Annotated in this window: 54 protein-coding genes and 1 tRNA gene (2 of these 55 only partly in view); 33 read left to right on the top strand and 22 right to left on the bottom strand. The window is 58.9% G+C overall.

Features of this window, described 5'->3' with window-relative positions:
• The 8 genes in view from SLH49_RS05605 to SLH49_RS05570 are tightly spaced (at most 22 nt apart) and all read left to right on the top strand, a layout consistent with a single transcriptional unit that may run on beyond the window.
• Positions 1–288, top strand: the final stretch of a protein-coding gene (locus tag SLH49_RS05605) for an acetate kinase (protein WP_320268161.1). Its footprint begins 777 nt before the window's first position; 288 of the gene's 1,065 nt are visible here — the last part of the coding sequence; its start codon lies off the left edge, out of view; the stop codon is at positions 286–288.
• Positions 289–1,053, top strand: a complete 765-nt coding sequence (locus SLH49_RS05600; RefSeq protein WP_320268160.1) for a sulfite exporter TauE/SafE family protein — start codon at positions 289–291, stop codon at positions 1,051–1,053. It abuts the gene before it with no gap.
• The gene (locus SLH49_RS05595) at positions 1,050–2,066 is read left to right on the top strand and encodes a YeiH family protein (protein WP_320268522.1); all 1,017 of its coding nucleotides are present in this window, start codon (positions 1,050–1,052) and stop codon (positions 2,064–2,066) included. The genes SLH49_RS05600 and SLH49_RS05595 overlap by 4 nt, the downstream gene beginning before the upstream one ends.
• 22 nt (positions 2,067–2,088) lie before the next feature.
• A complete protein-coding gene (locus SLH49_RS05590; RefSeq protein ID WP_320268159.1) occupies positions 2,089–4,911 on the top strand; it encodes a molybdopterin oxidoreductase family protein in 2,823 nt (940 codons plus the stop codon).
• Positions 4,908–5,534: a LysE family translocator gene (locus SLH49_RS05585; protein ID WP_320268158.1), complete on the top strand. Its 627-nt coding sequence runs from the start codon at positions 4,908–4,910 to the stop codon at positions 5,532–5,534. The genes SLH49_RS05590 and SLH49_RS05585 overlap by 4 nt, the downstream gene beginning before the upstream one ends.
• Positions 5,531–5,680, top strand: coding sequence for a hypothetical protein (locus SLH49_RS05580; protein WP_320268157.1), 150 nt, complete (start codon positions 5,531–5,533; stop codon positions 5,678–5,680). The genes SLH49_RS05585 and SLH49_RS05580 overlap by 4 nt, the downstream gene beginning before the upstream one ends.
• On the top strand, positions 5,677–6,438 hold the full coding sequence (locus SLH49_RS05575) for a 4Fe-4S dicluster domain-containing protein (protein WP_320268156.1): 762 nt from the start codon (positions 5,677–5,679) through the stop codon (positions 6,436–6,438). Before SLH49_RS05580 ends, SLH49_RS05575 begins: the two co-directional genes overlap by 4 nt.
• A complete protein-coding gene (locus SLH49_RS05570; RefSeq protein WP_320268155.1) occupies positions 6,438–7,310 on the top strand; it encodes a dimethyl sulfoxide reductase anchor subunit family protein in 873 nt (290 codons plus the stop codon). Before SLH49_RS05575 ends, SLH49_RS05570 begins: the two co-directional genes overlap by 1 nt.
• Before the next feature lie 73 nt (positions 7,311–7,383).
• Here the strand turns inward: SLH49_RS05570 and SLH49_RS05565 are convergent, their stop codons facing one another.
• Positions 7,384–8,445: a sn-glycerol-3-phosphate ABC transporter ATP-binding protein UgpC gene (locus SLH49_RS05565; protein ID WP_320268154.1), complete on the bottom strand. Its 1,062-nt coding sequence runs from the start codon at positions 8,443–8,445 to the stop codon at positions 7,384–7,386.
• A gap of 5 nt (positions 8,446–8,450) precedes the next feature.
• The gene (locus SLH49_RS05560) at positions 8,451–9,254 is read right to left on the bottom strand and encodes an IclR family transcriptional regulator (RefSeq protein ID WP_320268153.1); all 804 of its coding nucleotides are present in this window, start codon (positions 9,252–9,254) and stop codon (positions 8,451–8,453) included.
• A gap of 162 nt (positions 9,255–9,416) precedes the next feature.
• Here SLH49_RS05560 and SLH49_RS05555 point away from each other — a divergent pair, with 162 nt between their 5' ends.
• The 10 genes from SLH49_RS05555 (at position 9,417) to SLH49_RS05510 (ending at position 20,808) form a co-directional block, all read left to right on the top strand.
• The gene (locus tag SLH49_RS05555; protein WP_320268152.1) at positions 9,417–10,679 is read left to right on the top strand and encodes an ABC transporter substrate-binding protein; all 1,263 of its coding nucleotides are present in this window, start codon (positions 9,417–9,419) and stop codon (positions 10,677–10,679) included.
• A 133-nt stretch (positions 10,680–10,812) separates the two neighbouring features.
• Entirely contained in the window at positions 10,813–11,760 is a 948-nt protein-coding gene (locus tag SLH49_RS05550; protein ID WP_320268151.1) for a sugar ABC transporter permease, read from the top strand.
• Positions 11,760–12,608 (top strand): carbohydrate ABC transporter permease, encoded by an 849-nt coding sequence (locus tag SLH49_RS05545; RefSeq protein ID WP_320240721.1) that lies wholly within the window; start codon positions 11,760–11,762, stop codon positions 12,606–12,608. Before SLH49_RS05550 ends, SLH49_RS05545 begins: the two co-directional genes overlap by 1 nt.
• A 114-nt stretch (positions 12,609–12,722) precedes the next feature.
• Positions 12,723–14,807, top strand: coding sequence for an alpha-galactosidase (locus SLH49_RS05540; protein ID WP_320268521.1), 2,085 nt, complete (start codon positions 12,723–12,725; stop codon positions 14,805–14,807).
• Entirely contained in the window at positions 14,804–15,562 is a 759-nt protein-coding gene (locus SLH49_RS05535) for an SDR family oxidoreductase (protein ID WP_320268150.1), read from the top strand. The genes SLH49_RS05540 and SLH49_RS05535 overlap by 4 nt, the downstream gene beginning before the upstream one ends.
• Positions 15,559–16,458 (top strand): 2-dehydro-3-deoxygalactonokinase, encoded by a 900-nt coding sequence (locus SLH49_RS05530; RefSeq protein ID WP_320268149.1) that lies wholly within the window; start codon positions 15,559–15,561, stop codon positions 16,456–16,458. Before SLH49_RS05535 ends, SLH49_RS05530 begins: the two co-directional genes overlap by 4 nt.
• 3 nt (positions 16,459–16,461) lie before the next feature.
• Positions 16,462–17,067, top strand: coding sequence for a 2-dehydro-3-deoxy-6-phosphogalactonate aldolase (locus SLH49_RS05525; RefSeq protein ID WP_320268148.1), 606 nt, complete (start codon positions 16,462–16,464; stop codon positions 17,065–17,067).
• Positions 17,064–17,885 (top strand): SMP-30/gluconolactonase/LRE family protein, encoded by an 822-nt coding sequence (locus tag SLH49_RS05520; RefSeq protein ID WP_320268147.1) that lies wholly within the window; start codon positions 17,064–17,066, stop codon positions 17,883–17,885. The genes SLH49_RS05525 and SLH49_RS05520 overlap by 4 nt, the downstream gene beginning before the upstream one ends.
• A 47-nt stretch (positions 17,886–17,932) precedes the next feature.
• Positions 17,933–19,837 carry a beta-galactosidase gene (locus SLH49_RS05515; protein ID WP_320268146.1) on the top strand — a complete coding sequence of 635 codons (1,905 nt, stop codon included), beginning with the start codon at positions 17,933–17,935 and terminating at the stop codon, positions 19,835–19,837.
• Positions 19,834–20,808, top strand: a complete 975-nt coding sequence (locus SLH49_RS05510; RefSeq protein ID WP_320268145.1) for an aldose epimerase family protein — start codon at positions 19,834–19,836, stop codon at positions 20,806–20,808. Before SLH49_RS05515 ends, SLH49_RS05510 begins: the two co-directional genes overlap by 4 nt.
• A 71-nt stretch (positions 20,809–20,879) precedes the next feature.
• Here SLH49_RS05510 and SLH49_RS05505 read toward each other — a convergent pair whose 3' ends face one another.
• The 3 genes from SLH49_RS05505 to SLH49_RS05495 form a co-directional block, all read right to left on the bottom strand.
• Positions 20,880–21,413 (bottom strand): exopolysaccharide biosynthesis protein, encoded by a 534-nt coding sequence (locus SLH49_RS05505; protein WP_320268144.1) that lies wholly within the window; start codon positions 21,411–21,413, stop codon positions 20,880–20,882.
• A 128-nt stretch (positions 21,414–21,541) separates the two neighbouring features.
• Complete coding sequence (uraH, locus tag SLH49_RS05500; RefSeq protein ID WP_320268143.1) at positions 21,542–21,889, bottom strand: hydroxyisourate hydrolase; 348 nt, start codon at positions 21,887–21,889, stop codon at positions 21,542–21,544.
• 51 nt (positions 21,890–21,940) lie between these two features.
• A complete protein-coding gene (locus tag SLH49_RS05495) occupies positions 21,941–22,885 on the bottom strand; it encodes a thermonuclease family protein (RefSeq protein WP_320268142.1) in 945 nt (314 codons plus the stop codon).
• 153 nt (positions 22,886–23,038) lie between these two features.
• On the opposite strand from SLH49_RS05495, the gene SLH49_RS05490 reads away from it, so the two are divergent.
• The 5 genes from SLH49_RS05490 to SLH49_RS05470 all read left to right on the top strand — a co-directional run bounded on the left by SLH49_RS05490 (position 23,039) and on the right by SLH49_RS05470 (position 28,321).
• Positions 23,039–24,427 (top strand): cytochrome ubiquinol oxidase subunit I, encoded by a 1,389-nt coding sequence (locus SLH49_RS05490; RefSeq protein ID WP_320268141.1) that lies wholly within the window; start codon positions 23,039–23,041, stop codon positions 24,425–24,427.
• A gap of 5 nt (positions 24,428–24,432) precedes the next feature.
• Positions 24,433–25,443: a cytochrome d ubiquinol oxidase subunit II gene (locus tag SLH49_RS05485; protein WP_320268140.1), complete on the top strand. Its 1,011-nt coding sequence runs from the start codon at positions 24,433–24,435 to the stop codon at positions 25,441–25,443.
• Positions 25,444–25,566: 123 nt separating this feature from the next.
• Positions 25,567–25,643, top strand: a tRNA-Met gene (locus SLH49_RS05480).
• A 237-nt stretch (positions 25,644–25,880) separates the two neighbouring features.
• The gene (locus SLH49_RS05475) at positions 25,881–26,804 is read left to right on the top strand and encodes a hypothetical protein (RefSeq protein WP_320268139.1); all 924 of its coding nucleotides are present in this window, start codon (positions 25,881–25,883) and stop codon (positions 26,802–26,804) included.
• A gap of 104 nt (positions 26,805–26,908) precedes the next feature.
• Positions 26,909–28,321: an FAD-binding oxidoreductase gene (locus SLH49_RS05470; protein ID WP_320268138.1), complete on the top strand. Its 1,413-nt coding sequence runs from the start codon at positions 26,909–26,911 to the stop codon at positions 28,319–28,321.
• Between the two features lie 5 nt (positions 28,322–28,326).
• On the opposite strand, the gene hemC is transcribed toward SLH49_RS05470, so the two are convergent.
• Entirely contained in the window at positions 28,327–29,274 is a 948-nt protein-coding gene (hemC, locus tag SLH49_RS05465; protein WP_320268137.1) for a hydroxymethylbilane synthase, read from the bottom strand.
• A 94-nt stretch (positions 29,275–29,368) separates the two neighbouring features.
• Between hemC and hemE the strand changes: the two genes are divergently transcribed.
• Positions 29,369–30,403, top strand: a complete 1,035-nt coding sequence (gene hemE, locus SLH49_RS05460; protein ID WP_320268136.1) for a uroporphyrinogen decarboxylase — start codon at positions 29,369–29,371, stop codon at positions 30,401–30,403.
• Between the two features lie 49 nt (positions 30,404–30,452).
• Positions 30,453–30,830 carry a hypothetical protein gene (locus tag SLH49_RS05455; RefSeq protein ID WP_320268135.1) on the top strand — a complete coding sequence of 126 codons (378 nt, stop codon included), beginning with the start codon at positions 30,453–30,455 and terminating at the stop codon, positions 30,828–30,830.
• Here SLH49_RS05455 and hemF read toward each other — a convergent pair.
• Positions 30,827–31,705 (bottom strand): oxygen-dependent coproporphyrinogen oxidase, encoded by an 879-nt coding sequence (hemF, locus tag SLH49_RS05450; protein ID WP_320268134.1) that lies wholly within the window; start codon positions 31,703–31,705, stop codon positions 30,827–30,829. The genes SLH49_RS05455 and hemF overlap by 4 nt on opposite strands.
• Positions 31,706–31,805: 100 nt before the next feature.
• Between hemF and SLH49_RS05445 the strand changes: the two genes are divergently transcribed.
• On the top strand, positions 31,806–32,192 hold the full coding sequence (locus tag SLH49_RS05445; protein WP_320268133.1) for a hypothetical protein: 387 nt from the start codon (positions 31,806–31,808) through the stop codon (positions 32,190–32,192).
• 5 nt (positions 32,193–32,197) lie between these two features.
• Here SLH49_RS05445 and SLH49_RS05440 read toward each other — a convergent pair whose 3' ends face one another.
• The 3 genes from SLH49_RS05440 to clpS are packed head-to-tail and all read right to left on the bottom strand — an operon-like array spanning position 32,198 to position 34,361.
• Complete coding sequence (locus SLH49_RS05440; RefSeq protein WP_320268132.1) at positions 32,198–33,004, bottom strand: SDR family oxidoreductase; 807 nt, start codon at positions 33,002–33,004, stop codon at positions 32,198–32,200.
• 21 nt (positions 33,005–33,025) lie between these two features.
• Positions 33,026–33,997, bottom strand: a complete 972-nt coding sequence (locus SLH49_RS05435) for a class I SAM-dependent methyltransferase (RefSeq protein WP_320268131.1) — start codon at positions 33,995–33,997, stop codon at positions 33,026–33,028.
• A 22-nt stretch (positions 33,998–34,019) separates the two neighbouring features.
• Positions 34,020–34,361 (bottom strand): ATP-dependent Clp protease adapter ClpS, encoded by a 342-nt coding sequence (gene clpS, locus SLH49_RS05430; protein WP_320240756.1) that lies wholly within the window; start codon positions 34,359–34,361, stop codon positions 34,020–34,022.
• A gap of 339 nt (positions 34,362–34,700) precedes the next feature.
• Between clpS and SLH49_RS05425 the strand changes: the two genes are divergently transcribed.
• On the top strand, positions 34,701–36,116 hold the full coding sequence (locus SLH49_RS05425) for a D-alanyl-D-alanine carboxypeptidase family protein (protein ID WP_320268130.1): 1,416 nt from the start codon (positions 34,701–34,703) through the stop codon (positions 36,114–36,116).
• A gap of 10 nt (positions 36,117–36,126) precedes the next feature.
• On the opposite strand, the gene SLH49_RS05420 is transcribed toward SLH49_RS05425, so the two are convergent.
• From SLH49_RS05420 to SLH49_RS05390, 6 genes are all read right to left on the bottom strand, one after another.
• Positions 36,127–36,594 carry a hypothetical protein gene (locus SLH49_RS05420; RefSeq protein WP_320268129.1) on the bottom strand — a complete coding sequence of 156 codons (468 nt, stop codon included), beginning with the start codon at positions 36,592–36,594 and terminating at the stop codon, positions 36,127–36,129.
• A gap of 27 nt (positions 36,595–36,621) precedes the next feature.
• Positions 36,622–38,220, bottom strand: a complete 1,599-nt coding sequence (locus SLH49_RS05415) for an ABC transporter ATP-binding protein (RefSeq protein WP_320268128.1) — start codon at positions 38,218–38,220, stop codon at positions 36,622–36,624.
• A complete protein-coding gene (locus SLH49_RS05410; protein WP_320268127.1) occupies positions 38,217–39,413 on the bottom strand; it encodes an ABC transporter permease in 1,197 nt (398 codons plus the stop codon). The genes SLH49_RS05415 and SLH49_RS05410 overlap by 4 nt, the downstream gene beginning before the upstream one ends.
• Positions 39,413–40,069, bottom strand: a complete 657-nt coding sequence (locus tag SLH49_RS05405) for an ABC transporter permease subunit (protein WP_320268520.1) — start codon at positions 40,067–40,069, stop codon at positions 39,413–39,415. Before SLH49_RS05405 ends, SLH49_RS05410 begins: the two co-directional genes overlap by 1 nt.
• An 834-nt stretch (positions 40,070–40,903) precedes the next feature.
• Positions 40,904–42,820 (bottom strand): extracellular solute-binding protein, encoded by a 1,917-nt coding sequence (locus tag SLH49_RS05395; RefSeq protein WP_320268126.1) that lies wholly within the window; start codon positions 42,818–42,820, stop codon positions 40,904–40,906.
• Between the two features lie 165 nt (positions 42,821–42,985).
• Positions 42,986–43,504 carry a c-type cytochrome gene (locus SLH49_RS05390; protein ID WP_320268125.1) on the bottom strand — a complete coding sequence of 173 codons (519 nt, stop codon included), beginning with the start codon at positions 43,502–43,504 and terminating at the stop codon, positions 42,986–42,988.
• A 120-nt stretch (positions 43,505–43,624) separates the two neighbouring features.
• On the opposite strand from SLH49_RS05390, the gene SLH49_RS05385 reads away from it, so the two are divergent.
• Complete coding sequence (locus tag SLH49_RS05385) at positions 43,625–44,473, top strand: prephenate dehydratase (protein ID WP_320268124.1); 849 nt, start codon at positions 43,625–43,627, stop codon at positions 44,471–44,473.
• Here the strand turns inward: SLH49_RS05385 and SLH49_RS05380 are convergent.
• From SLH49_RS05380 to SLH49_RS05365, 4 genes are all read right to left on the bottom strand, one after another.
• Positions 44,470–45,210 (bottom strand): SagB/ThcOx family dehydrogenase, encoded by a 741-nt coding sequence (locus tag SLH49_RS05380; protein ID WP_320268123.1) that lies wholly within the window; start codon positions 45,208–45,210, stop codon positions 44,470–44,472. The genes SLH49_RS05385 and SLH49_RS05380 overlap by 4 nt on opposite strands.
• A gap of 3 nt (positions 45,211–45,213) precedes the next feature.
• Positions 45,214–46,521, bottom strand: coding sequence for a YcaO-like family protein (locus SLH49_RS05375; RefSeq protein WP_320268122.1), 1,308 nt, complete (start codon positions 46,519–46,521; stop codon positions 45,214–45,216).
• Complete coding sequence (locus SLH49_RS05370) at positions 46,518–47,669, bottom strand: TOMM precursor leader peptide-binding protein (protein WP_320268121.1); 1,152 nt, start codon at positions 47,667–47,669, stop codon at positions 46,518–46,520. The genes SLH49_RS05375 and SLH49_RS05370 overlap by 4 nt, the downstream gene beginning before the upstream one ends.
• 81 nt (positions 47,670–47,750) lie before the next feature.
• Positions 47,751–48,368, bottom strand: coding sequence for a TetR/AcrR family transcriptional regulator (locus SLH49_RS05365; RefSeq protein WP_320268120.1), 618 nt, complete (start codon positions 48,366–48,368; stop codon positions 47,751–47,753).
• Positions 48,369–48,462: 94 nt separating this feature from the next.
• Here SLH49_RS05365 and SLH49_RS05360 point away from each other — a divergent pair, with 94 nt between their 5' ends.
• The 5 genes from SLH49_RS05360 (at position 48,463) to SLH49_RS05340 (ending at position 54,612) form a co-directional block, all read left to right on the top strand.
• Positions 48,463–49,590 (top strand): efflux RND transporter periplasmic adaptor subunit, encoded by a 1,128-nt coding sequence (locus SLH49_RS05360; RefSeq protein WP_320268119.1) that lies wholly within the window; start codon positions 48,463–48,465, stop codon positions 49,588–49,590.
• A 5-nt stretch (positions 49,591–49,595) separates the two neighbouring features.
• A complete protein-coding gene (locus tag SLH49_RS05355) occupies positions 49,596–52,727 on the top strand; it encodes an efflux RND transporter permease subunit (RefSeq protein ID WP_320268118.1) in 3,132 nt (1,043 codons plus the stop codon).
• A gap of 486 nt (positions 52,728–53,213) precedes the next feature.
• Positions 53,214–53,648, top strand: a complete 435-nt coding sequence (locus tag SLH49_RS05350) for a hypothetical protein (protein ID WP_320268117.1) — start codon at positions 53,214–53,216, stop codon at positions 53,646–53,648.
• The gene (tnpB, locus tag SLH49_RS05345; protein ID WP_320268116.1) at positions 53,645–53,878 is read left to right on the top strand and encodes an IS66 family insertion sequence element accessory protein TnpB; all 234 of its coding nucleotides are present in this window, start codon (positions 53,645–53,647) and stop codon (positions 53,876–53,878) included. The genes SLH49_RS05350 and tnpB overlap by 4 nt, the downstream gene beginning before the upstream one ends.
• Positions 53,879–54,144: 266 nt before the next feature.
• Entirely contained in the window at positions 54,145–54,612 is a 468-nt protein-coding gene (locus SLH49_RS05340) for a metallophosphoesterase (RefSeq protein WP_320268115.1), read from the top strand.
• A gap of 551 nt (positions 54,613–55,163) precedes the next feature.
• Here SLH49_RS05340 and SLH49_RS05335 read toward each other — a convergent pair.
• Both SLH49_RS05335 and SLH49_RS05330 read right to left on the bottom strand, forming a co-directional pair.
• Positions 55,164–56,936 (bottom strand): CHAT domain-containing protein, encoded by a 1,773-nt coding sequence (locus SLH49_RS05335; protein WP_320268114.1) that lies wholly within the window; start codon positions 56,934–56,936, stop codon positions 55,164–55,166.
• Positions 56,926–56,953, bottom strand: the 3' portion of a protein-coding gene (locus SLH49_RS05330) for a PAS domain-containing protein (RefSeq protein WP_320268113.1). The gene runs 2,774 nt beyond the window's last position; only the last 28 of its 2,802 coding nucleotides appear in the window; its start codon lies beyond the right edge, outside the window; its stop codon occupies positions 56,926–56,928. The genes SLH49_RS05335 and SLH49_RS05330 overlap by 11 nt, the downstream gene beginning before the upstream one ends.

Raw genomic sequence — 56,953 nt, 5'->3', positions numbered from 1 at the left:
GACAACAACATGAAGACCCTGCTGGAACGCGAGGATGACGCGGCGAAGTTCGCGGTCGATCATTTCTGCTATTGGGCGGCACGCCATGCAGGGTCCGCCATTGTGGCGATGGGTGGTGTGGACGCCGTCGCCTTTACCGGCGGGATCGGCGAAAACGCGGCCCCGATCCGCGATCGGATCATGGAGCACCTCGCCTGTTTCGGAGATGTGCCTGTGCATGTCGTCGTCGCTGATGAAGAAAAGCAGATTGCCCGTGACGCGCTCAGCTTGATGGAGGCGGGGCGCTGAATGATGGAGAGCCTGCTGACCCTCACCAATCTCAGCGCACAGGAGTTTCTGATCCTGACGCTGATCGTTTTGGTGGCGGGGATTGTCAGAGGCTTTTCCGGTTTCGCGCTCTCCGCATTGATCATGGCGACAGCGGTCCTGATCCTGCCGCCTGTTGAACTGCTACCGATGCTCTGGTGGCTCGAACTGAGCGCATCGGTACTGATGATCAAGGAAAGCTGGGCCGCAGCAGATCGCGGCACGGCGATTGGCCTTGTCATCGGCTCAACCGCGGGCTGGCCGCTGGGCCTTTGGCTGACCGTGACGCTGCCGGTCGAGACCTCCAAGCTGATCGCACTCAGCATCATCATCGTGTTGGCCATATCGCAACTTGGCAAATTGAAGCTGTCGTTTCTGGCGACCAGACCGGGACTTTATGGCACGGGAATCGTCGCCGGGATTGTCAGCGGTCTTGCCCATGTGGGCGGTATGGTTGTGGCGCTTTATGTACTGGCAAGCGACGCGCCTGCACGCCAGATGCGCGCCTCGCTCGTGCTGTTTCTTTTCCTTGGCTCGCTGACATCAATGATCACACTGTTGATCTTTGGGGTCATGGATTTCTCCGGCGTCACACGTGGGCTCATCTTTGCGGTGCCCACAATGATCGGTGTCTATCTGGGGCAAAAACTGTTCATCCCCACCCTCTCGCAATATTACCGCGCATTTTGTCTGACTTTGCTCTGCTTGCTCGCGGTGGCGAGCCTGATCCGGACACAGGTCACGTGATCGCGTCTCTCAACCCCGCAGCGCTTTCGGCGCGCAGCAAAGTGCTGTTTCCCGGCGTTGTCGTCGCAGGCCTGACCGCCATTGCAGCACAATGGTTGGCCGAGCATTATGCGACACCGGCCATGCTGCTGGCGCTATTGTTGGGGATTGCCCTGTCCTTTCTGGGGGAAGAGGGCAAAACGGTCGAAGGCGTCGGCTTTGCCGCCCGGACCTTACTGCGCCTTGGGATCGCGTTTCTGGGCGCGCGGATCAGCATGGAACTGACGGCGCAATTGGGCCTCCCGCTCGTTCTGCTGATCATCGGAGCTGTTGCCGCAACGATTGCGTTCGGCCTGCTGATCGGGCGGTTCTTTGGGTCGAAATGGCGGTTTTCGTTTCTGACGGCTGGCTCGGTGGCGATTTGCGGCGCGTCCGCCGCTTTGGCCATCGCCGCGATTTTGCCGAAGGACGAGCGATCTGAGCAACGTCTTTTGTTCACAGTGATGGGCGTCACCGTCCTCTCGACCATTGCGATGATCGTCTATCCGATCATCGTGAACCTGTTGAGCCTGAACGATCTGGCCGCCGGTGTTTTCCTTGGCGGTACCATCCATGATGTGGCCCAGGTGGTGGGGGCCGGTTTCTCGGTCTCCGAGAATGTGGGCGACACCGCGACCCTGGTGAAGCTGATCCGGGTGTCGCTGCTGGCCCCCGTCGTGATTATCGCCGCCCTTCTGATCCGCAGCTTTGCCACCCCTGATGAAAGCGGTGAGCGCCCGCCGATCATCCCGGCCTTTGTCGTGGGGTTCCTTCTGCTCGCCACGCTCAATTCACTGGGCTGGATCCCCGGCACAATCGCCGGCCTGTTATCCGAAGCGTCGCGCTGGCTCTTGCTGACGGCGATCGCCGCCGTGGGTATGAAAACCAATCTCAAGAAGGTCTTGGCCGTCGGTGGTTCGGCTATCGCGCTGATCGTCACCCAGACCATTTTCATTGCAAGCATCATCCTATCCGGGGTTTACTTCCTCACCTGATAGCCGCCCGAAAGGTTCGCCCATGTCACTTGATCAGCCACCGCTTGATACCTCGCCCAAGGTCTCGGACGAGGTGCGCAAGACGACCTGTTACATGTGCGCCTGCCGGTGCGGGATCAATGTGCATATGAAGGATGGCAAGGTCGCCTATATCGAGGGCAATCGCGATCATCCGGTGAACAAGGGTGTGCTATGCGCGAAGGGTTCAGCGGGGATCATGCAACACAACGCGCCCTCGCGGCTGCGCGCGCCCTTGCGGCGTGTGGGGCCACGCGGATCGGGCGAGTTTGAAGAGATTTCGTGGGACGAGGCGTTAGGTCAGGCCGTTGATTGGCTAAAGCCAATTCGCGACAAGCACCCGGAGAAGCTGGCCTTCTTCACCGGTCGCGATCAGTCGCAGTCCTTCACGGGCTTCTGGGCGCAGGCCTATGGCACGCCGAATTTCGCGGCTCATGGCGGGTTCTGTTCGGTCAACATGGCGGCGGCTGGCATCTACACGATGGGTGGGGCCTTCTGGGAGTTCGGCCAGCCTGATTGGGAGCGCACGAAGCTCTTCATGCTGTTCGGCGTGGCCGAGGACCATGACAGCAACCCGATCAAGATGGGCATTGGCCGTCTGAAAGCGCGCGGGGCGCGGATGATCGGGGTCAATCCGATCCGCACCGGCTACAACGCGGTTGCCGATGATTGGGTTGGCATCACGCCAGGAACGGACGGGCAGTTCATCCTCGCCCTCATCCATTGCCTCGTAAAGGCGGGCAAGGTCGATCTGGATTATCTTGCGCGATTCACCAATGCGTCGGTGCTGATCGACGAAGATGAGAACTCTCCGCAATACGGCCTCTTCCTGCGCGATGCGGAGGGTCAACCGCAGGTGATTGACCGTCGCACTGGGCAACTGGCACCATGGAATGGTGAGGGGGTCGAGCCGGACCTCGCCGCCACCTATCGCGCCGCCGGTGTGACGCATCGCCCGGTCTTTCACCTGATGGCCGACCGCTATCTGTCGGACGAATATGCCCCCGAGGCTGTTGCCGAAAGCTGCGGCATCCCCGCCCAGCGCATTCGCGCGATTGCGGCTGACCTGGCCCGCGTCGCCTTTGATGAGGCCATTGAAATCGACCAACCCTGGACCGATTTCCGCGGCAAGAAGCACGACAAGATGGTCGGTCGGCCCGTGTCATTCCACGCCATGCGCGGCATCTCGGCCCATTCGAACGGCTTCCAGACCTGCCGCGCGCTGCACACGCTGCAGATCATCCTGGGCTCGGTCGAAGTACCCGGTGGCATGCGGTTCAAACCGCCCTACCCCAAGCCCGCGACAGCCCACCCCAAGCCACATGGCAAAGTGACGCCGGGCGCGCCACTCGACGGCCCGCATCTGGGATATACGCACGGCACCGAAGACCTGCTCTTGGAGGATGACGGCACGCCCAAGCGCATCGACAAGGCCTATAGCTGGGAAAACCCGATGTCGGCCCACGGGCTGATGCATATGGTGATCTCGAACGCCCATGCGGGTGTGCCGTACAAAATCGACACACTCTTCATGTATATGGCCAATATGTCTTGGAACTCGTCGATGAATGTCGGTGGCGTCCATAAGATGCTGACAGACAAGGATGAGAACGGCGATTACGTCATCCCGCATATCATCTATTCCGACGCCTATTCGTCCGAGATGGTGGCCTATGCCGACCTGATCCTGCCTGACACGACATATCTAGAGCGGCACGATTGCATCTCACTCCTCGACCGTCCGATTTGCGAGGGCGATGCGGTCGCAGATGCGATCCGCTGGCCCGTGGTGGAGCCTGACCGGGATGTGCGTGGTTTCCAATCGGTCCTGTGTGATTTGGGCGCGCGTCTGGGCATGCCGGGTTTCGTGAATGACGATGGCTCGGCGAAATACAAGGACTACGCCGAATACATCACCAACCACATCCGCCGCCCCGGCGTTGGACCTCTCGCGGGCTTCCGCGGCAATGGTGACGACCACGGCCGCGGCGAAGTGAACCCCAACCAGATCGACCGCTATATCGAAAACGGCGGCTTCTGGATGGAGCATGTCCCGGATGAGGCTGCCTATTACAAACCCTTCAACGCTGCCTATCAGGATTGGGCGGTCAAGATGGGGTTCTATGATGTTGTGCAGCCCTACATCTTCCAGCTTTATGTGGAACCCTTGCGCAAGTTCCAGGCCGCCGCCGAAGGGGTCGGCGAGCGCCAACCGCCAGAGCATCTGCGCGAGCGTCTGAAGACCACGATGGACCCGCTGCCAATGTGGTATCCACCCTTTGAGGACGGGCATGTCGATCCGGAGGAATACCCGATCCACGCCCTGACGCAGCGCCCCATGGCGATGTATCATTCATGGGGCACCCAGAATGCATGGCTCCGGCAGATCCACGGACATAACCCGCTCTACGTGCCAACAAAGATCTGGGAGGCGAACGGATTCAAAGATGGCGACTGGGCCAAAGTCTCTTCCGCCCATGGCAGCATCGTCGTGCCCGTTGCCCATCAGGCGAGCCTGAATGAAAACACGGTCTGGACATGGAACGCGATCGGCAAACGCAAAGGGGCATGGGCGCTGGATGAGAACGCGCCAGAGGCCACGAAAGGGTTCCTGCTCAACCACCTGATCCACGAACTCCTGCCCGAGAAAGGCGACGGGCTGCGCTGGGCAAATTCCGATCCGGTCACCGGTCAGGCAGCCTGGTTCGACCTGCGAGTGAAGATCGAAAAATCGGCCGTATCGAACGAGGCGCAACCGGCGATGCCAGCCATCAAATCACCTGTTGGCAAGGGCCCCAGCGGCCTGGACTGGAAAGTCGGCACATGAGCTTTGAGACATATCTGATCTATCTTGGCACGGTCCTTTTGTTCTTTGCGCATCCGCCGGGTCCAAGTCAGTTACTGTTCATTGGTGGATCGATGCAGCATGGGCTGAAGAAGGCGCTGCCCATCATGGTGGGCGATCTGAGCGCCAATGCGATCCAGATCATCATCGCTGGTTTTGGTCTGGCCAGCGTCATTGCGCTTTCGGCGGACGCGTTTTCAGTCATCAAGTGGGCCGGGGTCGCCTATCTGATCTGGATGGGCGTTGGCATGATCCGCGACGCATCACGCCCCGCCGGACGACGCCCCACACCAACGGGGCGCGCGCTACTCAGGCGCGGTTTCATGACCTCCGCCGCGAACCCCTATGCCGTTGTTTTCTTTGCCGCGCTATTCCCGCAATTCATCGACACATCGATGCCTGTCGCCGGGCAGGTCTTTGTGCTTGGCCTGACTTACCTTGTCATTGACGGCCTCATCCTGCTGGCCATGGGGGCGAGCGCGGCGCGTTTGGTGGCGGCACTGGGATCGACCTTCCAAAAATGGCTCAGCATCATCTCAGGCATAGGCCTGATCGCTGCCGCGACGGCCATTGCCCTGCGTGGCGATGGAGAGCCGGCAAAATGACCAATCGCCAGGTCCTCCTGATCATCGCAGCCTTCGTCACCCTGACGCTTGGCAGTTTCATCTGGTTCGCCGCGACCTGGGACGCTGAAAACAGACAACCGATTGGCCAGCACGCGCCAGCTCAAATCGAAAGGGCCACGTCATGACCCAACTCCCGCCGCCATCAGAAAAGAAGCTTGGGCTTGTCATTGATCTTGATACATGTGTCGGCTGCCATGCCTGTGTGGTGTCCTGCAAAGGGTGGAACACCGAAAACTACGGCGCACCGCTTTCGGACCAAGAACCCTACGGCGCGAACCCGTCGGGTACTTTCCTCAACCGTGTGCATTCCTACGAAGTGCAGCCTGAGAATGGCGCGGCCCAACTGATCCACTTCCCGAAGTCATGCCTGCACTGCGAAGATGCCCCATGCGTGACCGTCTGCCCCACTGGAGCCAGCTACAAGCGCTCCGAGGATGGCATCGTTCTGGTCAACGAAACCGACTGCATCGGCTGCGGCCTCTGCGCCTGGGCCTGTCCTTATGGTGCACGTGAGTTGGATGCCAAGGAAGGCGTGATGAAGAAATGCACGCTTTGCGTAGACCGTATCTATAACGAAAACCTGCCCGAGGAGGACCGGCAGCCCGCCTGCGTGCGCACCTGCCCCGCCGGAGCACGACATTTCGGAGATCTCGGAGATGCGGAGAGTGACGTCTCCAAACTCGTTGCTGAGCGTAGCGGCTTTGATCTGATGCCAGAGCAAGGCACTAAGCCCGTCAACAAATACCTGCCGCCACGGCCCAAAGACGAAATGCCGGAATTTGACGTGCTGGCCCCTTATCTTGAGCCGGTCGCCCAAGACGGCGCGGGTTTCGCCCATTGGCTGGACAAGGCCCTTTCGGCCCTTCCCGGAGGTGCCAAGTAATGCATCCCGCCCCAAGCGTTATCATTTTCACGACGTTTTCAGGCCTTGGATTTGGCCTTTTGTTCTGGCTTGGCATCGGTCTTAGCGCACCAACGGGCTTTGCCGCCTTCATCTGGTTCGCCCTCGCATATGTCTTTGCCGTTGGCGGACTTCTTGCGTCAACGTTTCACCTGGGCCACCCGGAACGGGCGATCAAGGCATTCAGTCAATGGCAAACGAGCTGGCTCAGCCGCGAAGCTATTTGCGCCGTTGTCGCCCTTGTTCTGATGGGCATCTACGGGCTGGGGCTTGTGTTTTTCGGTGCGCGCTGGCACCTCTTTGGCGTAATCGGCGCGATCTTTGCGCTGCTGACGGTCTTCACGACATCCATGATCTACGCGCAACTGAAAACCGTGCCCCGGTGGCGCCACTGGACGACGCCAGCGCTTTTTCTGGTTTTGGCGCTTGGCGGTGGGGCGCTGTTGCGCGGGCAGATCACAACGGCTGGCATGCTCTTGTTGATCGGTGCAGGTCTGCAGTTCTTTGCTTGGTATTCGGGTGACACAAGGTTCGCTGAAGCGGGCACCGATATGTCAACGGCAACGGGGCTCGGTAAGATCGGGAAAGTCCGCGCGTTTGAGCCGCCGCATACCGGCACCAACTACCTGATGCGTGAATTCATCCATGAGGTGGGCCGCAAACACGCGCAGCAATTGCGCGTGCTGTCGTTGATCCTGGGATTTGGCGTACCGGTGATCGTCCTGCTCATCACATCCGGCCATCTGGGTGCCGCTCTTGCAGTGCTCAGCCATATCCTCGGTGTACTCGCGCTACGCTGGCTCTTTTTTGCAGAAGCCGAACATGTTGTTGGCCTCTACTACGGAAAACGATAGAGCCGCCGTCAAAAAAAGCGCGACGCCAAAAATCTTCAAAGACTTTTGCCAAGAGTCTCTAAAAACTCTTGGGCTACGATCTGATCCGTTGCTCGGTCTCTGCATCGAAAAGGTAAATGCGGTTGGCGTCGATTTTGACGCCAACCTGCGCCCCTTCGACGGACCGCTCATCGCCGCGTTCCTCGACCACGATGCGTTCACCCGTCGGGCTGGTCAGATAGGCAAAGGACACACCGCCCAGGCTTTCGGTCAGTTCGACCTTATGCGTGTCCCCCGCCGGGTCGATGCTCAGATGTTCTGGCCGCGCGCCAACGCTCAGCGCCTTTCCTTCATAGGCCGTGCTCACAAGCCCGTCGAATTGTGCGCCTAGTCCAGGCGCGTCCACGCGGCCATCCTTCACGGCACCGCTGACAAAGTTCATCGCCGGTGATCCGATGAAGCCTGCCACAAACTTGTTGTCCGGATCACGGTAGAGATCCATTGGCGCGCCCACCTGTTCGATGTTGCCTGCCCGCAGCACCACGATCTTGTCAGCGAGCGTCATCGCCTCGACCTGATCGTGGGTGACGTAGATCATCGTGGCACCAATCTCCTTGTGCAGGCGCGCGATTTCCACCCGCATTTCGACCCGAAGCTCGGCATCAAGGTTCGACAGCGGTTCGTCGAACAAGAAGACCTCCGGCCCGCGCACGATGGCACGCCCAATCGACACACGCTGGCGCTGCCCGCCTGATAGGGCGGATGGTTTGCGGTCCAGATATTGTTCCAGCTTCAGGATACGCGTCGCCTCGGCCACTTTGGTGTCGATCTCGGACTTGGGGTGGCCGTTCATCTTCAGCCCGAACCCCATATTGTCGCGAACGGTCATGTGGGGATAAAGCGCGTAGGTTTGAAACACCATCGCCACGCCACGCTCGGCCGGGTCCATGCGCGTGACATCCCGTGTGCCGATATGCATCTGGCCTTCGGTGGTCTCCTCCAGCCCCGCCACCATCCGCAGCAGTGTGGATTTGCCGCAACCCGATGGTCCGACAAAGACGCAGAATTCGCCATCCTGAATATCCAGGTCAATCCCGTGGATGACCTGCACATCGCCGTAGCGTTTGATCACTTTGTTCAGCGTAACACCCGTCATGGCAATCAAGTCCTTGTTGTTTCTTTCGTGTCGTAATCGGGAAAGCTCCAGTTCCGGGCGTCCCGTGCGATTTTTTCGGCGGTGTCCTGCAGGATCGGTACGTAGCCTTCCAGACCGGCAAGGTTTGTGCGGCTTGTGGTGCTCGTCACCGAAAGCGCGCCTAGCACACGTCCGCTTTCGGTCAGGATCGGCACTGCCACGCAGATGATCCCCGGCTCATGCTCTTCGCGATCAAAGCCGTATCCATTGGCTTTGATCTTTTGCAATTCGTCGCGCAGCGCATCCGGTGTGGACAAGGTGTGTGGCGTGAAAACGTGAAAGGATTGCTGTTCGATAATCGTGTCGACAAGCGACGCATCTGAAAAGGCCAGCATGACCTTGCCAACGCCCGTACAATAGGCTGGCCCGACCTTGCCGGCCTGACTGTACATCTGCACCGGATTTCCGGCATTGCGCTTGTCGATATAAAGAACCTGTGCGTGATCCAGCTGCGCCAGATGCACGGTTTCGCCCACCGCCCTGCTCAGCGCATCAATATGCGGGCGTGCCAATGGCGCGAGCGTCGATTGCTCCCACGCCGCATGGGCCAGCCGCACAAGCCGCACACCGGGCGCATATGTCTGCCGTTCAGGATCGTAGGATAGCATCTGCTGATTGGTGAGCGTCTGCACAAACCGGTAGAGTGTGGGTTTGGGAAAGGCAGACCCCGCCAGAAGCTCGCTGAATTTCACAGGTCGGCCAAAAGCGGCCACCTGATCCAGGACTTCAAGCGCCTTGCCGACCGTGCCGTCACCGGTCACACGTCCCATATTTCCTCCCACATGCCGGTTGGATTCAGGCGCGAGCCTCCTTACCCACGCTGCCCTCGGCTGTTGACAAGGCTAGCCGAGTCGCTGTTTAGTATCAACATCCAAAACTGAGTTTCAAATAATGGAACCAGTAACGATACGGAAGCATACTGGGAGGACACCATGCATTCCACTTTGAAAACGTCGCTTGCGGCGTTTGTTGCGGCTGGCATCGCTTCGTCTGCAGCAATGGCTGACGGGCACAGCCTGTCCGGCGAACTGAACATCATCTCTGACATGTCGAACCCCGCGCCGCGAGCCGTGATGGAAGGTCTGGCGTCGGATTTTGACGCATTGCACCCCAATCTTGAGGTCAACTTGACCATCGTTGACCGCGAAGCGTGGAAGACACAGATCCGCAACGCGCTTGGCGCCAACCCACCAGATGTGGTGAACTGGTATGCCGCCAACCGGATGCGTCCCTACGTGGATGCTGGCCTTTTTGCCGATGTCTCTGACCTCTGGGAAGAACCCGCTTTCGAAGCACTTGCCTCGACCAAAGGCGCAATGACGCTTGACGGCGCGCAGTGGGGTGTCCCCTATACCTACTACCAGTGGGGCGTTTACTACCGCAAAGACATCTTTGAGCAATTCGGTCTGGAAGAACCTTCCACATGGGAAGAGGAAAAGGCTAATTGTCAGACGCTGCTCGATAACGGCATCAAGTGCTACACGATCGGCACCAAGTTCCTTTGGACCGCTGGTGGCTGGTTTGACTACATCAACAGCCGCACCAACGGCTATGATTTCCACATCGCACTGGCCCGCGGTGAAATCGCGTGGACCGATGACCGTGTCCGCCAGACCTTCGCCAATTGGCGCGAGCTGATCGATATGGGTGCCTTCATCGACGATCACCAGACCTATAGCTGGCAGGAGGCCCTGCCCTTTATGGTCAATGGTGAAGCGGCGGCCTACCTGATGGGCAACTTCTCGGTCGCGGCATTCCGTGACGGTGGCCTGACCGACGATCAACTGGACTTCTACCAGTTCCCCGTCATCAACCCTGACGTGGACTATGCCGAAGATGCGCCAACCGACACATTCCACATCGCATCCGGTGCACAGAACATGGATGCCGCAAAGGAATTCCTGCGGTATGTGACCTCTGCCGAAGTGCAGACAGCGATCAATGGCGGTGACGCGCTTGGTCAGTTGCCCGTGAACGCCAACGCCTCCATCGATGATGACAAATTCCTGGCCGAAGGCTTTGAGATGCTCTCGACGAATGCGGGCGGCGGCATCATGCAGTTCTTCGACCGCGACTTCTCGGCCGAGATGGCATCGGTTGGCATGGAAGGTCTGCAGGAATTCATGGTGTTCCCGGACAACTTGGATGACATTCTGGCCCGTCTCGAAGAGACACGTCAGCGCATCTATCAATAATTGCAGGAAGGGTGAGTTCACCCATCCCGCCGCACCCACCCTGACGTAGGGTGGGTGCAACCCACCACCCCCAACACATCCGCAAGGCCCATCGGCTTTTCGCATGTGTTGACCCCGTCAGAGAGGCAGGACCATGACAAGTACGGCCGTCCCCGACACTGAGCTTGCACCTTCGCGCAGTTGGTACAAACGCAATGAGATTGCGGTCACGCCGTGGCTGTTCCTGCTGCCTGCGATGCTGTTCTTTGCGGTTTACGTCATCATTCCGATTGGCCAGTCTTTCTGGATTTCATTCCATCAATGGGACGGCCTGGGCGAGAAGACATGGGTTGGTACCGCGAACTATGAACGGCTTCTGGGCTGGGGCGACCAGAACATGGACCGCAAATTCGAAACCTCGTTCTGGAACAACCTGAAATGGCTGGTGCTCTACCTTCTGGCGATCCCGGCGGGCCTTTTCATCGCGCTCTTTCTCAATCAGACGGTCCGCGGGATCAGGGTCTATAAGTCGCTTTTCTTCTTTCCCTTTGTGATCAGCCAGGTTGTCGTCGGCCTTGTTTTCAGCTGGTTCTACCTGCCGCGCGAGGGGCTTCTGAACGCGATTCTCGGAATCTTCGGTGCGGGTCCGATCAACATTCTTGGCGATCCGACACTGGCCACTTACGGGATCATCGCGGCAGGTCTCTGGCCGCAGACGGCCTATTGCATGATCCTCTACCTCACAGGCCTCAACGCCGTGGACCCCGAACAGGTCGAAGCTGCGCGTCTTGATGGCGCAAAGGGCTGGAAAATGCTGTGGTACGTAATCCTGCCGCAACTCAAACCCGCCACGTTCATCGCCTTTGTCGTCACGATCATCGGCGCCCTGCGCTCATTCGATCTGATCAGCGTGATGACCAATGGCGGCCCCTTCGGTTCAACCCGGGTGCTGTCATTCTACATGTTCGAGGAATCGCTCTCCGAGTTCGGCTTCCGCATGGGATACGGGGCGGCCATTGCCGTGGTCCTCTTCTTTATCATGCTAGGCTTTATCGCCTATTTCCTCTGGTCGATGTACCAGGATGAGAAGGGGGCACGCTGATGTTTCCGACACCCATCGAAAAACGGCCCCGGTCCGCACAGATCACCTATCAGGCGTTTCTTCCACTGGCCTTGATCATCTGGCTGTTACCTCTAATTGCGGTCGCGAATTTCTCAATCAAGCCGGAGGCCGATTTCGTCAACGGCAATTACTGGGGCATCCCCAGCAGCTTCGAGGCGCTGAACAACTACGGCAAGGTGTTCTTTGAATCGAACATGCCGCGCTACTTGTGGAACTCCCTGCTGATCACAGTGCCGACGGTGATTGGCGCGGTGGCCTTGTCCTGCATGGCGGGGTTCGCGTTGGGGGTTTATAAGTTCAAGGGCAACCTTCTGATCTTTTTCATCTTCATCGCCGGTAACTTCGTGCCTTTCCAGATCCTAATGGTGCCAGTCCGTGACCTGACGGTGAACCTGAACCTTTACGACACCAAGCTGGGGCTGGTCCTGTTTCACATCGCATTCCAGACCGGGTTCTGCACGCTTTTCATGCGCAACTTCATCCGGGCATTGCCGTTCCCCCTGATCGAGGCGGCGCGGGTCGAGGGCGTGGCCGAATGGCGCATCTTCCTCTATGTCGTCTTGCCGCTGATGAAACCGGCGCTGGCCGCATTGGCCGTGCTCATCTTCACCTTCATCTGGAACGACTATTTCTGGGCCGTTGTGCTCACGCAAGGGCCAGATGCGCAGCCCGTCACAGCGGGCATCACCGAGTTCAATTCCCAGTTCCGGGCGGCCTATCATCTGATGAGTGCGGGCTCAATCGTGGCTGCCCTGCCGCCAGTGCTCATGTTCTTTTTGATGCAGAAACACTTCATCGCCGGTCTGACACTCGGCGCGGTCAAGTAACTCACTTTTCGGAGCGTTACCGAAATGACAACGGATATTGTCGCGCGCAGCGGTGCCGGGGCCGATCCCGTTTCCTCTGATCTGCCCGTGGCGGCAAAGGGCGCAAAGGCGCACATGGCGCAAAATGTCTGGCGGGTCGATGACGGGCGCCAGACGCTAGTGCTGACATCCACCAATGACCGCTTGCCGCAGGTCGTCTATTGGGGCGCCCGCCTGCCGGAAGAGGAAGACCTTGAGACACTGCACGCCGCGGCAATCATCGATGTGACCGGCGGCATGCTGGACGAAAATCCTGACCTATCATTGTGCCCCGAAGCGACGCGCAGTTTTCCGGGCCAGCCCGGCCTGATCGTGCGCGATACTGATGGCACGCCGCTTCTGCCAAAATTCTGTTTTGAGACGGTCCAGCAGAACGGCACCCTGGAACTGACCTATGCCGACAGCGTCAATGGTTTGACGCTTGTCTTCCACTTTGCCTCTGACCCGCAGACCCATGTCATCACCTGCCACACCACGCTGCGCGCCACACGGCCCGTGCATCTGCACTGGCTCGCCGCCCCGGTTTTGCCCGGCCCGCAGCAATCGGATGAGATGATCGATGTGTCGGGCCGCTGGTGTGGTGAGTTTCAACTCTCGCGCACCGCCTGGGCGCCCGGCATGCGGTATCGCGAAAACCGGACGGGGCGCACTGGGCATGAGCATTTCCCCGGCCTGATCGTGCCGTGTCGCGGGGCGACGAATACCGAAGGCGAGGCCTATGCCTTTCACTATGGCTGGTCCGGCGGGCACAAGATGATCGCCGAAGAGCTGCAGGATGGCCGTCGCCAGATCCAATGGGGCCATGCCGCGCGGATGGAGACGGAAGCCGCGACAGAGTTCAAGACCGCACCGCTTTACATCACCTATTCCGACACGGGCCTGAATGGCTGCGCCGTTGCCTTCCAGCGGCATCTGCGTGATCGAGTCGTGACTTGGCCAAAACCTGATGCCCCACGTCCGGTCCACTACAATTGCTGGGAGGCCGTCTATTTCGACCACAAGCTCCCCGTCCTCACAGACATCGCCAACCGGGCGGCAGCGCTGGGGGCCGAACGTTTCGTGCTGGATGACGGCTGGTTCGGCAACCGGGACGACGATACGCGCAGCCTGTCCGACTGGACGGTCGACGCCCGCAAATACCCCGACGGGCTGCATCCGCTGATCGACCACGTGCATGGGCTGGGCATGACATTCGGGCTCTGGTTCGAGCCTGAGATGATCAACGAAGACAGCGACATTCATCGCGCCCATCCCGATTGGGCGCTGGGGTCCGAAGATCAGACACTGGGCCGCCAGCAAAAAGCGCTCAATATGGCGGTGCCGGCAGTGCGGGACTTTCTCTATGAGCGCATGTCAACGATCCTGCGTGACCACCATATCGACTATATCAAATGGGATCATAACCGCGTGCTGCCGATGCCGGATGCCGCCCAGACACGTGGCTCATATACCCTGATCGACCGGCTGCGCGCCGACTTCCCGCATGTGGAGATTGAAAGCTGCGCCTCTGGCGGCGGACGTATCGACTTTGGGATTCTCGAGCGCACCCAGCGCGTTTGGCTCTCGGACAGCAACGACGCGCTCGAACGGCTGCGCATTCAGCATGATGCCGCTTTGTTCCTGCCCCTATCTGTTACGGGCAGCCATGTCGGCCCGCGTGTCTGCCATACGTCTGGTCGCACGCTCGATATTGCGTTCCGGGCCTGGGTCGCCGCCCAGCGCCATATGGGTTTTGAGATGGACCCGCGTGAGTTGACCGATCATGAGGCGGCCGTGCTCAAAGAGGTGACCAGTTGGTGGAAACATCACCGCCACTGGCTGCAGCGCGCGGATATCCTACGGCTTGACAGCGCTGACCCAGCGGTGATGGCCGAACAGCATCTGGCCTTCGAACAGGACCGATTTGTCGTCTTCGCAGGCAAGGCGGCGACCAGCGCCCAGATCTCGCCCCGCCCCTTGCGCCTGACAGCACTCAGCCCCGATGCGACCTACCTTATCCGCCTCATCAACCGCGACAGCGCCCCGGCCTTGTCGCGCGGCAATCCGATCCTGAAAGAGCGCGCGATTGAGGTCTCGGGCACGTATCTGATGCGCCACGGCGTGACCTTGCCCTGGTCGTTCCCCGAACGGATGTGGGTGATTGAGGGGGAGCGTCTATGACGGCGATCTATCCTGATCTTGACGGTGCCTCAATCTTTCTCACCGGCGGCGGCAGCGGGATTGGTGCGGCACTTCTCGCAGGGTTTCTGGCACAGGGGGCGAAGGTGGCGTTTGTCGATTTCTGTGACGCCAGCGCGCTGGTCGACACACTTGCCGCAACTAGCGCCCATGCCCCGCTCTTTATCAAGTGCGACGTCACCGATACCGAAGCACTTCACGCCGCGATGGAACAGGCGCATGCTACCCACGGTCCGTTCAAGGCGCTGATCAACAATGCAGCCAACGACATGCGCTATGAGGCGGATGCCATCACACCTGACATCTGGGACGCATCGCAGGCGGTAAACCTCAAGGCGCAGTTCTTTGCTTGCCAAAAGGCGGCAGGCCTGATGGCACCCAAAGGCGCGATGATCAACTACGCCTCCATCACCTATATGATGGGCGCGGCAGGCATGGTGCCCTATGTGACCGCAAAAGCCGCAATCGTTGGGATGACCCGCGCACTTGCCCGCGAATGGGGCGCGCACGGTTTGCGTGTGAACGCCATCGCGCCCGGCTGGGTGATGACTGAAAAGCAAGAAACCATGTGGGCGACGCCCGAAGCCAAAGCAGAATTCATCGAGAAACAATGCCTCAAGGAACATATACAACCCGGCCATATGGTCGGCCCCACACTCTTTTTGGCCTCAGACGCCTCGGCCATGATGACCGGCCAGGTCATGGTTGTTGATGCCGGCGTGGTGCATGCGGGATGAGTAACGTGACACCACACTGGATCGCCGTTGACTGGGGTACGTCGAATATGCGGGCCTGGGCCATGTCCGCCTCTGGCACGGTTCTGGCCGAGGCACGGTCGGACAAGGGTATGGGCGCGTTGGCCCGCGATGAATTCGAACCGGAGTTGCTGCGTACAATAGGCGACTGGATCAATGGCCCAACCACAATTGTCGCCTGCGGCATGGTCGGATCGCGTCAGGGCTGGGTGGAGGCGCCTTATGCAAGCGTCCCCTGCCCTGCCTTGCCCGATGGCCTCGTCCGCGCCCCGGTGCAGAACCCCGATCTGCAGGTCCATGTCATCCCGGGGATTAAGCAGACCGACCCGGCCGATGTGATGCGCGGCGAAGAAACGCAGATCGCGGGCTTTCTGGCGCTGAATAAAAATTGGGACGGCGTGATCTGCCTGCCCGGCACCCATACCAAATGGGTGCATGTCAGCGCCGATGAGGTGGTGAGCTTTCAGACCTTCATGACGGGTGAGCTTTTCGCTACGCTCAGCGCTTACACGGTTCTCCGCCACTCATTTGGTGCCGATGGCTGGGACGATGCGGCCTTTCTGACCGGGGTCGAAGACGCGATGTCGCGGCCCGAACGGCTCGCCGCCCGGCTGTTCTCGCTGCGGGCCGAGGAGTTATTGAACGATCTGTCCGGCGCAGCCGCTCGCGCGCGCCTGTCAGGCCTCTTGATCGGCGCCGAACTCGCCGCCGCCAAACCCTATTGGCTGGGCCAGCAGATCGCGGTTGTTGGCGCCAGCAAACTGACCAAGCTCTATGTCGATGCGCTTGCCGCGCAATCCGCCCCTGCCACTCAGGCCAAGGGTGACGCGATCACCATCGCCGGTCTGACCGCCGCCTATCGCCGCCTGAAAGGATAAATCATGTCACGCCCCCTGATCGCCATTCTGCGCGGGATCACACCGGATGAGGCAGCGCCCATGGCCGCCGCCCTAATCGACGCGGGCATCACGAAGATTGAGGTGCCGCTAAACTCGCCCGATCCGTTTGACAGCATCAAGGCGATGGCCGAGGCCCATGGCGACGATGCCCTGATCGGCGCGGGCACGGTGCTGACAACCGACGATGTCGGCCGCGTCGCGCAGATGGGTGGTAAGCTGATCGTGTCGCCCAATTGCGACCAGCGCGTGATTGTCGCCACCAAGACCGCAGGCATGCAAAGCTGGCCGGGTGTTATGACCCCAACCGAGTGTTTTGAGGCGCTCAAATGGGGTGCGGACGGGCTGAAAATCTTCCCCGCCAGCCTGTTGGGGCCAGATGGGATCAAGGCGATCCGCGCGGTGCTGCCGCCCGGCACCCAAGTTTATGCCGTGGGCGGCGCGGGCGCAGATAATTTCGCCCAATGGATGGCGGCGAGCGCGGATGGTTTCGGCATCGGTTCTGCCCTTTACAAACCGGGCCTGTCAGTGGCTGAGGTCACCGCGCGCGCCAAGGACATGGTCGCCGCCTATGACGAGGCCGCCCGATGATCTTTGACGATACCCAATGCAAGCTTGGCGAAGGCCCGCTCTGGCATCCGGAGCGGGAGCAGTTGTTCTGGTTCGATATCCTCGGCAACCGACTGCACACCAAGGGCCAGCACTGGCAATTTGACACCTATATCAGTGCGGCTGGCTGGGTGGACCGCGACACGCTGCTGATTGCCTCGGCCCGGGCGCTGCATCGGTTTGATATCACCACGGGCGAGCATGACGCACTCTGCCCGCTTGAGGCCGACAACAAAGTCACCCGCTCCAATGACGGGCGCGCCGATCCACAGGGTGGTTTTTGGATCGGGACGATGGGGATCAACGCGGAGGATGGTGCGGGGGCGATCTATCGCTACTACAAGGGCGAACTGCGCCAGCTTTTCGCCCCCATCACGATCAGCAACGCGATCTGTTTCGCCCCCGATGGTAAGACTGCCTATTTCACCGACACGCCAACTCATCAGATCATGCGCGTAACACTCGATGCGGACGGCTGGTCCGAGGGCGAGCCCCAATTGCATATCGACCTGACAGGCACAGATTTCCGCCCCGATGGCGCCGTGGTCGATACCGAAGGCAACCTCTGGAGCGCGCAATGGGGCGCTGCACGTGTTGCCGGTTACGCACCCGATGGCAGCTTCATAAAAGCCTTGGACTTTCCTGCGCAGCAAACCTCCTGCCCGGCATTTGGTGGCCCGGATCGGAACATACTCTATTGCACATCCGCCGCCGTCGGGCTTGACGGTCCGGATGAAGGCAAAACCTTCGCCATCACCACAGATATCACTGGACAGAAAGAGCATCGGGTTATCCTCTGACCCTGATTTGCCCTATCATCTCGCCAAAAATACTCAAAAGGACGACCATGAAACGCACGCTCGGCGTCTGTTATTATCCCGAACACTGGCCCGAGGATCAGTGGGCCGAGGATGCAACCCGTATGGTCGCAACGGGCTTGACCTGGGTGCGGATCGGCGAGTTCGGGTGGAGTCGGATGGAGCCGAGCCCAGGTACGTTCACATGGAACTGGCTCGACCGGGCGATTGAGGTTTTGGGCGCCGCTGGGCTGAAGATCATCCTTGGCACACCGACCGCCACACCGCCACGCTGGATGGTGGACAAGTATCCCGACATGCTGGCTGTCGATGCCGAAGGCCGCCCGCGCAAATTCGGATCGCGCCGTCACTATGATTTCAGCCATCTGGGCTATCGCGACGAATGCCGCAGGATCGCGCGGCTGATGGGCGAACGTTATGGGAAGAACCCGCATATCGCCGCTTGGCAGATCGATAACGAATATGATTGCCACGAAACGACGCTCAGTTATTCGGACGCAGCGCGAAAAGGGTTTCAGGACTGGCTGGCGCAGAAATACCAATCGACCGACGCGCTGAACCGCGCCTGGGGCAATGTCTTCTGGTCGATGGAGTATGACAGTTTCGACCAGATCGACCTGCCAAACCTGACGGTCACCGAACCGAACCATCCGCATCAACTGGCCTTCCGGCGCTATAGCTCGGATCAGGTGGTGGCCTTCAACAAGGTGCAGGCCGATGAACTGCGCAAGCACACGCAAGCCCCCTTGATCCACAACTACATGGGTCGGATCACGGCCTTTGATCATTGGAAGGTCGGCGCGGATCTGGATATCGCTTCATGGGATAGTTACCTGATTGGCTTTCTTTCAGATCGGTTGGAGGGAACGCCCGCCGAAAAGAAAGAATTCCTGCGGCAGGGGCATCCCGACATGCAGGCCTTTCACCACGACCTCTATCGGGCTGTGGGCAAGGGACGGCTTTGGGTCATGGAACAGCAGCCCGGCCCGGTGAACTGGGCGCCTTACAATCCCGCCCCCCTGCCCGGCATGGTGCGGCTCTGGGCGTGGGAGGCGTTCGCCCATGGCGCCGAGACGGTCTGCTATTTCCGCTGGCGGCAGGCGCCCTTTGCGCAAGAGCAGATGCATGCGGGGCTCTTGCGCCCTGACAGCACCCCAGCCCCGGCGCTCGAAGAGGCCCGTCAAGTGGCCGATGAGATCGCCGAGCTGCCCGAGGTTAGAACGGTGCAGGCGCAAGCTGCCCTCATCTTCGACTATGAAAGCGCCTGGGCTTGGGACGCGCAGCCGCAAGGTGCGGATTTCGAGATGTTCCGCCTTGCCTTCGCCGCCTATCGCGCGTTGCGGCGAGCGGGGCTCAACATCGATATCCTGCCACCCGATACCGCCGACCTTGCGCCCTACAAACTGGTGCTCGCACCAGGTCTCATGACCCTGACCGATGAATTCCGCAGAGCGCTCAGCACCTTCAAAGGCATCGCGCTGATCGGTCCACGCAGCGATACAAAGACCAACGAACTCGCCGTCAAAGTGCCTCTCGGCCCGGACCTGCCGAACCTTGATATCAGCGTCGCCCTGACGGAGAGCATTCCGCCCGATGACACCATACCGCTGGAGGGTAAGGGACAATTCCTGCATTGGTTCGAGCATCTCGAAGGCGATGCCACGACATATCTGAGTACCGGGACAGGCCAACCAGCGATCATCGGGAATGACAACCTGCGCTATCTGGCCGGATGGCCGGATGATGCAACCTTTGATCGGATTATCCGTGACCTCTGCAAAGCGCTTGCCATCGACACGCATAACCTGCCTGACGGGCTGCGCATCCGCGATACGATGACACATCGCTTCGTCTTTAACTACGCACCAACTGCGCTGAATTGGCGGGGCACGACGATCAAACCGGCCGGCGTCCATTGGGAAGTCTTGGCGTGACGCCATTTGGCACGACCGAGGATGGGAGGGAGGTCCACAAGATCACCCTCACCGCCGGCAATCTGACCGTCAGCCTTCTGACTTACGGTGCGATCCTGCAGGACTTGCGTCTGGACGGCATTGATCACGCGCTGACACTGGGTTCTGACCTTTTGTCCGACTATGAGGGCGCCATGCGCTATCACGGACCCTTGATCGGCCCGGTGGTCAACCGGATCAGCAATGCCCGCGTGCGCATTGACGGGATGGTCTACGAACTGGAACGCAATGAGAAAGGCAGGATTCACCTGCATTCCGGCGTCAAAGCTGCACAGCATCAGGTGTGGAATGTCGAGACCGTCAGCGATGATAGCCTGACTCTGGGTCTGGCCCTGCCGGATGGGATGTGCGGCTTGCCGGGGAACCGCCAGATCACTGTGACATACACACTCACCCGGCCCGCCAGGCTGACCATGCACATCACCGGGACAACAGATGCCCGGACGCTGATGAACTTTGCCAATCACAGCTATTGGAACCTGGACGGCGCCGAGACCTGGGCGAGCCACAGCTTGCGGATCGCTGCTGATCGTTATCTGCCGAGCACGCCCGATGACTACCCAACAGGAGAAATCGCGGGGTTTACAGACACTGCGATGGACTTTCGCGAGGCCCAGTTGATCAACCCCGGCGCGCCAAATCTGGACCACAATTTTTGTCTGTCCGAAACGGATGAAGCGTTGCGCGATGTTCTTTGGTTGCAGGGGCAAAGTGGTGTGAACATGACGGTCGGGACGACCGCCCCGGGTATTCAGATCTATGACGGGCGCGCGGCACAACGTCCTGGGCAGAGCTTCTATGAAGGACTGGCCATCGAAGCGCAGCATTGGCCGGACGCGCCCAACAACCCGCACTTTCCATCCATCCTGCTGGCACCGGGCGAGACTTACCAGCAAACCACGCGTTGGACGTTCTCAGGGTCCGGAGCCTAGCGCTGGTTTTACGACCTTCCCCGCAGGGGAGACGTACGCTCGCTTAAGTCTTTGCTAATTCATGCACTTGTTCAGAGCAGCCAAGCCACACCCAAACCGGCGCCGATGCAGGCAGCAATAGCCAGAGCCACCACAACACCATCCCCTGCCGTCAGGCCAAGACCAAAGAGAAGGACCGGAACGCAAAGAATGAATGGCAGTCCGGGGATCGCGCCGATGATAATCATCGTGCCGGAAATCATCAAAAGCACGATCGCGATCGCTGTCAGCGCGAGCTTGTTATGGACCAAGAACTGCGCGCGTGGATGCATCAGGCGACCAAGCCGATCAAAGATCGGCGCAGCCCGATCCAACCCTGCACGCAGCATCGGCGCACTGATCATGATCCGACCCACACGACCGGGGACCGAGACGCCTTGCCCGCCAACGAGCATCTCAAACGCGGTCAGGGAGATCAGGATACCGATGATTGAGGGCATGAAAGGCAGCATGCCGGTGGGGAGCATCATCAGGCCCGCGAGCGTCAGGATGATCGGCCCATGACCTCGCGCGCCGAGGATTTTCAGAATTTGGGCGACCGAAACCTGCTCTCGCTCCGCGGCCATAAGGCTCAGCGCATGATGCAAACCTGACAGACCAGGAGGTGAATGGCGAGAAAGTAAGTCGATTTTGGCCTCCACCGACATTGCTCGCGTGAACTCTGGTCTGCCTTCATGAAATGCAGATGACGGTGTCAGCTTCCTCGATAGGTCGAGAAACTGAAAGGCGAGACCAGAAGCGGCACGTGGTAATGGGATGTGGCGTCATTTATCCCAAACCGGATGGGGATGTCGTCAAGGAATGCTGGATCAGCGCTGTGGCCGAAATAGGCGCCGGTTTGAAAGATCAACTCGTAGCGTCCAACGGCGAAATCCTCTTGCGGCAGGATCGGCGTATCGGTCCGGCCATCGGCATTAGTTTGCATCTTCGCCAGATGCGTGCGCGTATCCCCTTCCAGCCTGTAGAAATCGATGACCATCCCGGCAGCCGGCACGCCATTGGCCGTGTCGAGAACATGTGTGGTAAGGAAACCTTGCGCCATCTGCTGCCCCTTTCGTTGCCTGCGCCAGAAAGGGACAGCGTGCCTCGCGTGTCAAGCAAGCGGTTGCGCACCGGGCGGCAGGTCCGTGATCTGATCGGGTGAGGTCACGATGATTTCGGGCGTTCCGTTTTCATCGGGAAACATCTTGGTGGGGCCGGTCACATAAGCATAGCTGCGGCGCGGCTGGCTTTCGCCGTCGGGGCGATAGCGCGTCAGGATCAGCCGCATCACATCCGCGCCACTTTCCGTGTTCCCGCCGGGGATGAACAGCGAATAGGGCTGCGAGAGGGAGCCGGTGGAAAAGATGATATGGTCCGAGCCTGCCGGACGGAAATCGCGCAGTTCCATGAAGACCGTTGCGGTGCCCTCGGCCTTCGCAATCTCGACCAGTGCGGCATAGTCGAGGCGTGTGTTCAGCAAGCCAAGATCGGGCTGGGCCAGCTTCAGCCTGCGATACTCCTCGATGATCCGGCCCCGCAACTCCCACCACGATGACAGGTTCGCGTAGTCGCGCAAGACCGAGCCGTTATTGGCGATCTGGTCCCAAATGCCGAGTCCTGCAGCCTGAGCCTGACGCTCGGCCTCCGTATAACGGGCGTGACGGTCATCACCCTGCGCGCGACCATATTTGACGAAATAGGGTGAGAGCCCTTCGCGGATCATCAGTTCCTGAAAATCGGTGCCATCGGCGAGATTCAGATAGGTCAGAAGACGCCCGAAATTGCCGCGATATTTCGCAAGTGCGGTCTCTAGCGGTTCTGTGCCCGGTAAGGTCACCGTCACGTCATCGCCCTCGGCAAAGAGCGCCTTCGCACGATCCGAGGCCACACGGCCCAGCGGTGTGACCGGTTTGGTGCCGGGTGAGACCTCTTCGGTATCGAGGGCCAGAATACGCAGGCTTTCGCTTCTCTCGTCATCCGGCTTGAGGAAAACGCGCAGCGTATCGCCATCAACGACGCGGTCCACCCGCGAGGTGAAATTGGTAAAATCCATCATCAAAATCCTTTGGCTAAACAATTCAACCATAGCATGAATTTATGACAATTTTTTGAGACTGTGCCGACCCGCGCCTTGCTGTCGCACCCGGATGAAGGCCCGCTGCAGACGGCTATATATGATGTGACAAAGCCAAGATGAGCGAGACCTCACATGGAAACCCTGCTGCTGTCGCGGATCCAATTCGCCGCGAATATCTCATTTCACATCCTGTTCCCGACGATCACCATCGCCTTGGGATGGGTGCTGCTCTACTTCAAGATCCAGTACAATCGCACCAAGCAGGAACGCTGGATGGAGGCCTATCGGTTCTGGGTCAAAATCTTCGCGCTATCCTTCGCAATGGGCGTGGTGTCGGGCATCACGATGTCGTTCCAGTTTGGCACGAACTGGCCCGGGTTCATGGAAACGGTGGGGAACATCGCGGGGCCACTTTTGGCCTATGAGATCATGACGGCATTCTTTTTGGAGGCGGTGTTCCTCGGCATTATGCTGTTTGGCTTCAGCCGCGTGCCGAACTGGCTCCATACGGGAGCCACCTTCCTTGTGGCCTTCGGCACGATGATGTCGGCGTTCTGGATCATCGTCCTGAATTCCTGGATGCACACCCCGCAAGGCTTTGAAATGATTGACGGCGTGGCGCACGCGACCGATTGGTGGGCGATTATCTTCAACCCATCGATGCCCTACCGCTTTACCCATATGGTGCTGGCAAGCTTCCTGACCGTCAGCTTCCTGATCGCAGGTGTCAGCGCCTTCCGCTGGCTGATCGGCGGGCGGACCGAAGGGGTGCGGGTGGCTTTGAAAACGGCCATTTTCATGGCGGCACTTCTGATCCCGGTCCAGATCTTTGTAGGGGACATGCACGGGCTGAACACAAAGGAATATCAGCCGGCCAAAGTCGCCGCCATGGAGGGCAATTGGGAGACGGATACCGGCGTTCCGCTGATTCTGTTCGCCATTCCTGATGAAGAGGCACGCGAGAACCATTTTGAGATTGGCATTCCCAACCTCGCATCCTTCATCCTGACCCATGAATGGGACGGTGAGGTGCAAGGGCTGAACGATTTTGTCACAGAGGATGGTGAGGTACTGCACCCGCGCGTCGCACCCGTCTTCTGGTCGTTCCGCGTGATGGTGGGCACGGGCCTTTTGATGCTGCTCGTCAGTTGGAGTGCGGCCTACATGATCCTGCGCCGCAAGCGCGGGGTGGAGGGACTGCCGAAACCGATGCTTTACGGCCTTATTGCGATGAGCTTCAGCGGCTGGGTCGCCACGCTTGCCGGTTGGTACACGACCGAGATCGGGCGTCAGCCGTGGCTGGTACAAGGCGTGATGACCACGAAAGAGGCCGTGGCAGATGTGCCCGCGCCGCTGGTGCTGTCATCGCTGATTGCATATCTCGCGATCTACGCGGTGCTGCTGATCGCCTATATCTACGTGATCTTCTTTCTCGCCCGGCGCATGTCACGCGGGGAGCCGATTGAACCGAACGTCCCCCAATCCGAGGCCGCGATTACCCGCGCGGTTCCGGCGGAGTAGCGCAGATGTACTATTTCGGCGATCCTGAGATTTGGCTGCCCTTCGTCTTTGCCGGGCTGATGGGAGCCTCGATCCTCATATATGTGGTTCTGGACGGGTTTGACCTTGGCGTTGGCGTGTTGTTCCCGTTTGCGGAAGCCGATGAGAAAGATCGGATGATCGCCTCAATCGGGCCGTTCTGGGATGCGAATGAAACCTGGCTGGTGCTGGCGATTGGTCTGATGCTCGTGGCGTTTCCCGCGGCCCATGGTGAAATCCTGACAGCGCTTTACCTGCCCGTCACAATCATGCTCATCGGTTTGATCCTACGCGGTGTCGCGTTCGAGTTTCGGGCCAAGGCACCCGCACCCCATAAACGAGCATGGAACAACGCGTTCTTCGCGGGCTCCCTGATGACGTCGCTCAGCCAAGGCTTCATGCTGGGCATGTATGTGATGGGTCTGGAATGGACGTGGATGAATACCGGCTTTGCCGTTCTGACAGCGGTGTTCCTGACAGTGGGATATAGCTTTATCGGCGCCACATGGGTGATCCACAAGACGGATGAGCATCTGCAGCGTAAAGCAGTAGACTGGGCCAAGGGCGGCATCTGGGGGCTGGTCTTGGGCATCGGCGCAATTTCACTGGCCACACCCTTTGTGAGCGGACGGATCTTCGACAAATGGTTCAGCTGGCCCGAGGCGCTCTATCTGGCACCATTGCCGATCCTGTCTGGCGTGCTGGTTGTCTGGCTGTGGTCCATGCTGCGCAGCATGCCATTTTCCGGGGACCGCTATTCCTGGCTGCCTTTTGCGGCCGCAACGGCGCTCTGGGTGCTGGCCTTTGCGGGAATGGCGTACAGCTTCTACCCCTTTGTGGTGCCGGATCAGTTGACCATCTACGAGGCCGCAAGCGCGCCGGAGAGCCTTTTCATCATCCTGGTCGGGACATGTGTCGTGTTGCCGACGATCATGGGATACACGATCCTCGCCTACACGGTGTTCCGGGGGAAGGCGACCGAGCTACGCTACGATTGATGCGGATGAGCGCAAACACCCATCCTGTGGGACGTTGCATGGCGCAGGTGATTTCCTGCGTCACAAAAGCCAGAATCGGTTTGACAGCACTGCACCCTTTGCGTAATCGGGCGTTCGTGGTGCGGCGCGGTAGCTCAGCTGGTTAGAGCGCGCGACTCATAATCGCGAGGTCGGGAGTTCAAGTCTCCCCCGCGCCACCATATTTCTAACCGTAGTAAAGGTTTGCAGGCGAGCACATCGCGACTTCCTGCGGAAGGCAACTGGAGTTGGGCGCTCAGCCTAACCGCAGCGCCAAAAACAAGACTGGCTCAGTTATGCCACCTTCCAAACATGCGAATGTAACCAAAAGGACATGACTTCCCCCTAGGTCAGGCTTGTTCCGGCCTCTTTTGCTGCCTAGGTCGCCCACTTTAACACTTTGTTAATGAGGACCAAAAATGACAAAAATCTTGGGCATGGCAGTATCCGTCTTGGCACTCTCTGCAGTCGGAGCAGTCGCGGACAGCCTAACATCGCGCAACATGATCTTTGAAGGCGATCTTTCTTTCGGGCAGATTTCGCGTAGCGGAACCGCCGTGAACTCCTCTGGTTCGCCGCTGGCGGAAATCGAGGACGTCACAACATTTGCCATCGGCGGACTTGCCGCTGTGCCACTGGGTCAGAATTTGCTGACACAGATCGAAGTTGATCTTGAAGGCACCGATTACCCATCGTCGGTTGGTGGTGAGGATGCGGACGATACCTACGACGCCAGCGGCAGTCTTGGTCTGCAATTCGGCTACCAGTTCGATCAAGGCTACGTTGGTGGTTTCGCGGGCCTGGGTACAGTCGATAGCTCTGACACCGACGGTGAGCAGGATGCGGATTACACCATCGCCGGGCTTGGTGGACAATGGGCCACCGGAGACTGGTTGATTGGCGCGCAGGCCGGACAATTCGACAGTGACGCGGAAGACCCCGAAACACCGTCTGACGTCACATTTGGCCGTATCATCGGACAACGCTTCTTCAATGACGGGCAGTCCAAACTGCTGCTTGATGTCGCATTCGCCGAGGGTGAACAAGACGCGGACAGCGACACACCGGACGAGATGCAATTCACTCGCTACGGCATGGAATTCGAGCAGATGCTCGGTGTCGACATGTTCGGCGGCACAACATCGGTATATGGATCGGCCTACCATCTCGACATCGCGGAAACTGATGAAGATGGCGATATTGATCGTGCCAATGATCTGAGCGTTGGGCTGGGCATGCGCATCCGCTTTGGCGCCAATAGCTTGCAGGACCGTGCACTGGGAACTGCCCCTGACTTGCCTGATGTGGCACGTTGGATCGGCGCGACACCGGTTCTGGACTAGAATAAAGTAAGCCCGCGCGCCGACCTTTTGCGCGCGCGGGCGTTTTCCCTTTTTACTGCCGCCATTTACAGATAGAATTTCAGGTAAGACGGCAGGAGTAGTGGATGTCAGTACTGGGTCAATTGCGTGATGTAATCGGTGATGAGAATGTTCTGACCGATGGCGATGCAGCACCTTATGGCAGGGATTGGACCGGAGCATATACCTCAACACCATTGGCCGTGTTGCGGCCCAGAACCACGCAAGACGTCTCAGAGATTCTGAAGATCGCGCATGCAACCGGAACGCCGGTTGTGCCGGTTTCAGGGCGGACCGGATTGACCGGTGCGACACTGGCGCAAAATGCACTGATGCTGTCGGTTGAACGTCTCAATGAGATTTCCGAAATCAACGTTGCCGGGCGCACGGCCACCGTGGGTGCCGGTGTGATCCTGTCCAACCTGCATGATGCGGCTGAGGAGCACGATCTGATCTTTCCTCTGACGCTTGGCGCGCGCGGCTCTGCCATGATTGGCGGGCTCTTGTCCACGAATGCAGGCGGGTCAAACGTGGTGCGCTATGGCAGCACGCGCGGCCTTTGTCTGGGGCTTGAGGTTGTGATGGCCGATGGCCGGATCATGAACCTGATGAGCGCGCTGCACAAAGACAATTCCGGCCTTGATCTGCGGAATCTGATGATCGGCGCGGAAGGCACGCTGGGTGTGATTACGGCAGCGGTGCTGAGGCTTGCGCCCAAACCACAGGCCTATGCCACGGCGATGGTGGCGGTGCCGAGCCTGCAGGACGCGCTCTCGCTTTTGCACAAACTACAGGATGTGACAGGTGGCGGGGTGGAGGCGTTTGAGTACATGCCGCGCAGTTACATGGATAAGCATCACAGCCTGTTCCCCGATTTTCCGCCCGCGTTCGAGCAAGGCTATGACGTCAATGTCATGATCGAAGTGGCCGCGCTGACGGAGGCAGACGCGCAGCCCGACGAAAACGGACAGGTGCCTGTCGTGGCGCTGTTGGAGCAGACCCTGGGCGAGATGCTGGAAGATGGCTCCGTTCTGGACGCGGTGATCGCGCAGAATGAGGCGCAGAGGCAACTCATATGGAAGCGGCGCGAGGATGCTGGCGAAGTCGCCTTCTTTGGCGGTGTCTTCGTCAATACCGATGTCGCGGTGCCCGTCGACAAGGTAGCCGCTTTCGAAGAAAGGCTGACGCCACGCGTGAAGGCAATTGACCCCGATGCGACAGAGGTGATGGTGGCGCATTTGGGTGATGGCAACATCCATCACACAAGTTACATCAGCCGAAACGATCCTCTTGCGAAAGACGCCCTTGTTGCTGCCGTCGAAGACGTGGTGCAGGAGTTAGGTGGGTCGTTCAGCGCCGAGCATGGCATCGGCGTCTCAAAGCTTGAGACGATGAAACGGCGGAAGGACCCGGTCGCACTTGATGCGATGCGCGCGATCAAAATGGCACTGGATCCGCGCAACATCCTGAACCCTGGCAAGGTGATCCCGTCCGCGTAGTGCCCTTACGCAGTTACGGCGAAGAAATCAGGGCCTGCCTGTTTCAGCAGCCCATCGGCCATAGCCCGTCCGATCTCGGCCCCATCCTCGACCGCACCGCTGATATCGTCGGCCAAGACCTCTGCCCCGTCGGGCCGCAGGATCTCGCCCCGCAGGCGCAGTGACCCACCAGAAAGCTCCGCCAGGCCGCCAATTGGCGTCTCGCATGAGCCGTCGAGACCGCCCAGAAGCGCGCGTTCGGCCTGCAGCCTTTGGCCGGTCTCTTTGTGATGGATGGCCGCCAAAAGATCGGCGGCGCGGGTGTCATTCAGGCGCCGCTCAATCCCGATGGCGCCTTGAGCGATGGCAGGCAACATCTCATCGGGGTCAATCGGGTGGTAGGGTACATCATCCATGCCAAGCCGCCGCAGCCCGGCGGTTGCTAGAAATGTCGCATCGGCCACACCATCCCCCAGCTTTTTCAAACGGGTCTGCACATTACCGCGAAACTCGACCACCTCCAGTTTTGGAAAGCGCGCTGCAAGCTGGGCGCGCCGGCGGGTTGATGAGGTGCCAACCACCGCGCCATCGGGAAGCGCCGAAAGGCCATCAAACTTGAGCGACACAAATGCGTCGCGCACATCCTCACGTGGCAGAAACGTGTCGAGGATCAGCCCGCCGGGTTGTTCTACGGGCATGTCTTTCGTCGAATGCACCGCGATATCGATGGAGCCGTCAAGCAGCGCCTCTTCGATCTCGCGCGTAAAGAGCCCCTTACCGTCAATCTCGCGCAATGGTTTGTCGAGAATCTGATCCCCGGTGACCTTGATTACGCAAATCTCGAAAGCCTCATTAGGCAGATCGAAGGCGGTCATGAGCCGGTCGCGGGTCTCATGCGCCTGTGCCAGCGCCAGCGGAGAGCCGCGCGTGCCAATTCTGAACGGGTTGTTGGGAGTGGGCAGATGCATTGTCATGAGGTGATTGTTAGACCTGTCAACCTAGCCTGACAACTCCCTTGACAACATCTTCTGCAATTGGGACCACAGGACTGATAAAAAAGGACATTCCATGGCGCAGCAAAAGACGATCCTGAGGGCCCTTGCGGGTGAAACCCTTCCCACGCCACCGATCTGGATGATGCGCCAGGCAGGGCGGTATCTGCCAGAATACAAGGCAACACGAGCGCAGGCCGGGGATTTTCTGTCGCTCTGCTACAATCCCGAGCTTGCCGCGGAGGTCACGTTACAACCGATCCGGCGTTACGGCTTTGATGCCGCGATCCTGTTTGCCGATATCCTGTTGCTGCCACAGGCGCTGGGTGCGGAGTTATGGTTTGTCACAGGCGAAGGCCCGCGTCTGACGCCGATCACCACGGCGGACGAACTCGCCGAACTGAAGATTGTTGACGACATCCACGAGACACTGCGCCCGGTCTATGAAACCGTGCAAATCCTGTCGCGCGAATTGCCTGCGGAAACCACGCTGATCGGCTTTGCCGGCGCGCCATGGACCGTCGCGACGTACATGATCGCCGGGCGCGGCACACCCGATCAGGGGCCGGCCCATGCGCTCAAAGCGGAGAACCGCCCCGTCTTTGAAGGGATCATCCACCGGCTGACCGAGGCTACGATCGAGTATTTGTCGATGCAGATTCAGGCCGGAGCCGAAGTCGTCAAATTGTTCGACAGCTGGGCCGGGTCATTGCAGGGGGATGACTTTACCGAGTTCTCAATCCATCCGATGCAGCGCATCACCCACGCGATCAATGATCGGCACCCGGGCATCCCGGTCATCGTGTTCCCGCGCGGTGCGGAGCATCGCTATGCTGGTGTGCACCGCGCGACGGGCGCTAACTGCGTGGCACTTGATGACGGGATCGATGCGGCCTGGGCGGCAGAGCATGTGCAGATCGACGGCTGTGTGCAGGGCAACCTCGCCTCGTCGCATATGGTCACCGGTGGACAGGCACTGATTGATGAGACGAAGCGCATTTGTGACGCCTTTCGCAAAGGCCCGCATATCTTCAATCTTGGCCACGGGATCACGCCGGATGCCAATCCCGACAATGTGCACCTGATGATCGACACAGCGCGCGGGTCCTAGTTTTGCCGCATTGCTACGCCAACCTGCGGTCACCAATCGGGAGACGGGCATGCCATTGACCTTTCGCCTCTTGTTTCATGGCATCCGCAGTTTGTGGGTGGCAGCCTTGCTTGCGCTGATCGCGTGGCTGACGCTGGTGCCAGCGTCGCAAGCGGAACGTGCGGCTTTGGGCAATGATCCTTTGGCAAGAACGTCATTCGCTCTGTCGCAGATGCGGATCGCGCGCATCGTCGTCCATTTTGCACCGGAACGCGCGGCGAACCTGTTGAGCCGGGCGAGCGGCGGCGACATCTCACCCGAATTGGCGGGCATGTTGCTGCGGGACATCGCCCGCAATAACGTCGAGGAAGACCCTCAGTTCGAGGTCGTCGAAACGACCCGCACCACCCGGTCGGTCGGTGGTGCCAAGTTCGTGACGGTGGACTAAACCCACTTCGCCAGCGGCGGCAGGCTCATCAGCACAGCATTGGCGTCGTGGCCGGTGGCGAGACCGAATTTCGTGCCGCGATCATAGACAAGGTTGTATTCGGCATAGAGACCGCGATGTACCAACTGCGTTTCCTTGTCCGCCTCGGTCCACTGCGTATCGCGCCGCTTTTCGACGAGGGGCACATAGGCGGGCAGGAACGCCCGACCGATATCCTTGGTGAGCTTGAAATCCGCCTCCCAATCTCCGGTGCAGTAATCATCCATAAAGATCCCACCCACCCCGCGTGCACGATGGCGATGGGGGATGAAGAAGTATTCGTCCGCCCAGGCTTTCAGCTTGGGGTAGTGATCTGATCCATGCGGGTCGAGATGCGCCTTCTGCGTGGCATGAAAATGCGCAGTGTCGTCATCGTATTCAATGCAAGGGTTCAGGTCGGACCCGCCGCCAAACCACCAGGCATGCGGTGTCCAGAACATGCGTGTGTTCATGTGAACCGCCGGGACATGAGGGTTTTGCATATGCGCCACAAGCGAGATGCCAGAGGCCCAGAAGCGCGGGTCATCGGCCATCCCGGGCACGCCGCGTGCGGCCATCGCCTTTTGCGCAGCCTCGCCCAGCTCACCATAAACGGTTGAGACATTGACGCCGACCTTTTCAAAGACACGACCGCCGCGCATCACGGACATCAGGCCACCGCCTGCATCGCCGCCATCGGGTGCGGCGCGCTTGGTCTCGGAGACCTCAAACCGCCTCGGTTCACCTTTGCCTTGATGGCTGTCTTCCAAACCTTCGAACGCCGCGACGATTTCAGCCCGCAGGCTTCGAAACCATTTTGATGCCTGGCTTTTCTCTGCCTCAAATCCGTCTGACATGCCCACCCTTTATGCCCTGATATTGAATAACACGGTGTGTTAGCTTTCGTGCACCATACTGATCATGCTGTGATGATCCATACCAAACCCGGAGAATGCGATGCGCCCTGCCTTTATCATTTTGCCTGTCCTGGCCCTGGCCGCCTGCGCCACACCGCGCGAGGAATGCATCGCCGACGCGACGCGGGACACAAAGGTCCTTTCCAACCTGATCAACGAGACGCAGGCAAATCTCGCCAGAGGCTATGCGATTGAGGAACGTCAGGACGTGCGCACCTTGCAGCGCAGTTGCCGTGGTAAAAATGATGACGGCTCCACATTCTTCTTCCCCTGCAACGAGACCGAGACGTTTACGACAACCGTGCCGGTTGCGATTGATCTGCGGGCAGAAGAGGCCAAGCTGGAATCGCTGCAAGAGCGGTTCACGCTGGCGCAAGCAAGCTCTGATCAGGCGGTGCTGCAATGCATTGCCATTCACCCAGAGTGACAGGCTTAGTGCACCGCCACATCGGCCGGGTCGATCAGCGTGCGGCCCCCGTCAACGGTGATAATCTGGCCGGTCACGAAGGATGACGCGTCAGAGGCTAGATACTGCACCGCATCCGAAACCTCGCCCGCGCTTGCGATCCGGTTGAGCGGTGTATTTTCGACAATTGCCTCGCGCGCGTCGTCCTGATCCTTCAGCGAGCCCTTGAGGCTCGCGCTCATCACGCTTCCGAAGGCCACTGCATTGACGCGAATACCTTTGGGCGCAAGCGACACGGCCATGGAGCGTGTCATCTGATCGAGCGCTGCGGAACTCACTGAATAAGCCAGAAGATCGGGATGGGTGCGGCGGGCCGCGATGGAACTGAGGTTTACGATGGAACCGATTGGTCCATCAGGTGTTCCATCACCGGCCTGTTTGATCATCTTGCGCGCAACGGCCTGACTGACCCGCATGGCCGTTAAGGTATTCTGCTGTAAAAGCTCTTCGACACTGTTGTCTTCGGGGTCCAGCGGATCGGTTGTCATGACCTGACGGGCCGCATTGATCAGGATATCGACCCGCTCAAACGCATCGATGGTTGTGGACAAGAGATTGGCAATGGTCAGCTTCTTGCGCAGATCACCCGCGAAGACGCGCACATTTTCTTCCTTTTTGGCTTCTTCGCCCATTTCATGGCAAAGCGCCTTTTCATCCATATCGACAAAAACGACATTGGCACCCTTGCCGACAAAGTGCCGCCCGATGGCGAGGCCAACACCATTTGCCGCGCCCGTGACGACGGCGGTTTTGCCAGAGATTGAAAATGACATGGGGTTGCTCCTGTTGACCGCTCAGCGCTGGGGCCGGGTCGCATGAAAGATCTTGAAGGCACCATTGCCGCCAATGATGTCTACATTGCGGAAACATTCGGTCATCGTTGCTTCATACGGCAAATGACGGTTCGCCACCATCCAGAGCTTGCCATGCGGCGCCAAGAGGCGCGCAGCCGCTTGAATGAAACGCCGCCCAAGCGATGGATCAGCCGCGCGACCGGTATGAAAGGGCGGGTTCATGACGATCCCGCCATAGGGCGGGTCGGCGGTGAAATTTGTGGCGTCTGCCCAGTGAAACTGGGCCCTGTCGTCCGTGACGTTCAACCGTGCGCAATCGAGGGACAGCGCCTCGGCCTCAATCAGATCGACGGACTGGATGCCGTCGCGGGAGAGTGCCGCTTGCGCCAGATACCCCCAGCCCGCGCCAAGGTCGGCCATGCGCGCAGGCAGCTTTGCGGGCAAGAGATCGGCCAAGAGAGCCGAACCCGCATCAACCGCCCCGTCGGAGAACACACCTGCAGTTGTGAAAAAGCCGTCCGGGCCCTTGGCGGGCGGTGGTGGGGCCCAATCCGCGAAGGCGTCTGTGGCCGGAAACCAGAAGAGCCGCCCATGCGCCTTGGTAATGGAGGGCAAGTCCCCCAGAACCGCACGGCAGGATTTGAACAGACTGTCGATGCCATCGGTCTTTTGCCCGTCCAGGACGACAAATTCTGCTCTCGCACAAGCCTCTGCAATCATGGCGCGGGCTAACGCCTTGGCGCGCGGCACGACAACTATGGCCGTCGCAGCAGGGCCGAGGCTTTGGGACACCTCAAAGCCTGCCCCCTGCCAGGCGTAACGATCCGGGTAGAAACCGTGGACGATCTGCAAACGGTCGCGCGGCAATGCCGCGACATCATAAGTCGCAGGCGGGCGCATCAGCGCAATGTTGCCGTTTGGCAACGTGATACTGCCATCTTCAAGGGCGCTGCTGAGACGGGATTGCGACATCAGTCAAGAAAGCGGCGCGCCGCTATTCTTTCTCCATCGTACATTGCAGGGGGTGCTGGTGGCGCTGCGCAAAGTCCATCACTTGCGCCACTTTCGTTTCCGCAATTTCGTGACTAAAGACACCCACAACCGCCACACCTTTTTTGTGGACGGTCAGCATCAATTCAAAGGCTTGCGCGTGCGACAAGCCGAAAAACCGCTCCAACACATGCACGACGAATTCCATCGGCGTGAAATCATCGTTTAAAATCAGAACCTTGTACATCGGCGGACGTTTTGTCTTGGGCTTTGTTTCTAGCACGACTCCGACGTCACCGTCATCCGCGTCGTCTTTTCCAGCCATCATGTAAACCGTCGATTGCATATAGCATCCCTGAATCCGATGGGCCTATATATAAGGCACAGGACTTTTGTGAAAACCCCATCCTTCTCACAAAGCCGCAGTGTCACTTTCAGGGGCAAATCGCGCTTTTTGTGGCATGTGTTCCAGCGACAACGACATCTTGCGCTGAGATATCAGAGTCAGCGCCAAAGTCTTTGAAATTGGGGTATTTTCTGAAAATCAGACTTATGTTAGCGTGACGTCATAACAATAAGGTCACCGGAAAAATTCGGGGCCATTGAGGCAGAAAAAGAGGCAAGCGACGTGGCAAGTCGTTCGGGACAGGTGGCCCTGCAGGGTCTATTTCTTTGTGTATTGTTGATGTCATTGATGCTCGCGCCGATCAGGGCGGGCAGCGCGCCATACGCGGCCATGGTGATGGATGCGCGTACCGGTGAGGTTTTGCATTCACGTAATGCCGATACACGACTGCATCCCGCATCGCTGACCAAGATGATGACGCTTTACATTGCGTTTCAGGCGGTGCAGCGGGGCGAGATCTCGCTTGATACGCCCGTGACGATCAGCCGGTTGGCCGCGTCAGAGCCACCGTCGAAGCTGGGCTTGCGGCAGGGGCAAACGATCCGTCTGCGGTTCTTGCTGCGTGCAGCAGCTGTGAAGTCGGCCAATGATGCCTCGACCGCCATTGCCGAGGCGATATCGGGCTCAGAAGAAGCCTTTGCCACACGCATGAACCGCACCGCGCGGGCGATGGGCATGCGCAACACGACCTTTCGGAATGCGCATGGGCTGACGCAATCGGGCCATCTTTCGACTGCGCGCGATATGTCGATCCTGGGGCGGCACGTGATCTACGATTTCCCCCAATACTATAACCTCTTCTCGCGCCGTTCGGCTGATGCGGGCATCGCGACCGTCCGTCACACTAACCGCCGTTGGCTTGACGCCTATGAAGGCGGCGACGGCATCAAAACGGGTTACACGCGTGCGGCAGGCTTCAATCTGGTCGCCTCTGCTCAGCGCGGGCAGGAGCGGATCATTGCAACCGTCTTTGGCGGGTCATCGACAGCCGCGCGGAATGCGCGGATCACGGAATTGATGGATATGGGCTTTAACCGCGCGCCGTCACGCGCAACCATTCGGCGGCCCAACCCGCCTATTGCGATGTTGTCGAGCAATAGCAGCAACAGCGGTGGCGCCATTCCGGGCGGCAAGATTGTTCGTGTGAGCGGGCTGGTCGCAACCAGCATGCGCCCCATCGCCAGACCTTTACCCCAGGCGCCTGAGCCGGAAGCGCTCGTCGCCGCCGTCGATACCGACAGCATTGATGCGGTACTGGCCAGCGCCGTGGATGCGGCCGTGGCCGAGGCGCTTGGCGCATCCCCTCCGGTCGAGACTACGGTCGTCGCGACGGCCACGCCTGCGGTAACACCCACAACGCGCCCGGCTGAGACGGTGGTGGCTGCCGTGGCACCCCCACCGCCCCCTGCCGTCAACACCGAGCCCGAAGTGGTGACCCGGATTTCCACGTCCGGTGGACGTCATTGGGGCGTGAATGTGGGCCGCTACAATACGCGTTACGACGCCGAGCGGGTGCTCTTGCGGGTTGCCCTGAACGAGATGAGCTCGCTCGACGGGGCATTGCGACGGGTCGTGCAACGCTCTGGCGGGTTTGATGCGAATTTCATGGGGCTCACGCGCGAGGGCGCTGATCTGGCCTGCCGCAGGCTGCAGGCACGTGGGACGACGTGCTTCATGATCGGCTCGGACAGCTAGACCACCCGCACTAGAAACACGGATCGTTGAAATCCTTGGCAATCAGGCGCCGCCAACGCCTTTGGCGGTGCCGATAAAAGACATGGGCAAAGGCCACGATAAAGGGCGTCAGCAGCCCGGCCTCAATCTCGACCCGGTCTGTGTAGCGCGTGCCGTTATCCTCTGGCGCAATTGAGATCAGATGGTCCCAGCGCTTAATGATCGCGCTGCGGCCATTGTCGCGAATAAAGCGCTCATCCCCTTCCGCTTGCGGATGCGACAGACCGATGATCTGGCGCCCAACCGGCAGAACACCCAAAAACCACATGCGCACGGTGTAATCCCGCGGCGTCCATCGCTCGGGGAATTGCGGTGGATCAATTGGGGTGAAGTGCAGGATGGGACGCGCCACGAATTGCAGCAGGCGTGGCTTCTGCAGCGCCTCCCATACCTGATCTGGAGATGCGTCAAAATGGGTGGAGATTTCAACGATCGGCATCTGACAATCCCAGATGATTGCGCGCCCCTACGCTACCTTTCCATCAAAGGCGGCAGCCATCAATGCCTTTGTATATTCGGTCTGCGGCGCGTCAAAGATCGCATCGGCATCGCCTGCCTCGACCACGTCGCCCTGCTTCATCACCATCACCTTGTGTGACAGTGCGCGCACAACTTTCAGGTCATGGCTGATAAAGAGATAGGCCAGCCCGTGCCGCTGCTGCAATTCGCGGAAAAGGTGCACGATCTGCACCTGAACGGTCATATCCAGCGCGCTTGTCGGCTCATCGAGGATCAGGAGCTTCGGGCGCAGGATCATCGCGCGCGCGACCGCGATCCGCTGGCGCTGGCCGCCTGAAAACTCGTGCGGATATCGATCCATCAGGGACGGATCAAGCCCGACCTCCTGCAAAATCTCGGCCACCATGTCGCGCCGGTTGCGACCCGGATCGACATCATGCACGCCCAAGCCCTCAGCGACGATCTCGGCCACCGTCATGCGTGGGCTGAGCGATCCGTACGGGTCCTGAAAGACGATCTGCATATCACTGCGGAGGGGCCGCATCTGCCGCTGATTGAAGCCCTGGATTTCCTGGCCCTGAAAAACGATGCGCCCTTCGGACTGGATCAGCCGCATCACGGCTAGCGCCAGCGTCGTCTTGCCAGACCCGCTTTCGCCAACCACCCCCAACGTTTCACCCGCGCGCAAGGTCAGCGTTGCCTGATTGACGGCCTTCACATGCCCCACCGTGCGCCGGAGCAGCCCGCGCTGGATCGGAAACCAGATCTTCGCATGATCCGTCTCCAGCACCACGGGCGCGTTGGGTTCAACGGGGGCAGGGCCTCCCGCCGATTCCGAAGCCAGAAGCATCTGTGTGTAAGGGTGTTGCGGGCTGCCGAAAATCTGGTCGGTCTGGCCACTTTCGACAATCTCGCCATCCTTCATCACGCAGACCCGATCAGCGATCTTACGGACGATGGTCAGGTCATGGGTGATGAACAGCATCGACATGCCCTCATCACGTTTCAGCTCGGCCAGAAGGTCGAGGATTTGCGCCTGGATCGTGACATCGAGGGCGGTCGTCGGCTCATCCGCGATCAAGAGGTCAGGGCCGTTGGCAAGGGCCATGGCGATCATGACCCGCTGGCGCTGCCCGCCCGAAAGTTGGTGTGGATAAGATGTCAGCCGGTTTTCAGCATCGCGAATGCCGACGCGGTTTAGAAGCTCAATAATGCGGTTCCGCAAAGCGGCGCCGCGTAGGCCCTGATGCAGTTCGATGCTTTCGGCCAGTTGCTTTTCAATTGTGTGGAGTGGGTTGAGCGATGTCATCGGCTCTTGAAAGATGAAGCTGATATCGTTGCCCCGGACGCGGCGCAAAGTGGCGGTATCGGCACCCACCATCTCTTGCCCCTGATAGCGGATGGAACCGGCCATGACGGCGCTGTCGCCCAGCAATTGTACGGTGGATAGCGCGCTGACGGATTTGCCGGACCCGCTTTCGCCCACAATGGCGACCGTTTCACCCTTGTTGATCTGAAACGAGATGCCGCGCACCGCATGGGTCGTGGCACCATCCTGGCGGAAAGCCACGCGCAGGTTGCGGACGTCCAGAACCGTGTCACTCATCTGGCATCGGTCCCAGTCTTGGCAAGCGGCATCTGGGCCTCAAATACGGTCTCGTCGATTACAGCATCGCCATCGGCTACGAACGTCTTGCGCGGGTCGAACGCATCGCGCACGCCTTCGAAGATGAACACGAGCAGCGACAGCATGATCGCAAATGTAAAGAACGCAGTGAAGGCAAGCCATGGCGCCTGCAGGTTCTGTTTGGCTTGCAGCGTCATCTCACCAAGCGAAGGTGCGGATGACGGCAGACCAAAGCCCAGGAAGTCGAGCGCGGCCAGACCGCCGATTGCACCGGTGATCAGAAAAGGCAGCATGGTCAGCGTGGCAACCATCGCATTCGGTAGCATATGCCGGAACATGATCACCCTGTCTCGCACGCCCAACGCCTTGGCCGCGCGGACATATTCGAGATTGCGCGCACGCAGGAACTCGGCCCTGACAACCCCGACCAGGGCGGGCCAGCCAAACAGCACTGTCAGGAAGACAAGGAGCCAGTAACTTCGCCCCACAATCGCAAAGACGATGATGATCACGTAAAGCGACGGCATGCCGTTCCAGATCTCGATAAAGCGCTGGAACAGAAGGTCGGTCCAGCCACCGAAATAGCCCTGCACCGCTCCCGCCATGATCCCGATGATCGAGGCCGCGATTGTGACGGTCAGCGCGAAGGTGACCGATAATCGGAACCCATAGATGACCCGCGCCATGACATCACGCTTGGTGTCGTCGGTGCCCAGCCAGTTATCTGCTGAAGGGGCCGATGGCGCGACTCCGCGCACATCCACGATGGTGTTGTAGGAATAGGGGATGATCGGCCAGAGCATCCAACCTTTCTGAAAATCACCCTCAAGCACCTCGCCCGCTTGGGCGGCGGCAATCAGGCCTTCAGGATCGTCGAAACAGTCCTCAAGCCCGCCGGTGATGATCAGGCAATCAACCTCGACCTCTCCGTAGCCTGCCTCGGTCGGGAAATCGCCGCCAAATTCACGCTCCGAATAGAACGAAAAGATCGGCATGCGAATCTCACCGCGATAGCTGACAGCGATGGGTTTGTCGTTGGCGATGAACTCCGCCATCAGAGACAGACCAAACAGCACACCAAAGATGATGAGCGACCAATAAGCGCGTTTGTTGCGCTTGAAGTTGCGCAAGCGGCGCTGGTTGAGGGGGGAGAGGAACGGACGACGCGCCATCAGTTTCGCGCCTCAAAGTCTATGCGTGGGTCGATCAGGACGTAAGTGAGATCGGTGAGGATCCCCACGATCAGCCCGATCAGCGAAAAGGCAAAGAGCGTGCCGAACACAACCGGATAATCACGCGCCACAGCCGCCTCAAACCCCAGGCGGCCCAAGCCATCGAGCGAAAACAGCGTCTCGATAATCAGCGAACCACCGAAGAACACACCGATGAACAACGCCGGAAAGCCCGAGATCACGATCAGCATCCCGTTGCGGAAGACATGGCCGTAAAGGACACGCGCCTCGGACAGGCCCTTGGCGCGGGCGGTCATCACATATTGCTTCTTGATCTCATCGAGAAAGCTGTTCTTGGTCAACAAGGTCAGCGTTGCAAAGGCGGCGATGGTCGAAGCCACGACCGGAAGCGTGATGTGCCAGAAGTAGTCGCCCACCCTTCCAAACAAGGCGTTTCCGGGGATGGACGCCATGCCCGTCGGCACTGCGGGGATAAGCCCCGTCACCAAAAGCAAACCGACGACAATCAGACCCCCGATCAGGCCCATGATGGTGACACAGACCAGCCAAGGATCGATCTTGTTCTTGTGGGCGTCGTCGGGACGCGCGGCCAGCGCACGATACGCGGCCCAGAACCCGCTTGCGGCCACAATCATAGGTACAAGTACGTGCGCGCGGTCCGACCCGAAGGTCTGGCCAGAGACCAGTGCAGCCACGAGCCCCGCGCCTGCCACGCCAAGCAAGCCGCCCAAACCGTAGCCAAAGCGCGAACGCAGCGCCCTTGCCGCCACAAAGGCCGCGGCCAGCATCGCCAGCATCCACGGCAGGTAAAGCGCAAAGCGCCCCAGCCACGTCATCGCCTCCCAGTCAGAAGATGTCAGGCCACGCAGCGGGAAAATCCGGAAGTAGGACCCGCCCGCAAAGAGCACGATCAACAGGATCGCGAAAAGAAAGCCGGGAATAGCGTAGCCGACGATGATGGCACCCGACGTCCAGGTGTCAAAGGGCGTGCCATCGCGCACGGCCTTGCGAATGCCCAGCGGGATCGAGACCAGATAGGCGATGAGGGTGGACCAAAGCCCCAGTGTGATCGAGACCGGCATCTTTTCGATCACAAGATCAAACACGCTGATCGAGCGGAAATAGCTTTCGCCAAAATCAAAGCGGATATAGTCCCACATCATGTTCAGGAAGCGCTCCAGCGGCGGTTTGTCAAAACCGAATTCCCGCTCAAGCTGTTCGATGAACTCCGGGGGCAGACCGCGAGCACCGATATAATCGCTGTCCAGATCGCTTTCGATCTCTGCATCACCAGCGCCGCCGGCGATCGCTTCGAAGACATCACCCTGTCCTTCGAGATTGGCCAATATCTGCTGGATCGGACCGCCAGGCACAAACTGTATCAGGGCGAAATTGACGATCATGATCCCCAGCAAGGTGGGGATCACAAGCAGCAATCTGCGGAGGATATAGGCGCCCATGATCGCGCCTTACTTGAACGCGTCAGCCGCGCGCAAGGCTTCGAATTTGTCTTCGTTGATCCACCAGTAATCCAGATGGCCAAGGCCAAATTCGGGCAGATTTTCAGGGTATTCGTAGAAGTCGTAATAGGCGACCCAGTTTGTCGGGTTAAAATAGGTGGGCACCATGAAGTACTCGTAACGCATGATCCGATCGATCGCTCGTACGCCTGCGGCCATGTCATCGTAGTTTTCGGCTACTGTCACCAGATCCGTGATCGCATCAACAGCCTCGGAACAAAAACCCGCCGGGTTGAAGACGTCGTCTCGATCCTCGCAGCCGTATTTCTGACCAAGACCCGCACCTTCCTGCAGACCATTGCGATAGCCATCAAAGATCATGTCAAAGTCATTGCTCTGGGTCCGGGCCTGATACTGGGACGGATCAACCCGGTTGTAGGTGGCATTCACCCCAAGGCGCTGCAGGTTCTCGATATAGGGGTTAAAGATGCGGTCAAATGACTGCCGCGTCTCAAGCAATTCGACATCAAGGGTGTTGCCATCTGCATCGCGCAAGAGACCATCATCGCCGGATGTAAATCCAGCCTCTTCCATCAAGGCGAGTGCCTGTCGCAGGTTACCCCGATCAAGCGGGCGATCGCCGCTTTCATGCGGCAACAAAGCCTCTTCGGTGAAGATCGCCTCTGGCAGAAGGTCACGCACGGTTTCCAAGATCTCAAGCTCACGGCCTTCGGGCAGGCCGACTGCTTTCAGGCGATCATTCTCCCAAAACCCTTCGCGCTGTTGGAACAAACCATATTGCAGGTTCTCGTTGGTCCATGTGAAATTGTACATCAGGCCGAGGGCGCGGCGCACATTGCGATCCTGAAACTTATCAAGCCGCATATTGAAGACAAAGCCGTTGGCACGCGGCGGCGTCCCCTCAGCAAACTCTTTCTTGATCACCTGCCCGCGGTCGATGGCGGGGAAATCGTAGGAAGTCGCCCAGTTGATCGAGCTTGTTTCGCGGCGCAATGTGAACTCACCGGCTTTGAACGCCTCAAAAGCCGTATCGGTGTCGGCGAAATACTCGATCCGAATGGAATCGTAATTCCCCCGGCCAATCCGCATCGGATGATCGGCGCCCCAATAGTCGGGATTGCGGGTGTAGATGATCTGACGACCGGGATCGACCGAGGAAATGCGGTATTCACCAGTTCCGGGAGACGTTTCCAGCCGTGCCTCATCCATGCGGGCACCGGTTTCCTCAAACCAGGCCTTCGACATTACAATTGTCGTGCCCATTTGCGAGATCCGCCCGCGTAGGGGAAAGTCAGGATTGAAGTCGAACCTGACGGTGTAATCGTCAACGGCTTCGTAAGACGGCACAAGTTGCTGGATGTAGGTGGCGTAAGACGGCGTGCCCTGTTCGCGGAACAATTCATGGGTAAAAACGACATCATGGGCGGTCATCGGTGTGCCGTCAGAGAATGTCACATCATCGCGCAGGTTGAAGATCACGTATGACCGATCTTCGGGATACTCGAGCGTTGTACACAGCACGCAGTAAAGCGAGCCAACCTCATCCGACGTGGAGTCCATCACTCGCTCGAACATGGTCGAAGACAACGCACCGGGTGTGCCCGACAATGTCGCAAACGGGTTCATACTGTCGAATGTGCCACCCACCGCCAGACTGATCTGCCCACCAAGCGGCGCGTCGGGGTTCACGTAATCAAGATGTGGCGCATCCGCGCCGTATTTCAGCTCGCCATATTCGTTGAACCCGTGGCTTTCGATGATGACCTGCTCATCCTGCGCAATAACCGCCGAGGCTGCCAGAACCGCGCCAAACCCCAATAAAGACCCCAAGAGCCAGTGTTTGAGCCGCAAAGCCTGCATATCGCGACTTTGGGCAACCACACGAGGTTCAGAGTTTTTTTGCATCACAGTCTCCGGTTCGAGCGAAAGCATATTACTTATAAATGAAGCTAGAAGACACGATGGCAAATATTCAAGTTCCGATTAGTTGAACAGATGGTGAAGACACCGTCATAAATATGCAAAGGCCGTCCAGATCGGACGGCCCAACACGCATTCATGTCACTGAAATCAATCGGCAAATGTCGCGAGATAGGCGATCAGATTGGCGCGATCTTCCGCACTGCGCATACCGTTGTAGCTCATGATCGTTCCCGGCGCATAACCGCGTGGATTTTCCAGAAACGCATTCAATTCTTCCGGTGTCCAGACCTCGGCTGCGTCAATCAGCGCGCCGGAATAGTTGAAATCATCGTAGAACTGCACGGGGCGGTTGACGACACCGTGGAGCGCGGGGCCTGTCCCATGCTGACCCGCTTCAAGCGCGTGGCATGACCGGCATCCGCGCCACAGCCCTTCGCCATCTTCGGCACTTGCCGAGGCGAAGATGACGGAAAATGGCACTTCTTCGACCTCTTCCTCAGCAGCACCTTCTGCATCAGCAACTTCAATCACATAGGCTTGCGCATGGTCTTTGCCGTGACCGCCGGAGTGATAGATTTCTTCCGCAAGCCAGGCACCCAGCAGGTAAACCAAAAGCGTGCCGCAAAGCGCGCCAACCGCTTTGGTCATCGTCATTGTGTCGAACATGTCGCGTTCCATCTCATTTGCGTGTTTCGGCGCTATCTATCCGCTTCCAACACCGGGTTGCAAGGTATAGTGGCGCGACCTAACGCCCATTTTGACGGGGTGATGTGGGGAGGCTGCAGAATGGCATCGAAAATCGCATTTCAGGGTGAACTGGGCGCCTATGGGCACGAGGCATGTGTGACCGCCCGCCCCGATTTTGACCCCCTACCCTGCAGCACGTTTGAAGACGCCATCGCCGCGGTGCGGGACGGCGATGCAGAGCTGGGTATGATCGCAGTTGAGAATTCCACCTATGGGAGGGTGGCTGATGTGCATTCCCTGCTGCCCGAAAGCGGGCTGCATATCGTTGACGAGACTTTCGTGCGTGTACATATCAACTTGCTGGGCACAAAGGATGCGGTTCTTGAGGATGTGACAGAGGCGTTCGGCCACCCGGTCATCCTGCCGCAATGCGGGGCGTTTCTACGCGCCCATCAGATCAGGGGCCGCACCAGTTCAGACAATGCAAGGGCCGCGCGCGAAGTCGCCGCAGGCGACGACAAGCGCATGGCCGCACTCGCCTCGGAACTCGCCGCCGAGATTTACGGCCTCAAAATCTTGGCCCGTCACATCGAAGATCACGACCGGAATACCACGCGCTTCCTGATCATGGCGCGCGAACCTGATTACCGGCGGCGCGGCGAGTTCGGGATGATGACCAGCTTTGTCTTTCGGGTGCGTAACATTCCTGCGGCCCTCTACAAGGCCATGGGCGGCTTTGCGACGAACAGCGTCAACATGACCAAGCTGGAAAGCTACATGGTTGGTGGTGCTTTCACCGCAACCCAGTTTTACGCAGAGATCGAGGGGCATCCCGACGACCGGAACGTGCAACTGGCGCTGGAAGAGCTGCGCTACTTCACCGACCATCTGCATATCATGGGCGTCTACCCAGCTGCAGCACGGCGGCATGACGAACCTAAAGGCTAGGCAGCCTCACCAATCGCAATGGTGTAGACAATCGCCTCGTCCGTGCCATCAAGACCGATCATCCTGTTGAGCGGTATGTCGTAGTATCCGCCCATGCAAAGGCTGCTCAGGTCCTGCTCTTCGGCGGCCAGACAGAGGTTCTGTACAACGTGCCCCGCCTCAAACAACACATATCGATATCCGCGCGGTCCGTACTTGGCTTGCGTTCGGGCAAATTCGGCCCCCAAGCACAAAATGACAGGCGCCTTGGCGACACTCTCCCATGACAGAAACACATGGGCGGCGGCCTGATCCCATCCTTCGCCGCCAAGGGCGGCGAGGTCGTCGCCGATTGCATCGTAGTGATAGATGCCTGCGGCGATCCCGCTCACATTCCTGACCAGCGCGTAGACTTCCAGCGGGTAAAGCGCCCCCGCCGATGGAACCGGGCGCCGCAATATCGTGTTTCCCAATGCATTCGCTGGCCCGGTCACCCCATAGGCCGTGCGCAGAAGCCCGGCAAATGTGTTGAGCGGCATTGGTTTATCCGCAAAGGCGCGCTGGGACATGCGCGCCACCGCAAGCTGGTCCACTGGACTCGGCGAGGTTTCAGGCAGGGCCACGCGCTCTGCATCCGGGTAGAACTTGGTTCTTTGATGAAACGGATTCGTCGGTTGTGGATCTTGCCTGATCCATGGCTCGGAGTTCAGGTGAAAAAGCTGCGACAGGCCGGTCGGATCATAAATATTTGTACTCATGTCTTATGCCAAAGGATGCGGACACGGATTCAGCGCGTCCTCGGTCAAGGCCGTGTCGCGCAGGCCCCATGTCACCGGGGCGTCAAAAAGGCGCCGCCCGCCATAGCGCCCCTGACCATATCCGAAGTGAATGGGCTGAAACCCAGTGATGATCACGCGCACGACGCGCGGGCCAAGCGACGCAATGTCAGGTGGCGTGATATCCGCATAAGCCACGCGGGCGCCCGTCTCTGTCGCCGCCATAACCACACATTCAATCTGCCTCCGCAAATCGGTTGGCTCTGGGCGGGCGAGACTGGCGAGGTCGTATGGCGGCGTGTCATCGTCGAGAAAGTCAAACTCCCCCGCGTTTTCCGGGATTGTGTGGAAAAGCGGATGATCATTCAGCGTCTGCACCTGATCATATCCGGTCAGTCGTGTCGCGTAATCATCCATCTGCATCCGCACCACCATACCGGCGCGCAGCTGGCATAGCTCAAAAACCGCCTTGTCGACGGCAACGACCGGGTCAGGGTCACAACCAAGGCCGACAACCCGAAAGATGCCGCCTTCACGAGGATCCTCAGCGACAGCCATGATAACGTATGCCGCCTGATCGGTGTGCAGCCAGAACAGGCGCACCGACACGCCGAAACGGCGGTAATGGCGGATGATTGGGGCGGCGTTACAGCCGCTCTCAGGCGGGGTGATCTTGCGCGCAGGCAACTTGTTGAGCCAGGTCAGCATGAACGCATCACGTTCGATCACCTCGTGCAGGCCACCAAGGATCGCATGATCAAGATTTGGCCCTGCGGCGAGACCGTTTGAGGCTGACGGGGTATAGAAATCCTCCATCCTTGGTGGAGGGCCAAGCGCATAGACCTGAGACGCTGGCATCTCGACTGGCGCACGGCCGGGCAATTCGGTGCCCGTGATCCAGGATGTGGGGGTGTCAGGCGACCACGGCGGAAAGGGAAAACCTGCCGCATGCTGGGCGCTGGAATAAAGCACGCAATCATCGGGCGTAATCGCATCCGCGGTGACAAGGCCGACGCGGACACGGGCAGGATCCCACTGAAACGAAGCGTAGCGTTCCATCGCCTCACCCAAGGCCGACAGCTTGGCCTCCGCCTCGGTCCGGCCTTTGCCGCCCGTCACGCGCACGCCGATCTGGGTCTGCTGGCTGTCAAAATGCGCCAGTGTCGCGTTCCAAAGGTAGGGCGGTGTCGGTTCCTGCGGCCCACGCATTTGCGGGATGAGGCCGGTTACGATGCCGCAGCGCGGGCTGACGAGGGCTGCAATCAGTCGCGCACTCTCATCCTGATCGCTCATTCGGCGGCCTGTGCCGCAGCGCATGCGGGGCATCCGGGTTTGCGCAGAACGGTGTGTTTTTCCATATGCAGCCCGGGGATCGTGATCTGAATAAAGCTCCCATCAAGGCTGGGCAGGCTGGTTGCCGACAGCCAGGACAAAGCCTCAGCGGCAAGCATGCCGCCCGCAATGTCGGCTGAGGCCGCCGGATTTTCGCGCTTGCCTGAGAGGTCTTTATGCAGATTGCCCAGATAGGCCTCGATACTGCCATAGGCGAACTGGTTTTGCGCTGCTGACATTTCGCGCAGGCGCCAGCACATGTAACACGGGCCCGTATCATGGCGGAAAAAGCCGGGACCGACGACAATATTGGTCCCTTCCAGAGACGCCGCGATCCAGGCCAGATTTGCCGCCTTGCAAGCCATGTTGAGATAAAGCGCCGTTGCCTGCTCGCCTGACTCGACACAACACAGCGCCAGATGCGCGCCAGAGATCAGCGGCATCACCGCATTTGGATCTGCCGGGCGCACATCATAATGTGTCACCTGTGTTGCCCCATCTGCCGCATGCAAAGCTGCGGCGAGGGCCGCAGCCCGGTTCTTGCCAAGGTCAGATTTCTGAAACAGGCCAGAGAAATATAGATCACTGGCCGCCACCTCATTGGGGTCAACAACCGTCAGCTGACCGATCCCTGCCGCAACCAGAGCACGCGCTGCGACGGCGCCATGCATGCCAGCCCCAAAGACGACAACATGTGCCGCCTCCAACCGCTTTTGCGCCGCCATGCCCTCATGCGCTGTTTCTGACAGCCAGCCAAGTTGTGGCGTGCGGTCGATGGCGCCCGGCTCCGTTGGCACGCCGTCGCCCTCAACCAGAATGCCCTGCTGTACCAACGTGTTGAGCGATGCCAGAAGGTCGGTCCTTGAAAAGAGATTCCCTGCCTTGTCGCAAATCGCATCGATATCCAACTGACCGTTCAAAAGCGGCACAACAACCTCTTCAAACTCCCGAAAGGACTGCCCCTGCAAAGTCAGGTTCCGCCGCCACGAGACAAAACGCAGCGTCTCGTCCTCGTGCCCGTTAGCAGCCTCCGTCCAATGCAAAAAACATGGCGGCAACAATGGCTTACGCAGCGCGAATTCTGCCTTGATTTGCTCTTGGTCCGTCACCAACCACCTGTCCCGCGTGGAGTTTGCCTTGCGCCCAATTGCTGCAGGAATGCCTGCCGAAGCGCAAGGGGTGGTGCAGCTTTAGCTCGCCTCAGGCACAATGCGCTCGGCAATTTCGACCAGCACGTGCTCTAGATCATTAGGCATCTTGTTGTCGGCAAGTTTGCCGTCAATGGTCAGAAACGACAGCCCGTGAACGAAACTCCATAACAGAAAGGCCTTTTGACGATCTTCGTCGGCGATTTCTGTGCGGCCATGACACTTGGCCACTTCCATCTGAACGAATTCAAACTTCTGGTCGCCAAGCGTCTGAAGCTGCTCGTCAGCCTCCTCGTCACCCGACCAGGTGAACATCAGCCGAAACACGCCGGGCTCAGTCGTGGCAAAGCGGATATAGACACGGCCAAGGGCCACGATGCGCGCCTGACTGCCCTCTGGATGGGGGGCGATTTCGGCGACCATTTGCTGGGATTGACGGATCATCCCCGCCATCGCCACTTCGCGCAGCATTTCCGTTTTGTCCTTGAAATGCTTGTAGGGCGCGGCTGTCGACACCCCAGCGCGGCGACAGGCCTCGGACACCGAGAAGTTGTCAGGCCCCTTCTCTTCGACCAGGGCCTGTGTTGCCTCAATCAATTGCGCGCGCAAATCACCGTGGTGATAGCGCTCCCGTCTTGTCGGTTCTTTTACGTTTTCCATGATCCAGTCTTTTTCAAAGAACGTAAGACTTGTCAAAGTAAGATCTTCTAACTTATGTTAGAGATGCTAACATTGCATTGTGCGAGGTGACCCTATGCAAGACAAGACAAAACCAAGTTTCGTCAAACGTGGCCTGACAGCGATCGGGACATTGGTCGTCATTGTCGGCGCGGGCGCTGCCGTTAGTGTTGGCGCGGAGATTCTGACAGATCGTGCGTCGCAGACACCGCCACCTGCCGCCGCGGACCTGACACCGGTTGCTGTTGAGACCTTGCGGTTTGACGACGCCCATATGCTGACCCGCCGCTTCCTTGGCCAGGTCGAAGCGAACACCGAAGTTGCAATTTCCTTCGAACTCGGAGGCCGCCTTGCCGCCCTACCTGTTGAAGAAGGGGCCGCTATCGCTGCAGGCGACGTGATCGCGCGGCTGGACACCGCCCTTTTGGAGGCCGAGGCCAGCCGCCTAAATGCCTCGCGCGATGCAACAATCGCGCAACTGACGTTTGCGGAGAGCCGCCTTATGCGCGCCACGGAATTGTTGGGTGACGGTTTTTCCAGTCAGGAGACGCTCGATCAGGCCCGCGCCAGCCGGGACGAATTGGTCGCAAGGATTGCCGAAATCGATGCGGGCTTGCAAAGTGTTCAGATCAATCTCGACAAATCGGTCATCTACGCCCCGTTTTCAGGACGCGTGGGGACGTTAGCCGTTGAAGCGAATGAAACGCTGGGCGCGGGCCAACATGTGCTCACCCTGATCGAAACGACGGCACCCGTCGTGCGCATCGGGCTGCCGCTGCAGATTACCCCCGAGATGCTGGAAGACGCCCAGATTGAGATCGCGGGCACCAGCTATCCAGCCCGGATCAAGCAGCTGCGACCCGATATCGACCCGGTCACACGGACGCGCACAGCATTGCTGCACGTTGATGCACCAACTGCACCGGCATTCGGACAAACGGCGATCTTGACCATGCAGACACCGGTTCAGGCACGCGGTGCCTGGGTACCGATTGGTGCCTTGCAAGAAGGTGCCGGAAGCGTTTGGACCGTTCTGGTGGTTGACGATGGCATTGTGCGTATAGCGGCGGTTGAGATTCTGCATGCCGAAAGCGACCGTGCCTATGTGCGCGGCACCTTTGCAGATGGGGCGCAGCTGATCCAATCCGGCGCGCATCGTCTAGTGCCGGGTCAGCAGGTCTCTGTCCTCGCGACGAAAGGCTAGGTCCGATGCGTACACTCACATTTCGCCAGCCGCGCCTTGTGGCGCTTATCCTGCTCGTTCTGATTTCAGCCGGATTATCCTCTTTCCTCTCACTCGGTCGCCAAGAAGACCCGACGATTACCAACCTTTTTGCCACGGTGACGACGCAGTTTCCGGGCGCCGACCCGGCGCGTGTTGAAACGCTTGTGACGGCAGAGATCGAAGAAGAGCTGCGCACGATTCCAGAGGTTGACGTGATCACCTCAGTCTCGCGGTCGGGCGTTTCGGTGGTTTCAATTGAGCTGTTGGAAACACTGGATGACGCGACCATTGAGCAGGTCTGGTCAGAAGCGCGCGACGCGGTTGAGGCAGCGCGTCGCACCTTCCCAGCCGGTGTGCAGGCGCCTGATTTCGACGCTGAAGGGATCTCGGCTTATTCAGGTGTCATCGCGGTCACGGCTGACCACGACACGGTGCCGATGACCATCGTTCAGGCCCATGCCGACGCGTTGGCCGACCGTCTGCGCGCCATCCCTTCGACACGCGCAGTCGACCTCTTTGGCGAGACAGAGGATGAGGTGCTGGTGACCGTCGATGCACAAGCCGCTGCCACTTTGGGATTGACCGCCCAAGACATCTCGCGCCTGATCACGGCGGCGGACGGAAAGGTGCAGGCCGGACGGCTGCAGAGCAGTGATGTGGACCTGACCATCAATATCTCCGGTGCGATTGAGGCGCTGGATCGTCTGAGCGAAGTCGTGCTGCGCCAGAATGCGCAAGGTGCAACGGTGACTTTGGCGGATATCGCGACGGTGACGCGCGGCGACCGGCAACCGGCATCAGAACTTGCGATTGCCAATGGTCGGCCCGCCATTTTGGTCGGTGTTTTAGCGCAAGACGGCGTGCAGATTGACCGCTGGATGACGTTTGTGCGCGAGGAACTCGCTGCTGGCGCGGATCAGATACCGGTAGGCCTCTCCGAGACCTTGATGTTCGATCAAAGCACCTACACCGCAGACCGCCTGGCCGAGGTCGGCACCAACATGGCTATCGGTGTTAGCCTTGTTGTGGCGGTGCTTTTCATCACTTTGGGCGTGCGGGCGGCAGCCATCGTCGCACTTGTATTGCCTGTCGTTTCACTCGCCACGCTGGCAAGCATGAATTTCATCGGATTGCCAATTCATCAGATGTCAGTCACCGGCCTGATCGTGGCCTTGGGTCTGTTGGTTGATGCCGCGATTGTCATGGTCGATGAAGTCCGCCAGCGTCTTGCCAAGGGGATGGCACGGATCGATGCCGTCGGCGACGCAACCGCGCGTCTCGCAGCACCCCTGCTCGCCTCAACGGTGACGACAGCCCTGTCGTTCACGCCGATGATCCTATTGCCCGGCCCTGCGGGTGACTTTGTTGGCTCCATTGCCATTGCCGTGGTGCTGATGCTGATCTGGTCGCTTTTCATCGCGCTGACGGTCACACCCGCGCTCGCCGGGCGCTTTCTGAGCAGCGGGCGGGCTGGCGGCATCCAGATGCCGCGACTGGGTCGGGCCTTTCATGCGTTGATCGGATTGTCGGTCCGCAATCCGGTTCGGTCCATGTCGCTCGCGCTGGTCTTGCCGGTCCTCGGCTTCGCCGCCTTCCCAACACTCACAGCTCAATTCTTCCCCGGTGTCGAGCGTGACCAATTCTACATTGAAATGGACATGCCACCCGGCACATCCATCACCGAAACAGCCGCCATCGCAACCGAGGTCGACACGATACTTGCCGAGACCGCCGGGATCGACCGCGTCTACTGGTCCATCGGACAATCGGGCCCGGCCTTCTATTACAACATCACTGGCGGCCGCGCGTCCGAGCCTGCCTATGCGCAAGCCATGGTCAAGACCGACACGGCACCAGACGCGGCACGTTTGGTTCCAGAATTGCAGCGCAGGCTTGAGGCCACCTACCCCGCAGCGCGCATCATTGTCCGCGATCTGGTTCAGGGTCCGCCTGTCGCAGCCCCGATTGAAGTGCGGCTCGTCGGACCCGACCTTGATGTCCTGCGCAGTCTCGGCGATGAGGCACGCGCGATCCTGGCGGACTTGCCATTGATCACGCAGGTCCGCGCCGGGGTTGTCGGTGGTGCGCCGCAGCTGCGCTATGAGATTGACGAAAATGCAGTGCGGCTTTTGGGGCTGAACCTGACGGATGTGGCATCGCAACTCGAAGCCGGGTTGGTCGGCGTCACCGGCGGCAGCCTTGTTGAAGGCACGGATCAATTGCCCGTCCGCGTGCGGTTTGACAGCGATCTGCGCAGCGACGTGCAAGAAATCAGCGATCTGCCCATCATCCTGCCAAATGGCGGCGCACTCTCCAGCTCAGGGACATTGCCGATTGTGCCTTTGTCCGAACTTGCTAACCCGGTGCTTGAGCCAGCCGAAAGCGTGATCACTCGCCGCAACGGCGAGCGGATCAACACCGTGCAAGCCTTCATCGTGCCCGGTGTCCTGCCGGAGGAGGCCTTGCAAATGGCGCTCACCGCCCTTGATGAGAGAGGCTTCGACGTGCCGCGCGGCTACCGGATCGAGCTTGGCGGCGACAGCGATGCGCGCTCCAGCACGGTTGGCAACCTTATGGCATCCGTCGGGCTGATCGTGACGCTCACGATTGCGACGATTGTGCTGACATTCAACTCGTTCCGCCTGACTGCAATTGCCCTAGTCGTCTGTGTTCTGTCAGCCGGGCTGTCGATGCTATCGCTTGCCTTGTTGCAATACCCCTTTGGTATCAATGCCATTATCGGAGTGATCGGCTCTATCGGGGTTTCGATCAACGCGGCAATCATCATCCTGACTGGACTGAAGGCCAATCCGGATGCGGCAGCCGGCGACACAAACGCCATCGCGGATGTGGTCACCGGATCAAGCCGACACATCACATCAACCACGATCACGACATTCGGTGGGTTCCTACCCCTGATCCTCGCTGGCGGCGGCTTCTGGCCCCCATTTGCGGTCGCAATCGCAGGCGGGGTGATGTTCTCCGCAGTGATCTCGTTCTTCTTTACACCAGCGGCTTTTACGCTGCTCTACAGGCGGAAACGTGATGTGCTTGTCCTGGCCACAGACAGGAAGGTGCCGGTCAAATCCTCGATGGATACAGTCGCCGCCGAATAAGTACGATGACGCTCGGACATATGAGATTTGGACCAACCAGCGCCCCAAAACCGGAGCTAACTTGAATGAATTTATCGACGTCTTAGAGGACAGGGAGAACGGTTGGAAGCCGGGGTACGAAATGATCCACAGTTTGCGGCTGTCATGCTATGGACCTGTCGGGCTTTCGTGCCGTGCCGAGTGCTCGCTTAGGCCACTCTTCGCTTGCAAGCGACCAGACTTTTCCAGCCTAACCCGATTATGTGGCCCGAACCTTGTATATATGATGATCTATGTCTGGTTCATTTTGTGGAACCCTTCGGCGCTTAGGATTTCGCAGCGGAGGGTTCCGTTGAAGGGTTCGTTGTAGCCGTTCTCTTAAGGCGATGCCCGGGTAAATCTGAATCGGCCTTATGCCCGTCGTAAGCGGTGCATCTGACCCCCTAATTGACCCCTGATCAGCTAGCGCCTGCCGGTTTATGATGCCCCAAAAAGGATACAGGCATCATGAACTCTCAAAACTTGGGTGAGCTCGCAAGTGATCAGAAAATACAAAACGTCTTCCACGCTTTCGGCTATTCGATCCCTGTCGGGAAAGATGGCCGTCGTTTGTGGCCCACAAAATTCAAACGCGCGATGGGTCAGAGAATGAGATCAGGTGAGTTATCAATCGGTGAGGTGCAAAAGACTTGCCAGGTTTCGAACAAGACAGCCTACAGTTGGCGAAAAGGTGGTTCTCGAAAGTCACCTCACAAGCCAAAGAGGACTCAAGAACCAGCCCCGGCGTTTGCCGAAATCAAAGTTCAGCGCGATGATCCGATCGTGCCACCTGCGCCACCTCAGATTGTTTTCAAGCGCGCGGGCTGTGAAGTTCTGTTGCCGCCAACTTTTCCAATCGATCAGCTGGCGCGGTTGATCAGCGCTTTCGAACGTGACCCATGATCTCTCCGGCTGGCAACTTTAAGTTTTATGTCGCGACCAAGCCGGTCGACTTTCGGAAGGGTATGGATGGCCTAGCAGCGATTGTGCTGAATGAGTTTGAGCTCGACCCCTTCAGCGGTGCCATCTTCATCTTCCGCTCAAAACGAGCTGACCGACTGAAACCGATCGTCTGGGATGGGACCGGTCTCGTGATGACGTACAAGCGCATCGAGGGCAAAGGCTTCGAATAGCCGCGTATCCAGGACGGCATGATCACCCTAAACAAATCTCAATTCGAAGCCTTGTTTGAAGGGCTCGACTGGAAGCGCGTTACCGCAAGGGGCGTGCGCCGCCCGATAGCAGTCTAGGGAAGTCGCGCTTGGGGCTCGAAACAAACAACATCTATGAGACGACGATCATGACAAATTGGTACACGGCAGACACCCATTTTGGGCATGAGAACGTTATTCGGTTTTGCGACCGTCCATTCAAGTCCTCCGCTCATATGGACGGTGTCATGCTTGAAAACATGTGGAAGGTGGTGAAGCCTGAGGACGATCTCTGGATCATCGGAGATTTTGCTTTCGGTGCGCCAGCGAAGGACCCAGCGTATCTACAACAAGTCTTTGACCAGCTGCCTGGAGCGCGCCAGCATCTGATCGTTGGCAATCATGACAGCGACCTAACCCAGTCACTGGGTTGGTCCTCGGTCTCGTTAATGGCTGAGGTACCGGACGGGCCAAAGAAGCAGCGCAACACGCTGTGCCACTATCCAATGATTACGTGGAACCACGCGAGACGCGAAGCTCTCCAATTGTTTGGGCACGTTCACAACAATTGGCGCGGGTCGCGAAATTCCATCAATGTAGGTGTCGATGTCTGGGATTTCATGCCCGTGACATATGGTGATGTCGCCCGACGTGCGCGTAAATTACCCATCAATAAGCATTGGTCAGACGTCGAGCACCGGAAGGAGTTGGGGTGAATTCCGCTGTTTGCAATTGGAAATAAGAAACGACTCAAAGAGAACGAAGTCGCCTTCTCGTCTTACAGATTCTGCCCGTATAGAAATTGTTTGCATTCGTGGGATGCAGCACTCTACAGTCCGACAAGTCCACCAGGATGGGGCTTTGCAGCAATTTAACAAGTGTCGGTTCCAGCCGGACCCTTTGCAGCATGCTAATGCAACTCTCAAAACTAGTGACGAGAGTGAAGGAGTTATTGCGGCGACGGCGTTTGTTGCGAGCGTCTTAAAGTTTGGCCGTATCGTTAGGTCGATACTGATCAAACAAAGAGTGCGGTGCTTTTGCAGACATTTCTTCCATAGAAACAGTTTAGCTACATCAGCTCCGCAGGTAGTGCTAAAGTGGCAGGCCTTCCCTCAGGGTAGGCCGCCCCTGAAACTCTTGGCTGGACGTTGGGGCCGTTCGCCGAAGTGACATCAGAACGCAAGAGAACGATACCGTTACACACCAATCCTTTCGCACTTGCATGCGTCTCGAAAAGACCAGTTTTTCATGTCCCAAAGAGCTCTGTTCAGGCGGCTGTCTCGCGCCTGCGCAGCCTTTCGCCCCATCCGCCGTGCCAGCGCTGACCGTAACAGGTGAAGACCGCCGAAACCCAAGCCAGATCGCTATCAGGTGTCTTCTCCTTGGTCTTGCGCCGCGCATCGCGCACCGCCTCATCGACCGCCAGACGCTCGCAAAAAAGCGCGTGATAGAAGTAGGAGGCAAAGATCAGGGCACTTTTGTCATTCACATTCCAGCGGAAGCCAATGGATGAGGGGACCCGCCACTGCGCCGTGGAAAGTGCCACTTCGGCTGACCCAAATTGACAACTGCTAAAATAGAGAAACCGTGTGCCGGCGCCCGGTAGTTCAGCGAGGACACTATTGACGGTAAATGGCGCAACGTTTTTGCCACCGGGCAGGATTAAAAAGCCCGATTTACCCGAATGTGCCTGCGCTGCGACCGAATGACCAACGTAATGCACAATGTGCCAGTCGTTGCCGTCCTGGGCCCTAGCGCGCAGCGTGTCGCCGATCTGTTTTTCAAAATCGGCCGGCGACTGGCACCCTAATTCGTCGGGATTGAGAATCCGTACCTCACGGACATCCGCAAGTAGGTCGACGGGTGAAACATCAGGGAAAACGGGCCAAGGATTATCGTCTCGTATCGCGTCTCGAAGATCTTTAAACATCTTGATTTCGTCCGCTCCGTGCTTGAGCGTTTTGAATTTCGGCACATGCCCACTCTTAAGGTTTAGACGGTTGAGCCACGCACGGAAGTCGGCGTCGAACTCGAGATCCATGGTACGCTCTTCGGTCTTACTCGCGTCGATAACCAGCACGTTGAGTGCATCCGCCTCACGTAGTCTCGGTCCAGGACGGAACGTATCATTTGTTATTTGCAACTGCCGCGCCATCGGCGTGTCGATTGCCTTGAAGCCGCCTTCGTAGCTGGTGGTCAAGGCCTCGAAGAGGATGCGATGTTGGTCGGAAGGCGTAGTGATGCGAATACGCATATCTTCGTCCGTAAGCTCAGACTTTTCCAGCCAGTCCTGTATCGAAGTCTGCAACTCATTGCCGAAGATGCAGGTGTAGATCTTTTCGCCGATGCGGGCCGCATCAATGCGCCAGTCATCGTCGCCGTCGAAACCGCGGCGCGCAAAGCGCTGAAACATGCCGGAGAGGTCATTGAAGTAGTCGTATTCTTGCGGATTAATCGCTTTCCAGTAGTCACGCGGCGGCTCGTTTGTCAGGTGCAGCTTGACGCGTCCATACCGGTTTTCCTCCAGCACGACCTCAACCGTAAGCACAGGTCTTTCTGCGGGCACGGGTGGTGTCATGTCAACAGGGGCTATCCAGCTTTTGTAAAGACCGATCATCAGAGACTCGAGGGCCTCGAACACATCGCGTTCGGGCAAGCGGGCATAGGGGAACATACGCGCAAAAGGGATTCGACCGACGCGCAGTTCCACGCTTGTGCCCGCATCGATCTGATCGAGGACGATGAGCGATATCTGTTTGGCGCGCAACAGCTTACGGAAATGCTCACTTTCTACAAACTCTAGACCTGAGGTTGCTAGCCTGTCCTTTGGGCGGGTTTCGTCCAGCGGCAGTGCGAGATCGATAATGAGCAGGTCCGGCGCGAACTTTTCTATCCGTTTAAGGACGTCCGCGCATGTGGGCGCGCTGCGCACCGAAACATCATCACCCGCGATATCGAAGACCCATTCCTGCAAACGACGGTCGAATTCCGCATCAGCGAAGGCGGTCATTACACGCTTGAAATAGACTTCATATTCCATCGGACACCACCGGCAGT

This window comes from Cognatiyoonia sp. IB215446 (assembly GCF_033963825.1).
Classification (GTDB): Bacteria; Pseudomonadota; Alphaproteobacteria; order Rhodobacterales; family Rhodobacteraceae; genus Yoonia.
Note: the sequence above shows the minus strand (reverse complement) of the source record. Positions and strands in the feature narration are given on the sequence as shown.

What these genes read in the sequence shown, in the direction of transcription:
- SLH49_RS05600 (WP_320268160.1), top strand. Translation starts at nt 289, where the DNA reads ATGATGGAGAGCCTGCTGACCCTCACCAATCTCAGCGCACAGGAGTTT.
- SLH49_RS05590 (WP_320268159.1), top strand. Translation starts at nt 2,089, where the DNA reads ATGTCACTTGATCAGCCACCGCTTGATACCTCGCCCAAGGTCTCGGAC.
- SLH49_RS05585 (WP_320268158.1), top strand. Translation starts at nt 4,908, where the DNA reads ATGAGCTTTGAGACATATCTGATCTATCTTGGCACGGTCCTTTTGTTC.
- SLH49_RS05580 (WP_320268157.1), top strand. Translation starts at nt 5,531, where the DNA reads ATGACCAATCGCCAGGTCCTCCTGATCATCGCAGCCTTCGTCACCCTG.
- SLH49_RS05575 (WP_320268156.1), top strand. Translation starts at nt 5,677, where the DNA reads ATGACCCAACTCCCGCCGCCATCAGAAAAGAAGCTTGGGCTTGTCATT.
- SLH49_RS05570 (WP_320268155.1), top strand. Translation starts at nt 6,438, where the DNA reads ATGCATCCCGCCCCAAGCGTTATCATTTTCACGACGTTTTCAGGCCTT.
- SLH49_RS05565 (WP_320268154.1), bottom strand. Translation starts at nt 8,445, where the DNA reads ATGACGGGTGTTACGCTGAACAAAGTGATCAAACGCTACGGCGATGTG.
- SLH49_RS05560 (WP_320268153.1), bottom strand. Translation starts at nt 9,254, where the DNA reads ATGGGACGTGTGACCGGTGACGGCACGGTCGGCAAGGCGCTTGAAGTC.
- SLH49_RS05555 (WP_320268152.1), top strand. Translation starts at nt 9,417, where the DNA reads ATGCATTCCACTTTGAAAACGTCGCTTGCGGCGTTTGTTGCGGCTGGC.
- SLH49_RS05550 (WP_320268151.1), top strand. Translation starts at nt 10,813, where the DNA reads ATGACAAGTACGGCCGTCCCCGACACTGAGCTTGCACCTTCGCGCAGT.
- SLH49_RS05545 (WP_320240721.1), top strand. Translation starts at nt 11,760, where the DNA reads ATGTTTCCGACACCCATCGAAAAACGGCCCCGGTCCGCACAGATCACC.
- SLH49_RS05540 (WP_320268521.1), top strand. Translation starts at nt 12,723, where the DNA reads ATGGCGCAAAATGTCTGGCGGGTCGATGACGGGCGCCAGACGCTAGTG.
- SLH49_RS05535 (WP_320268150.1), top strand. Translation starts at nt 14,804, where the DNA reads ATGACGGCGATCTATCCTGATCTTGACGGTGCCTCAATCTTTCTCACC.
- SLH49_RS05530 (WP_320268149.1), top strand. Translation starts at nt 15,559, where the DNA reads ATGAGTAACGTGACACCACACTGGATCGCCGTTGACTGGGGTACGTCG.
- SLH49_RS05525 (WP_320268148.1), top strand. Translation starts at nt 16,462, where the DNA reads ATGTCACGCCCCCTGATCGCCATTCTGCGCGGGATCACACCGGATGAG.
- SLH49_RS05520 (WP_320268147.1), top strand. Translation starts at nt 17,064, where the DNA reads ATGATCTTTGACGATACCCAATGCAAGCTTGGCGAAGGCCCGCTCTGG.
- SLH49_RS05515 (WP_320268146.1), top strand. Translation starts at nt 17,933, where the DNA reads ATGAAACGCACGCTCGGCGTCTGTTATTATCCCGAACACTGGCCCGAG.
- SLH49_RS05505 (WP_320268144.1), bottom strand. Translation starts at nt 21,413, where the DNA reads ATGGCCGCGGAGCGAGAGCAGGTTTCGGTCGCCCAAATTCTGAAAATC.
- uraH (WP_320268143.1), bottom strand. Translation starts at nt 21,889, where the DNA reads ATGGCGCAAGGTTTCCTTACCACACATGTTCTCGACACGGCCAATGGC.
- SLH49_RS05495 (WP_320268142.1), bottom strand. Translation starts at nt 22,885, where the DNA reads ATGATGGATTTTACCAATTTCACCTCGCGGGTGGACCGCGTCGTTGAT.
- SLH49_RS05490 (WP_320268141.1), top strand. Translation starts at nt 23,039, where the DNA reads ATGGAAACCCTGCTGCTGTCGCGGATCCAATTCGCCGCGAATATCTCA.
- SLH49_RS05485 (WP_320268140.1), top strand. Translation starts at nt 24,433, where the DNA reads ATGTACTATTTCGGCGATCCTGAGATTTGGCTGCCCTTCGTCTTTGCC.
- SLH49_RS05475 (WP_320268139.1), top strand. Translation starts at nt 25,881, where the DNA reads ATGACAAAAATCTTGGGCATGGCAGTATCCGTCTTGGCACTCTCTGCA.
- SLH49_RS05470 (WP_320268138.1), top strand. Translation starts at nt 26,909, where the DNA reads ATGTCAGTACTGGGTCAATTGCGTGATGTAATCGGTGATGAGAATGTT.
- hemC (WP_320268137.1), bottom strand. Translation starts at nt 29,274, where the DNA reads ATGACAATGCATCTGCCCACTCCCAACAACCCGTTCAGAATTGGCACG.
- hemE (WP_320268136.1), top strand. Translation starts at nt 29,369, where the DNA reads ATGGCGCAGCAAAAGACGATCCTGAGGGCCCTTGCGGGTGAAACCCTT.
- SLH49_RS05455 (WP_320268135.1), top strand. Translation starts at nt 30,453, where the DNA reads ATGCCATTGACCTTTCGCCTCTTGTTTCATGGCATCCGCAGTTTGTGG.
- hemF (WP_320268134.1), bottom strand. Translation starts at nt 31,705, where the DNA reads ATGTCAGACGGATTTGAGGCAGAGAAAAGCCAGGCATCAAAATGGTTT.
- SLH49_RS05445 (WP_320268133.1), top strand. Translation starts at nt 31,806, where the DNA reads ATGCGCCCTGCCTTTATCATTTTGCCTGTCCTGGCCCTGGCCGCCTGC.
- SLH49_RS05440 (WP_320268132.1), bottom strand. Translation starts at nt 33,004, where the DNA reads ATGTCATTTTCAATCTCTGGCAAAACCGCCGTCGTCACGGGCGCGGCA.
- SLH49_RS05435 (WP_320268131.1), bottom strand. Translation starts at nt 33,997, where the DNA reads ATGTCGCAATCCCGTCTCAGCAGCGCCCTTGAAGATGGCAGTATCACG.
- clpS (WP_320240756.1), bottom strand. Translation starts at nt 34,361, where the DNA reads ATGCAATCGACGGTTTACATGATGGCTGGAAAAGACGACGCGGATGAC.
- SLH49_RS05425 (WP_320268130.1), top strand. Translation starts at nt 34,701, where the DNA reads ATGTCATTGATGCTCGCGCCGATCAGGGCGGGCAGCGCGCCATACGCG.
- SLH49_RS05420 (WP_320268129.1), bottom strand. Translation starts at nt 36,594, where the DNA reads ATGCCGATCGTTGAAATCTCCACCCATTTTGACGCATCTCCAGATCAG.
- SLH49_RS05415 (WP_320268128.1), bottom strand. Translation starts at nt 38,220, where the DNA reads ATGAGTGACACGGTTCTGGACGTCCGCAACCTGCGCGTGGCTTTCCGC.
- SLH49_RS05410 (WP_320268127.1), bottom strand. Translation starts at nt 39,413, where the DNA reads ATGGCGCGTCGTCCGTTCCTCTCCCCCCTCAACCAGCGCCGCTTGCGC.
- SLH49_RS05405 (WP_320268520.1), bottom strand. Translation starts at nt 40,069, where the DNA reads ATGATTGTGGCCGCAAGCGGGTTCTGGGCCGCGTATCGTGCGCTGGCC.
- SLH49_RS05395 (WP_320268126.1), bottom strand. Translation starts at nt 42,820, where the DNA reads ATGCAAAAAAACTCTGAACCTCGTGTGGTTGCCCAAAGTCGCGATATG.
- SLH49_RS05390 (WP_320268125.1), bottom strand. Translation starts at nt 43,504, where the DNA reads ATGTTCGACACAATGACGATGACCAAAGCGGTTGGCGCGCTTTGCGGC.
- SLH49_RS05385 (WP_320268124.1), top strand. Translation starts at nt 43,625, where the DNA reads ATGGCATCGAAAATCGCATTTCAGGGTGAACTGGGCGCCTATGGGCAC.
- SLH49_RS05380 (WP_320268123.1), bottom strand. Translation starts at nt 45,210, where the DNA reads ATGAGTACAAATATTTATGATCCGACCGGCCTGTCGCAGCTTTTTCAC.
- SLH49_RS05375 (WP_320268122.1), bottom strand. Translation starts at nt 46,521, where the DNA reads ATGAGCGATCAGGATGAGAGTGCGCGACTGATTGCAGCCCTCGTCAGC.
- SLH49_RS05365 (WP_320268120.1), bottom strand. Translation starts at nt 48,368, where the DNA reads ATGGAAAACGTAAAAGAACCGACAAGACGGGAGCGCTATCACCACGGT.
- SLH49_RS05360 (WP_320268119.1), top strand. Translation starts at nt 48,463, where the DNA reads ATGCAAGACAAGACAAAACCAAGTTTCGTCAAACGTGGCCTGACAGCG.
- SLH49_RS05355 (WP_320268118.1), top strand. Translation starts at nt 49,596, where the DNA reads ATGCGTACACTCACATTTCGCCAGCCGCGCCTTGTGGCGCTTATCCTG.
- SLH49_RS05350 (WP_320268117.1), top strand. Translation starts at nt 53,214, where the DNA reads ATGAACTCTCAAAACTTGGGTGAGCTCGCAAGTGATCAGAAAATACAA.
- tnpB (WP_320268116.1), top strand. Translation starts at nt 53,645, where the DNA reads ATGATCTCTCCGGCTGGCAACTTTAAGTTTTATGTCGCGACCAAGCCG.
- SLH49_RS05340 (WP_320268115.1), top strand. Translation starts at nt 54,145, where the DNA reads ATGCTTGAAAACATGTGGAAGGTGGTGAAGCCTGAGGACGATCTCTGG.
- SLH49_RS05335 (WP_320268114.1), bottom strand. Translation starts at nt 56,936, where the DNA reads ATGGAATATGAAGTCTATTTCAAGCGTGTAATGACCGCCTTCGCTGAT.